The organism is Amycolatopsis lexingtonensis, assembly GCF_014873755.1.
Classification (GTDB): Bacteria; Actinomycetota; Actinomycetes; order Mycobacteriales; family Pseudonocardiaceae; genus Amycolatopsis; species Amycolatopsis lexingtonensis.
In genome coordinates, this window is sequence record NZ_JADBEG010000001.1 from 7676943 (window position 1) to 7732695 (window position 55753).

60 protein-coding genes (2 of these 60 only partly in view) are annotated in these 55753 nt (G+C 71.0%); 29 read left to right on the forward strand and 31 right to left on the reverse strand.

From position 1 onward, the window contains the following. Positions 1-29: the end of a phosphoribosylaminoimidazolesuccinocarboxamide synthase gene (locus H4696_RS35460; RefSeq protein ID WP_086856465.1), read on the forward strand. 967 nt of this gene lie to the left of the window's left edge; 29 of the gene's 996 nt are visible here — the last part of the coding sequence; its start codon lies beyond the left edge, outside the window; it ends in the stop codon at positions 27-29. Next, positions 1-414 carry the 3' portion of an NADPH-dependent FMN reductase gene (locus H4696_RS35465; protein WP_086856466.1) on the forward strand. The gene continues 51 nt to the left of window position 1, outside the view, so the window shows 414 of its 465 coding nt (coding positions 52-465); its start codon lies off the left edge, out of view; its stop codon occupies positions 412-414. The genes H4696_RS35460 and H4696_RS35465 overlap by 80 nt, the downstream gene beginning before the upstream one ends. A 74-nt stretch (positions 415-488) precedes the next feature. Next, positions 489-1184 (forward strand): DUF2334 domain-containing protein, encoded by a 696-nt coding sequence (locus H4696_RS35470; protein WP_249026845.1) that lies wholly within the window; start codon positions 489-491, stop codon positions 1182-1184. A gap of 37 nt (positions 1185-1221) precedes the next feature. Here H4696_RS35470 and H4696_RS35475 read toward each other — a convergent pair whose 3' ends face one another. After that, on the reverse strand, positions 1222-1872 hold the full coding sequence (locus H4696_RS35475; RefSeq protein WP_086856468.1) for a TetR/AcrR family transcriptional regulator: 651 nt from the start codon (positions 1870-1872) through the stop codon (positions 1222-1224). A gap of 116 nt (positions 1873-1988) precedes the next feature. Here H4696_RS35475 and H4696_RS35480 point away from each other — a divergent pair, with 116 nt between their 5' ends. Further along, complete coding sequence (locus tag H4696_RS35480; RefSeq protein WP_192783107.1) at positions 1989-2900, forward strand: SDR family NAD(P)-dependent oxidoreductase; 912 nt, start codon at positions 1989-1991, stop codon at positions 2898-2900. 19 nt (positions 2901-2919) lie between these two features. On the opposite strand, the gene H4696_RS35485 is transcribed toward H4696_RS35480, so the two are convergent. Then, complete coding sequence (locus tag H4696_RS35485; protein WP_086861391.1) at positions 2920-3555, reverse strand: MBL fold metallo-hydrolase; 636 nt, start codon at positions 3553-3555, stop codon at positions 2920-2922. Between the two features lie 254 nt (positions 3556-3809). On the opposite strand from H4696_RS35485, the gene H4696_RS35490 reads away from it, so the two are divergent. Beyond that, entirely contained in the window at positions 3810-4688 is an 879-nt protein-coding gene (locus tag H4696_RS35490) for a hypothetical protein (RefSeq protein ID WP_086861392.1), read from the forward strand. A gap of 222 nt (positions 4689-4910) precedes the next feature. Here the strand turns inward: H4696_RS35490 and H4696_RS35495 are convergent, their stop codons facing one another. After that, positions 4911-5843 carry an ArsR/SmtB family transcription factor gene (locus H4696_RS35495; protein WP_169735016.1) on the reverse strand — a complete coding sequence of 311 codons (933 nt, stop codon included), beginning with the start codon at positions 5841-5843 and terminating at the stop codon, positions 4911-4913. A gap of 61 nt (positions 5844-5904) precedes the next feature. On the opposite strand from H4696_RS35495, the gene H4696_RS35500 reads away from it, so the two are divergent. Continuing rightward, positions 5905-7044, forward strand: coding sequence for an MFS transporter (locus tag H4696_RS35500; protein ID WP_086861422.1), 1140 nt, complete (start codon positions 5905-5907; stop codon positions 7042-7044). Positions 7045-7077: 33 nt separating this feature from the next. Next, positions 7078-8574, forward strand: coding sequence for an aldehyde dehydrogenase family protein (locus tag H4696_RS35505; RefSeq protein WP_086861394.1), 1497 nt, complete (start codon positions 7078-7080; stop codon positions 8572-8574). Here the strand turns inward: H4696_RS35505 and H4696_RS35510 are convergent. Beyond that, positions 8571-10139, reverse strand: coding sequence for a GMC family oxidoreductase (locus tag H4696_RS35510; protein ID WP_086861395.1), 1569 nt, complete (start codon positions 10137-10139; stop codon positions 8571-8573). The two genes, H4696_RS35505 and H4696_RS35510, sit on opposite strands and share 4 nt — an antisense overlap. Positions 10140-10306: 167 nt before the next feature. Here H4696_RS35510 and purS point away from each other — a divergent pair, with 167 nt between their 5' ends. Together purS and purQ are read left to right on the forward strand one after the other, a co-directional pair. Next, positions 10307-10546 carry a phosphoribosylformylglycinamidine synthase subunit PurS gene (gene purS / locus H4696_RS35515; protein ID WP_086861396.1) on the forward strand — a complete coding sequence of 80 codons (240 nt, stop codon included), beginning with the start codon at positions 10307-10309 and terminating at the stop codon, positions 10544-10546. Beyond that, the gene (gene purQ / locus H4696_RS35520) at positions 10543-11220 is read left to right on the forward strand and encodes a phosphoribosylformylglycinamidine synthase subunit PurQ (RefSeq protein WP_086861397.1); all 678 of its coding nucleotides are present in this window, start codon (positions 10543-10545) and stop codon (positions 11218-11220) included. The genes purS and purQ overlap by 4 nt, the downstream gene beginning before the upstream one ends. Positions 11221-11278: 58 nt before the next feature. Here the strand turns inward: purQ and H4696_RS35525 are convergent, their stop codons facing one another. Together H4696_RS35525 and H4696_RS35530 are read right to left on the reverse strand one after the other, a co-directional pair. Then, a complete protein-coding gene (locus tag H4696_RS35525; protein WP_086861398.1) occupies positions 11279-13024 on the reverse strand; it encodes an ABC transporter ATP-binding protein in 1746 nt (581 codons plus the stop codon). Next, entirely contained in the window at positions 13021-14655 is a 1635-nt protein-coding gene (locus H4696_RS35530; protein WP_086861399.1) for an ABC transporter ATP-binding protein, read from the reverse strand. Before H4696_RS35530 ends, H4696_RS35525 begins: the two co-directional genes overlap by 4 nt. 234 nt (positions 14656-14889) lie before the next feature. On the opposite strand from H4696_RS35530, the gene purL reads away from it, so the two are divergent. Further along, positions 14890-17196, forward strand: a complete 2307-nt coding sequence (purL, locus tag H4696_RS35535) for a phosphoribosylformylglycinamidine synthase subunit PurL (RefSeq protein WP_169735017.1) — start codon at positions 14890-14892, stop codon at positions 17194-17196. Between the two features lie 120 nt (positions 17197-17316). On the opposite strand, the gene H4696_RS35540 is transcribed toward purL, so the two are convergent. The 5 genes from H4696_RS35540 to H4696_RS35560 all read right to left on the reverse strand — a co-directional run bounded on the left by H4696_RS35540 (position 17317) and on the right by H4696_RS35560 (position 22161). Further along, positions 17317-18420, reverse strand: a complete 1104-nt coding sequence (locus tag H4696_RS35540; RefSeq protein WP_086861400.1) for a pentapeptide repeat-containing protein — start codon at positions 18418-18420, stop codon at positions 17317-17319. A 4-nt stretch (positions 18421-18424) separates the two neighbouring features. Beyond that, entirely contained in the window at positions 18425-19333 is a 909-nt protein-coding gene (locus tag H4696_RS35545; protein ID WP_086861401.1) for a hypothetical protein, read from the reverse strand. A gap of 175 nt (positions 19334-19508) precedes the next feature. Further along, the gene (locus H4696_RS35550; protein ID WP_086861402.1) at positions 19509-20378 is read right to left on the reverse strand and encodes a lysozyme; all 870 of its coding nucleotides are present in this window, start codon (positions 20376-20378) and stop codon (positions 19509-19511) included. A gap of 193 nt (positions 20379-20571) precedes the next feature. After that, positions 20572-21372: a lysozyme gene (locus H4696_RS35555; RefSeq protein WP_086861403.1), complete on the reverse strand. Its 801-nt coding sequence runs from the start codon at positions 21370-21372 to the stop codon at positions 20572-20574. 99 nt (positions 21373-21471) lie between these two features. Next, positions 21472-22161 carry a type VII secretion system-associated protein gene (locus H4696_RS35560; protein ID WP_086861404.1) on the reverse strand — a complete coding sequence of 230 codons (690 nt, stop codon included), beginning with the start codon at positions 22159-22161 and terminating at the stop codon, positions 21472-21474. Between the two features lie 61 nt (positions 22162-22222). Here H4696_RS35560 and H4696_RS35565 point away from each other — a divergent pair, with 61 nt between their 5' ends. Then, entirely contained in the window at positions 22223-22603 is a 381-nt protein-coding gene (locus tag H4696_RS35565) for a sterol carrier family protein (protein WP_169735018.1), read from the forward strand. Between the two features lie 13 nt (positions 22604-22616). Here H4696_RS35565 and H4696_RS35570 read toward each other — a convergent pair whose 3' ends face one another. Continuing rightward, positions 22617-23414, reverse strand: a complete 798-nt coding sequence (locus tag H4696_RS35570; protein WP_169735019.1) for an SAM-dependent methyltransferase — start codon at positions 23412-23414, stop codon at positions 22617-22619. 200 nt (positions 23415-23614) lie between these two features. Here H4696_RS35570 and H4696_RS35575 point away from each other — a divergent pair, with 200 nt between their 5' ends. The 6 genes from H4696_RS35575 to arfB all read left to right on the forward strand — a co-directional run bounded on the left by H4696_RS35575 (position 23615) and on the right by arfB (position 28713). Beyond that, entirely contained in the window at positions 23615-24493 is an 879-nt protein-coding gene (locus H4696_RS35575) for a helix-turn-helix domain-containing protein (protein ID WP_086861407.1), read from the forward strand. A 508-nt stretch (positions 24494-25001) separates the two neighbouring features. Further along, positions 25002-25241 (forward strand): DUF397 domain-containing protein, encoded by a 240-nt coding sequence (locus H4696_RS35580; RefSeq protein ID WP_086861408.1) that lies wholly within the window; start codon positions 25002-25004, stop codon positions 25239-25241. Further along, positions 25228-25533, forward strand: a complete 306-nt coding sequence (locus H4696_RS35585; RefSeq protein WP_086861409.1) for a hypothetical protein — start codon at positions 25228-25230, stop codon at positions 25531-25533. Before H4696_RS35580 ends, H4696_RS35585 begins: the two co-directional genes overlap by 14 nt. A gap of 119 nt (positions 25534-25652) precedes the next feature. Continuing rightward, positions 25653-27179: an amidophosphoribosyltransferase gene (gene purF, locus H4696_RS35590; RefSeq protein ID WP_086861410.1), complete on the forward strand. Its 1527-nt coding sequence runs from the start codon at positions 25653-25655 to the stop codon at positions 27177-27179. Positions 27180-27208: 29 nt separating this feature from the next. Beyond that, positions 27209-28279 carry a phosphoribosylformylglycinamidine cyclo-ligase gene (gene purM / locus H4696_RS35595; protein WP_086861411.1) on the forward strand — a complete coding sequence of 357 codons (1071 nt, stop codon included), beginning with the start codon at positions 27209-27211 and terminating at the stop codon, positions 28277-28279. Positions 28280-28281: 2 nt separating this feature from the next. Further along, positions 28282-28713 carry an alternative ribosome rescue aminoacyl-tRNA hydrolase ArfB gene (gene arfB / locus H4696_RS35600; protein ID WP_086861412.1) on the forward strand — a complete coding sequence of 144 codons (432 nt, stop codon included), beginning with the start codon at positions 28282-28284 and terminating at the stop codon, positions 28711-28713. On the opposite strand, the gene H4696_RS35605 is transcribed toward arfB, so the two are convergent. The 3 genes from H4696_RS35605 to H4696_RS35615 form a co-directional block, all read right to left on the reverse strand. Further along, positions 28710-29450 carry a GNAT family N-acetyltransferase gene (locus tag H4696_RS35605; RefSeq protein WP_086861413.1) on the reverse strand — a complete coding sequence of 247 codons (741 nt, stop codon included), beginning with the start codon at positions 29448-29450 and terminating at the stop codon, positions 28710-28712. The genes arfB and H4696_RS35605 overlap by 4 nt on opposite strands. Positions 29451-29625: 175 nt before the next feature. After that, positions 29626-30282, reverse strand: coding sequence for a VanZ family protein (locus H4696_RS35610; RefSeq protein ID WP_086861414.1), 657 nt, complete (start codon positions 30280-30282; stop codon positions 29626-29628). Positions 30283-30521: 239 nt separating this feature from the next. Beyond that, positions 30522-31427, reverse strand: a complete 906-nt coding sequence (locus H4696_RS35615; protein WP_086861415.1) for a Gfo/Idh/MocA family protein — start codon at positions 31425-31427, stop codon at positions 30522-30524. Positions 31428-31504: 77 nt separating this feature from the next. Here H4696_RS35615 and H4696_RS35620 point away from each other — a divergent pair, with 77 nt between their 5' ends. The 4 genes from H4696_RS35620 (at position 31505) to H4696_RS35635 (ending at position 35855) form a co-directional block, all read left to right on the forward strand. Further along, the gene (locus H4696_RS35620; RefSeq protein ID WP_086861416.1) at positions 31505-32125 is read left to right on the forward strand and encodes a hypothetical protein; all 621 of its coding nucleotides are present in this window, start codon (positions 31505-31507) and stop codon (positions 32123-32125) included. Further along, the gene (locus tag H4696_RS35625; protein WP_169735020.1) at positions 32115-33185 is read left to right on the forward strand and encodes a CbiQ family ECF transporter T component; all 1071 of its coding nucleotides are present in this window, start codon (positions 32115-32117) and stop codon (positions 33183-33185) included. Before H4696_RS35620 ends, H4696_RS35625 begins: the two co-directional genes overlap by 11 nt. After that, positions 33182-34780, forward strand: a complete 1599-nt coding sequence (locus H4696_RS35630; RefSeq protein WP_086861417.1) for an ABC transporter ATP-binding protein — start codon at positions 33182-33184, stop codon at positions 34778-34780. The genes H4696_RS35625 and H4696_RS35630 overlap by 4 nt, the downstream gene beginning before the upstream one ends. 277 nt (positions 34781-35057) lie before the next feature. After that, positions 35058-35855 carry an ECF transporter S component family protein gene (locus H4696_RS35635; protein WP_086861418.1) on the forward strand — a complete coding sequence of 266 codons (798 nt, stop codon included), beginning with the start codon at positions 35058-35060 and terminating at the stop codon, positions 35853-35855. Here the strand turns inward: H4696_RS35635 and H4696_RS35640 are convergent. Continuing rightward, on the reverse strand, positions 35846-36700 hold the full coding sequence (locus H4696_RS35640; RefSeq protein ID WP_276328934.1) for a 3-hydroxybutyryl-CoA dehydrogenase: 855 nt from the start codon (positions 36698-36700) through the stop codon (positions 35846-35848). The two genes, H4696_RS35635 and H4696_RS35640, sit on opposite strands and share 10 nt — an antisense overlap. Positions 36701-36805: 105 nt before the next feature. Continuing rightward, complete coding sequence (locus H4696_RS35645) at positions 36806-36994, reverse strand: DUF3073 domain-containing protein (protein WP_086684206.1); 189 nt, start codon at positions 36992-36994, stop codon at positions 36806-36808. 207 nt (positions 36995-37201) lie between these two features. Here H4696_RS35645 and H4696_RS35650 point away from each other — a divergent pair, with 207 nt between their 5' ends. Beyond that, positions 37202-38098, forward strand: coding sequence for a DUF8083 family protein (locus H4696_RS35650; RefSeq protein WP_169735021.1), 897 nt, complete (start codon positions 37202-37204; stop codon positions 38096-38098). Here the strand turns inward: H4696_RS35650 and H4696_RS35655 are convergent. Genes H4696_RS35655 through ygfZ form a run of 3 tightly spaced genes read right to left on the reverse strand, consistent with a single transcriptional unit; the run spans position 38095 to position 40773 of the window. Next, positions 38095-39030, reverse strand: a complete 936-nt coding sequence (locus tag H4696_RS35655; RefSeq protein ID WP_086861420.1) for an asparaginase — start codon at positions 39028-39030, stop codon at positions 38095-38097. The two genes, H4696_RS35650 and H4696_RS35655, sit on opposite strands and share 4 nt — an antisense overlap. Then, positions 39027-39593, reverse strand: coding sequence for an RsiG family protein (locus H4696_RS35660; protein ID WP_086861421.1), 567 nt, complete (start codon positions 39591-39593; stop codon positions 39027-39029). Before H4696_RS35660 ends, H4696_RS35655 begins: the two co-directional genes overlap by 4 nt. Positions 39594-39642: 49 nt before the next feature. Continuing rightward, complete coding sequence (gene ygfZ / locus H4696_RS35665; RefSeq protein ID WP_192782706.1) at positions 39643-40773, reverse strand: CAF17-like 4Fe-4S cluster assembly/insertion protein YgfZ; 1131 nt, start codon at positions 40771-40773, stop codon at positions 39643-39645. Positions 40774-40804: 31 nt separating this feature from the next. Between ygfZ and H4696_RS35670 the strand changes: the two genes are divergently transcribed. Then, positions 40805-41653, forward strand: coding sequence for an aminodeoxychorismate lyase (locus H4696_RS35670; protein WP_086862609.1), 849 nt, complete (start codon positions 40805-40807; stop codon positions 41651-41653). Here the strand turns inward: H4696_RS35670 and H4696_RS35675 are convergent. From H4696_RS35675 to H4696_RS35720, 10 genes are all read right to left on the reverse strand, one after another. Next, positions 41632-42051 (reverse strand): hypothetical protein, encoded by a 420-nt coding sequence (locus tag H4696_RS35675; protein ID WP_192782707.1) that lies wholly within the window; start codon positions 42049-42051, stop codon positions 41632-41634. The two genes, H4696_RS35670 and H4696_RS35675, sit on opposite strands and share 22 nt — an antisense overlap. Positions 42052-42149: 98 nt before the next feature. Beyond that, the gene (locus tag H4696_RS35680; protein ID WP_086862610.1) at positions 42150-42989 is read right to left on the reverse strand and encodes a 5-oxoprolinase subunit C family protein; all 840 of its coding nucleotides are present in this window, start codon (positions 42987-42989) and stop codon (positions 42150-42152) included. Between the two features lie 5 nt (positions 42990-42994). Next, positions 42995-43591 carry a 5-oxoprolinase subunit B family protein gene (locus H4696_RS35685; protein WP_086862611.1) on the reverse strand — a complete coding sequence of 199 codons (597 nt, stop codon included), beginning with the start codon at positions 43589-43591 and terminating at the stop codon, positions 42995-42997. 4 nt (positions 43592-43595) lie between these two features. Continuing rightward, a complete protein-coding gene (locus H4696_RS35690) occupies positions 43596-44210 on the reverse strand; it encodes a heme-binding beta-barrel domain-containing protein (RefSeq protein ID WP_086862612.1) in 615 nt (204 codons plus the stop codon). 127 nt (positions 44211-44337) lie between these two features. Then, entirely contained in the window at positions 44338-45567 is a 1230-nt protein-coding gene (locus H4696_RS35695; protein WP_225957722.1) for an MFS transporter, read from the reverse strand. 133 nt (positions 45568-45700) lie between these two features. Continuing rightward, positions 45701-46012: a DUF1416 domain-containing protein gene (locus H4696_RS35700; protein WP_163046728.1), complete on the reverse strand. Its 312-nt coding sequence runs from the start codon at positions 46010-46012 to the stop codon at positions 45701-45703. After that, positions 46012-46848: a sulfurtransferase gene (locus tag H4696_RS35705; RefSeq protein ID WP_086862615.1), complete on the reverse strand. Its 837-nt coding sequence runs from the start codon at positions 46846-46848 to the stop codon at positions 46012-46014. The genes H4696_RS35700 and H4696_RS35705 overlap by 1 nt, the downstream gene beginning before the upstream one ends. A gap of 29 nt (positions 46849-46877) precedes the next feature. Next, positions 46878-47312 carry a DUF4395 domain-containing protein gene (locus H4696_RS35710; protein ID WP_086862616.1) on the reverse strand — a complete coding sequence of 145 codons (435 nt, stop codon included), beginning with the start codon at positions 47310-47312 and terminating at the stop codon, positions 46878-46880. A gap of 260 nt (positions 47313-47572) precedes the next feature. Beyond that, positions 47573-48001 carry a TlpA family protein disulfide reductase gene (locus tag H4696_RS35715; RefSeq protein WP_086862617.1) on the reverse strand — a complete coding sequence of 143 codons (429 nt, stop codon included), beginning with the start codon at positions 47999-48001 and terminating at the stop codon, positions 47573-47575. A gap of 12 nt (positions 48002-48013) precedes the next feature. Then, on the reverse strand, positions 48014-48910 hold the full coding sequence (locus H4696_RS35720; RefSeq protein ID WP_086862618.1) for an LmeA family phospholipid-binding protein: 897 nt from the start codon (positions 48908-48910) through the stop codon (positions 48014-48016). Positions 48911-49062: 152 nt separating this feature from the next. Here H4696_RS35720 and H4696_RS35725 point away from each other — a divergent pair, with 152 nt between their 5' ends. The 6 genes from H4696_RS35725 to pstB all read left to right on the forward strand — a co-directional run bounded on the left by H4696_RS35725 (position 49063) and on the right by pstB (position 54959). After that, a complete protein-coding gene (locus H4696_RS35725) occupies positions 49063-49806 on the forward strand; it encodes a winged helix-turn-helix transcriptional regulator (RefSeq protein WP_169735076.1) in 744 nt (247 codons plus the stop codon). A gap of 67 nt (positions 49807-49873) precedes the next feature. Continuing rightward, the gene (gene mshD / locus H4696_RS35730; RefSeq protein WP_086862619.1) at positions 49874-50779 is read left to right on the forward strand and encodes a mycothiol synthase; all 906 of its coding nucleotides are present in this window, start codon (positions 49874-49876) and stop codon (positions 50777-50779) included. Between the two features lie 226 nt (positions 50780-51005). Beyond that, the gene (gene pstS, locus H4696_RS35735) at positions 51006-52136 is read left to right on the forward strand and encodes a phosphate ABC transporter substrate-binding protein PstS (protein ID WP_086862620.1); all 1131 of its coding nucleotides are present in this window, start codon (positions 51006-51008) and stop codon (positions 52134-52136) included. Positions 52137-52334: 198 nt separating this feature from the next. Continuing rightward, complete coding sequence (pstC, locus tag H4696_RS35740; RefSeq protein ID WP_086862621.1) at positions 52335-53255, forward strand: phosphate ABC transporter permease subunit PstC; 921 nt, start codon at positions 52335-52337, stop codon at positions 53253-53255. 2 nt (positions 53256-53257) lie between these two features. Continuing rightward, on the forward strand, positions 53258-54172 hold the full coding sequence (pstA, locus tag H4696_RS35745) for a phosphate ABC transporter permease PstA (protein WP_086862622.1): 915 nt from the start codon (positions 53258-53260) through the stop codon (positions 54170-54172). A 10-nt stretch (positions 54173-54182) separates the two neighbouring features. Beyond that, positions 54183-54959: a phosphate ABC transporter ATP-binding protein PstB gene (gene pstB / locus H4696_RS35750; protein WP_086862623.1), complete on the forward strand. Its 777-nt coding sequence runs from the start codon at positions 54183-54185 to the stop codon at positions 54957-54959. A 71-nt stretch (positions 54960-55030) separates the two neighbouring features. Here the strand turns inward: pstB and phoU are convergent, their stop codons facing one another. Next, on the reverse strand, positions 55031-55696 hold the full coding sequence (phoU, locus tag H4696_RS35755; protein WP_086862624.1) for a phosphate signaling complex protein PhoU: 666 nt from the start codon (positions 55694-55696) through the stop codon (positions 55031-55033). Positions 55697-55753: the final 57 nt, after the last annotated feature.

Consider the following 55753-nt stretch of genomic DNA (forward strand, 5'->3'; position numbering starts at 1 on the left):
GGCGACCTGCCGCACTTCAACCCCGATGACGACCGCGACCCGCTGCACCCGGCGGTCGCCTCGCTCCGGGCCGCGATCAAGGACGCCGACGCGATCCTGATCTGCACCCCGGAGTACGCGGGCGGGCTGCCGGGCTCGTTCAAGAACCTCCTGGACTGGACGGTCGGCGGCGGCGAGATCTACGGCAAGCCGGTGGCGTGGATCAACGCGTCCTCGATCGCGGCGCCGACCGGCGGCCGGGACGCGCACGACTCGCTGCGCAAGGTCCTGACGTACGCGGGCGCGAAGATCGTCGACGAGGCCTGCGCCCGGATCCCGGTCTCGCGCGCCGACGTAGCCGACGGCCAGGTCGCCGATCCCGACCTGCGCGGGCGGATCGCGATGGCCGTGCGGCTGCTGCGTGAAGGCGTCTGACCCTTCCGGCAACGGACGCCCGCCCGTTCTGCGCAGTTCACGGGAGTTTCAGACGCGTGCGTCCCAATGGTGGCGTGGACGCTCGCTTGCTGGTTTCGCTGTCGGGAATCACCCCGCGCACGCTGCACCGGTGCGCCGACCTCGCGGCCGAACTCGACCGCCGCAAGGTGCCGTTGTCCCTGCTGTACGCCGCCCGCACCGGCGAAGGCCCGGTGACGGAGTGGGTGCGCGCCCGCGCCCGCAGCGGTGACTCCGTGCTGCTCCACGGCTACGACCACACCGTCACGCCCACCCACCGCACGGTGTACCTGGGCAAGAAGGCGGAGTTCGCGACGCTGCCGGCGCACGAGGCCCGGCTCCGGCTGATCGCGGCGAAGGCGCTGCTCGACACCGCCGGCCTCGACGTCGACGGCTTCGCCCCGCCGCGCTGGATCGCGTCACAGGGCACGCTGCAGGCGCTCGCCGAGCACGGCTTCCGGCTGTGCGCCGACCTCGGCGCGGTCCGGGACCTCGTCACCGGCGAGGTACGCCGCGCTCGAGTCCAGGCGTTCACGAGCCAGTCGCACCGCACGGAGACAGTCCGCTGCTTCGCGCTGGTACTGGCGGCGGCTCGCGCGGCCCGCCGGGGCGGGCTGGTCCGGCTGGGGGTGGAAGCCACGGACCTCACCCGCCCCGGCCTCCGCCAGGCCTTGCTGGACGCCGTCGACGTCGCGCTGGAGAACCGCGCGTTCGGAGCGACGTACGGCTCGCTGCGCGCGGTGGCGGCCTGAACGACCCCGTGGGGCATCGCTTCTCGCTCTGGAGTTGTCAAACACCGCCGCCCCTCGACGGGGGACGGAGCTCGCCCCGGAATCCATGCACCGGGTTCGGGTCGAGCAGCGCGTCGAGCTGACCGAAGGCCACGTCGACCGCTGGGGCGAGTGCGGGTGCGTCCGCGCCGGCCAGCCGGTTGCCCGCCTGGTAGCAGGCCACGGCGATCTGCGCCGCCAGTACCGCGACCTCGCGGGGTGTGCCGCGCTCCAGCAGGATCGCTTCGCCCAGCTCGGCGAACCGTTGCAGCTTCCGCGCGCTGCGGTCCTTGAGCTCCGTGTTCTGCTCCACCAGGCGCTGGTGCATCTCGTAGCGCTCGGCGTCCGTCGTGGCTTCCGTGCACACTTCCAGCACCAGGGCGCGGATCTGCTCCAGTGCTGCCGGCAGGCTTTGCGGTGCCCCGCCGGGTAAGGCCCGCTGGCGCTCCGCCAAGTGGTCCAGCAGCTGTTGCTCGTCCGAAAACACCACCTCCTGCTTGTCGCCGAAATACCGGAAGAACGTCGTGCGCCCCACTTCCGCGCGCTCCGCGATGTCCGTGACCGTGACCTCGGCGAAGCCGCGCTCCGCGAATAGTTCGAAGGCGGCCTCCACGATCTGCTCGCGAGCCTGTTTCTGCTTCCGCTCCCGCAGCGAGGGGCGTTGATTCATGGCTCCACGGTAGCGGATTCGGTATCGAGTGCGCTACGGTACCGAGTACCAGTTCGAATCGAGTACCTGATCGAGTGACGGGGGATGGGATGACCGAAGCGACGAAGACGCTGCTCATGACCGGTGCGAGCCGGGGCATCGGCCGGGTCGCGGCCGAACGGCTGCTGCGGGACCGGCCGGACCAGTTGCTGCTCGTCGTCGTGCGCGGGGAGGAGGCCGGGCGTCGGCTCGCGCGTGAGCTGGCCGAGCGCACGGGGAACGCGAACGTCCGGCCGGTGTCGTGCGACCTCGGCTCCCTGGCGGAGGTGCGCGCGGCGGCGGAAGCCGTGCGGGCGATGCTGGACGAGCGGGAAATCCCGCCGCTGGCGGGCTTCCTGGGCAACGCGGGTGTCCAGATGGCGTCGGCCGCGAAGGCGACGGCGGACGGCTTCGAAGCCACGTTCGGGATCAATGTCCTGGCGAACTACCTGCTGCTCCGCTTGCTCGCCGACCGGTTCGAAGCGGGCGCGCGCGTGGTGATCACCGGCAGTGAGTCGCACTTCGGCGACTTCCGGCACAACCTGGGTCTCGTTCCGGCGCCCCGCTGGACGGACACCCGAAATCTCGCCCGGCCGGGCACCGGCCCCGAAGCTGAAAGCGTGACCGCGGGGCGCCGGGCCTATTCGACGAGCAAGCTCGGCGTGCAGTACCTGGTGCACGCGTTCGCGAGGCGGATCCCCGAGGCCGACGTCTACGCCTACACCCCGGGGCTGGTCCCCGGTACGGGTCTCGTCCGTGACGCCGGCGCGATCCAGCGCTTCGGTTTCCGGTGGTTGCTTCCGCTGTTGTGGGCGACGCCTATCGCGTCGAGCCCGCAGACGGCCGGGGCCAAGCTGGCGGCGACCATGACGGCGGTTCGGCCGGGCGAGTCCGGGGCATACCTCGACCGCGGCCGGGTCGTGCCGTCTTCGGCGGAGTCGTACGACGAGGAGCGGGAGGAGGAGCTGTGGCGTGGCGCGGCCGAGTTGTGCGGCGTACCGGTGTCGTGACCGGCACGCCGCGCGCGGCTTAGAGCTTCGTGAGTTCGGCCCGCTCGAGCACCTTGACCTCGGTCCCTTCGGGCGCGAGGTTCCCGAACAGGCCGTAGTGCATGGCGGGGTTGGCCAGCACGGCCTCGTGAATGGGCACGGCCACCCGCGGCGCGACGGCCCGCAGGTAGTCGACCGCTTCCCCGGCCTTCAGCCACGGTGCCCCGGTCGGCAGCCCCAGCACGTCGATCTTCTGCTCCGGCACGAAGAACGAGTCACCGGGGTGGAAGAAGGCGCCGTCGTCGAAGACGTACCCGATGTTCGGGATGACGGGAATGTCGGAGTGGATCACGGCGTGCTCCCCGCCGACGGCCTTGACGGACGTGTCCCCGATCGCGAAGGCGTCCCCGACGTTGGCGACGTCGAACTGAACCCCCAGCTTCTGGACGGCTTCGGCGGACCCGGGATCGACGATCAGCTTCGCCTCGGGGTTGGCTTCCAGGACCTTCGGCAGCTTCTCGACGTCGAGGTGGTCGAAGTGCTGGTGCGTCACCAGCACGGCGGACAGCTCCCGCTCGCCCTCGAACCCGGTGGAGAACGCCCCGGGGTCGATCAGGATCCGCTCGGAGCCGGTCTCCAGGAGCAGGCAGGCGTGTCCGAAATGGACGATACGCATCGATGGTTCTCCTTCACACGTGGACGATTCCAGCCTAGTCCGGGTTGTCGCCACGTCGCCAACACGCTCGGTGGCCGACCGTCGGTCCGGCGCCGGCGGGCCGGGCCGAAATCCTCGTCAGCGGTGACGCTCGGTTTCCATTTCCGGGAATGTCCTTGATCTGTCCACCCCGAACGGAGCAACTTCGGCCAATTGTGGCCCGGTGGCTTATTCTGTAGCGTCCGGCACTCGGCGCGGGGGGAGTGGGCGTCCAGATGCTCAAGAGCTTCCTCGGCTGGCTCCGGGACTACGTGGTCTACACCGGCATTGTGGGGCTGGTGGAAGGCGTGCTGGGTATCCTGGCCTTCGGCGGGCTGCTCAGCGCATTGCTCGGGAATACCGCGATAAAGGCGGGCGCAATCGTCGCCGTTCTCCTCGGCGTGATCGGCTTGTACATCCTGCTGATCGCGAACCGGGTCGAATGGCGGTCACGAACGGAACTCGACCGGCGGCTGCTCCAGTACTACTGCAACGTCCTCAAGGAACGGCACGGTCACTCGTGGCGGATCGCCAGCTGGGTGGAGTCCGCCGCGGTGCGGGCCAACGGCGACGCGAGCGAAGTGATCACCGTGAAGGCGATCGTCGAATGCGACCTGCTCGACTTCTTCGCCATCCGCACGGGCGCGGGCTGGCATCAATCCGAGAAAGCGCGCCGCAAGGTGAAGGTGGCGGTCAAATCACTCGAAGTCGACGGCATCGGCGGTACGCGAAGGGATGCGACATCCACGTGGCTGAATGACGACAGGTTGGAAGTCATCGCCCATTTCGGCAGTCCGGCGAGACGTGGCGACGAGATCGTCATGGTGATCGAAAAAGAATGGCCCGGAAAGTGTGCTCCGTTGATGCGGGAACGGCAGCCGGATGAATTCGCCTTGACGTTCGCGTGTGTCACCGATTACCTGGAATACGCTGTCCAGTTGCCGGAGGGCAGTGATGTCGCTTGTGACACGATCGGGCTGGTGAAGGGCCGGCACGACTACTCGCTGGCGGTCCGGCGCAACGGTGTCGGGCCGACCGAGGTGTGTTTGGTGGTGAGGAACATCCCGCCACGGCTTCGGGTCGGGATGCGCCTCGACCTGAAGAAGGCGAGGTAGCCCGTCGGGGTGACGGGGCCTCTTGCTGCTGTTGCAGGCGGGACCTACGTGTCTCCGCCTTCGCCACCTTGGTGAATCATTACCGTCCTCGACTAGGCATTACGGGAGCCCCCGGCCACCTGTTCCGGCCGAAGACCCGCGACTGTAGCGCCACGCTCGTCTATCGCACAAATGAAAGCACGATTCGCTGGTCATCCCATCGAGAATGGGTCGAAGTGTTGCTCACAGCTTCCCGGCCAGCAAGGCGTCCCCGAGTTCCGTCCGCCGGTACAGCACCCGGTGCCCCCGCCGCTCCGAAGCCAGCAGCCCCGCACCCCGCAACGCCGTCAAGTGCGCCGAAACCGTCGCCGGCGCCAGCCCGTGCCGCCCGGCCAGCTCGGTGGTCGCCGCCGGGCGGTCCAGCGTCGCCAGCAACATCGCCCGGGTCCGGCCCAGTACCTCCGACAACGCTTCCGGCAACGCCGCCGTGGACGTCCACAGCGAAGCGACCCCGCGAGCGGGATACAGCACGGAAATCTGCCACGGCGGCACCGTCACCACCCCGACGTTCGGCCACGCGAACACCGCCGGGATCAGCAACAGCCCGCGCGAATCGATCTCCAGCCGCTCTCGGGACCGGACGTCGACCAGCACCGACGTTCCCGAAAGCCGGATGCGCGGATGCAGCTCCGAAAACATCGCCGCGATGCCGCCCGAACCCAGCTGCCGCGTCCGGAACGCGATGTCCGCCGCCAGCAGTTCGCGCAGGCGGGGCCACTCCGGCTCGAGCAGCGCGTGCCACACGATCTCGAGCTGGTCGGCGAGCAGGTCGCGCGCGGTCGCCGGGTCGTCGGGCAGCAGCGACAGGTCCGCGTCGACCATCCCCAGCTCGAGTGCCACCTGGGACGGCGGTGTCGCCCGCACGGCCCGCAGTTGGGCCGAAGCCGTCGTCTCCGGGCCGCCGGGCGGCGGGCTCAGGAACTCGGTGATGTAGTGCCGCGCGCTCAGCACCGCAGCCAGCTCGGGCACGTCGGGAAGGTCGGACAGCCACGGCGGGTGCGCCGGGTGCGCGCGGACGCCGAGCAGCGTCTGGACGGCGCCGAGCACCTCTTCCAGCGGCGAAATCGCGAACCGGACGCGCTGGCTGCCGGCCGCGGTCAGAACCAGTTCGATCATCGCCGATTCGCTCTCACCCGAATGAGTGTGCCGCACGAACGCCGCCGGAGAGGGTGTCGGCATGTCGTTGTTCACCCATCGCGCCTACTGGCGCTGGTCGGCGGGCGTGCAGTTCGCCCGGCTCCCGGCGACCATGGCGCCGCTCGCTTTCACCCTGCTCACGACGGCCACGACCGGGTCGTACCGGCTGGGTGGCGTGCTCATGTCGGTCTTCGTCGTCGCCGAGATGGCCGGTGCCGTGCCGGTCGGGCGGCTGCTCGACCGCGTCGGGCCGTCCCGCGGCCTGACGGCGCTTCTGCTCTTCACCGCCGCGGGGTTCGGCGTGCTGGCCGCGGCCGCGAAAGCGCCGGCCCCGGTGCTGCTCGCGCTGGTCCTGCTGCCCGGGATCTCGGCCGGCGCCCTGTCCGGCGGCTTCCGGACGCTCCTGGCCGACACGGTGGACGACGAGCTGCTGCCCCGCGCGATCTCCGTCGACGCGATGCTCCTCGAAGGCGTGCTGATCGGCGGCCCGGCGCTGGTCGCGCTGCTCGACCTGGCTGGCCCGGTCGTCCCGGTGGCCGCCATGGCCGTGGCCTGCGTGGCCGCCGCCGCGCTCGTCCCGCGCCGCGCGGGTGTCCCTGATCGGGTGGAATCCGCCGCCGACGTCCCGCCCGCGCGGCTCCTCGCCTACCTGCCGTGGCTGTGCTGCGCGTTCACCGTCGGGCTGCTGCTCTCGACGATCGAGGTCGCGCCGCTGCCGCTGGTGCTGCGCCTCGGCGCGCCGGAGACCGCCGCGCCGGTCGTCATCGCCGTGCTCAGCGGGGCGAGCATCCTGGGCAGCGCGCTCTACGCGTGGCGCGGCAAGACCGGCGACCCGCGGCTGTTCCTCGCCGGGTTCGTGGCCGGCGGGCTCACCCTCGCGGCGGATTTCGGCTGGCCGGGACTGATCGCGTCGATCGCGGTCATCGGCGGGTGCACCGGGCCGCTGGTCGCCGCGACGTCGGTCAACCTCCAGCGTCTCCTGCCGAAGAACCGCAGGTCAGCGGGGTTCTCCCTGAGCTTCACCGTGCAGGCGTGCGGCTTCGGGCTGGGCTCGCTGGCGGTCGGCGTGCTGCCGTTGTGGCTCGCCCCGCTCTTCGGTGTCTTTGCCGCGGCGATCGCCGGTGCAATGCTGGTGGTGAAGCCCGCGCGAGCTATTGGCACAGTGTCAGTAACGTCGTAACCTGGGCTGAACCTCGACCCACGGGAGACGCCGATGACCGCCGTCCAGCCGAAGCCGACGTCGGTCGGCGAAACCTTCGACTCGCTCAGCCCGGCGACCGACGAGGTGGTCGGAACCTACCCGATCCACTCGGCGGAAGACGTCAAGGCGGCCGTCGAGCGGGCGCGCATCGCCGCGAAGTGGTGGGAAGGCCTCGGCTTCGCCGGGCGCGCGGAGCGGCTGAAGAGCTGGAAGGGCGTGCTGACGCGGCGGCTGCCGCAGCTGTGCCAGGTGGTCCGCGACGAGACGGGCAAGCCGATCGCCGACGCGCAACTCGAGAGCGTCCTGGCCATCGAGCACATCGCCTGGGCGGGCAAGCACGCGAAGAAGATCCTCGGCAAGCAGAAGCGCTCGGCCGGGCTGCTGATGTCGAACCAGGCCGCCACCGTCGAGTACCAGCCGCTCGGCGTGGTCGGCGTGATCGGCCCGTGGAACTACCCGGTGTTCACCCCGCTCGGCTCCATCGCGTACGCGCTCGCGGCGGGCAACGCCGTCGTCTTCAAGCCCAGCGAGTACACCCCCGGCGTCGGGAAGTGGCTGGTCGACGCGTTCGCCGAGATCGTCCCGGAGAAGCCGGTGCTGCAGCTGATCACCGGCTTCGGCGAGACCGGCGCGGCGCTGGTCGGCGCCGGCGTCGACAAGATCGCGTTCACCGGCTCGACCGCCACCGGCAAGCGGATCATGGCCGCGGCCGCCGAGACGCTCACCCCGGTCGTCATCGAGGCGGGCGGCAAGGACCCGGTGCTCGTCGACGCGGACGCCGACCTCGACGCGGCGGCCGACGCCACGGTCTGGGGCGCGTTCTCCAACTCCGGCCAGACCTGCATCGGCGTCGAGCGCGTGTACGTCCACGAGAAGGTGCACGACGCCTTCGTGGCGAAGGTCGTCGAGAAGTCCAAGGACGTGCGCGCGGGTTCGGACGAGGCCGCGCAGTACGGCCCGGTGACGATGCCGTCGCAGCTCGGCGTGATCAAGCGCCACATCCAGGACGCGCTGGCCCGCGGCGGCAAGGCGGTCCTCGGCGGCGAGGACGCGGTCGGCGACCGCTACGCGCAGCCCACGGTGCTGATCGACGTCCCGGAGGACTCCGAGGCGGTCAAGGAGGAGACCTTCGGGCCGACGGTGACGATCGCGAAGGTCCGCGACATGGACGAAGCGGTCGAGTTGGCGAACAGCACGAAGTACGGCCTGGGCTCGACGGTCTTCTCGAAGTCCCGAGGCGTCGAGCTGGCCGAGAAGCTGCGCACGGGCATGACGGCGATCAACGCGCCGCTGTCGTTCGCGGGCATCGCCTCCCTGCCTTTCGGCGGGGTCGGCGACTCGGGCTTCGGCCGCATCCACGGCCCGGAGGGGCTGCGCGAGTTCGCCCGCACGAAGGCGATCGCGCGTCAGCGGTTCACCGCCCCGCTGACGCTGACGTCGTTCACCCGCAAGGAATCGACGGACGCGCTGGTCGCCAAGCTGGTGACCATCCTGCACGGCAAGCGCTAGCGGCCCCGGATCAGATCCGCGGCCTTCTCCGCGACCATGACGGTCGGCGCGTTCGTGTTGCCCCGCGGCACCACGGGCATCACGGACGCGTCGACCACGCGCAGGCCCTCGACGCCGTTCACCCGCAGCTGCGGATCGACGACCGTCCCGATCGAGCACGTCCCGACGGGGTGGTAGAGCGTCTGCGTGTTCTCGCGGATGTGGTCGGCCAGCTCGGAATCGCTCAGATCGTGCCGCGACGGCAGGAACGGCTGGTCGAGGAACCGCTTGAGCGGCCCCGACTTCCCGATGTCGATCAGCGCGCGCAGCCCGGCGATCATCGTCTCCATGTCCTTCGGCTCCGCGTAGTACGCCGGGTCGATTTCCGGCTTCCACAACGGGTTCGCCGACTTCAGCCGCAGCCGGCCGCGGCTCGCGACGTCCACCAGCGTCGCCGCCGACGTGAAGCCGGGGACCGTCGGTTCGCGCAACCCGTTGTCGTAGAACAACGTCGGCGCCACGTGGATCTGCATGTCCGGCGCGGGCAGGCCGTCGCCGGTCGGGAAGAACGCGCCCGCTTCGCCGATGTTGGACGCCAGCGGCCCGCGCTTGGTCAGCTGGTAGCGGACGAGGCCGCGCGGCGTGGCCGCGTCGACCAGGTCGGTGGTGCCGCGCGTGGACCAGATGATCCCGCAGGCCGGGTGGTCGTGCAGGTTCTCGCCGACGCCGGGCAGCGCGGCGACGACGTCGATGCCGTGCTCGCGCAGGTGCTCGGCCGGGCCGACACCGGAGACCATCAGCAGTTGCGGCGAGTTCACCGCCCCGCCGCTCAGGATCACCTCGGTGGACGCGTGCGCGGTGCGCTCGACGCCGTTGTCCAAATAGGACACTCCGACCGCGCGGGTGCCTTCGAAGACGATCCGGGTCGCGGGCGAGGACGTCTTCACGGTGAGGTTCGGCCGCTCGAGCGCCGGGCGCAGGTAGGCGTCCGCGGTGGACCAGCGGCGGCCCTTCTTGCAGGTCACCTGGTAGACGCCGGCGCCTTCCTGGCTCTCGCCGTTGAAGTCGTCGGTGCGCTTGAGGCCCCACGCGACGGCCGAGTCGACCCAGGCGTGCGACAGCTCGTGGGTGAACCGCCGGTCCTCGACGTGCAGCGGGCCGTCGGTGCCGTGCAGCGGCCCGCCGAGCCGCTGGTTGCCCTCGGCGCGCTTGAAGTACGGGAGGACGTCGTCCCAGCCCCAGCCTTCGGCACCGTGGGAATCGCGCCAGCCGTCGTAGTCGGCGCGGTTGCCGCGGATGTAGATCATCGCGTTGATCGACGAGCAGCCGCCGAGCACCTTCCCGCGCGGCCAGTAGGACGTCTTGCCGGTGTGCTTCTGCTCGACGGTCTCGTAGTTCCAGTCCCACTTGGTCTTGAACAGCGAGGGGAACGCGGCGGGGATGTGGATCTCGTCCGCGGTGTCCTCGCCGCCCGCTTCGAGCAGCAGGACCTGCGCCGACGGGTCCTCGGTGAGCCGGTTGGCGAGCACGCAGCCCGCGCTGCCGGCGCCGACGATGACGTAGTCGAAGGACTCCTGGACGGCCACGGTGCCTCCTGTTGGCGAGATGTCAACGACTCATCATGGCGCAGCGCCGCGCCCTCGGCCAGTCTAGGTTTTCCGGTGGCCCTCGCCACCTGGGCGCGAGTGCGGCAAATGGTGTCAACTATGCTGGCCCGGTACCCACGACCTGCGTGAATAAGGAGCAGCCTGCCGTGGCCCGAGTCGTCGTCGACGTCATGCCGAAGCCCGAAATCCTCGACCCGCAGGGACAGGCCGCGCTCGGCGCCGCCGGCCGCCTCGGCTTCACCGGGATCAAGGAGATCCGCCAGGGCAAGCACTTCGAGATCGAGGTCGACGACACGGTCGACGACGCCACGCTGGAGAAGATCGCCGAGGGCTTCCTGGCGAACCCGGTGATCGAGCAGTGGACCATCAAGCGGGTGGAGGCGTGAGCGCGCGCATCGGCGTCATCACGTTCCCGGGCACCCTGGACGACGGCGACGCGGCCCGCGCGGTCCGCTACGCCGGCGCCGAGGCGGTCCCGCTCTGGCACGCGGACGAGAACCTCCACGACGTCGACGCGGTCGTCGTCCCGGGCGGCTTCTCCTACGGCGACTACCTGCGCGCGGGCGTGATCGCCCGCTTCGCCCCGGTGATGACCCCGGTGATCGAAGCGGCCCGCGGCGGCATGCCGGTCCTCGGCATCTGCAACGGCTTCCAGATCCTGTGCGAGGCGGGCCTCCTGCCGGGCGCGATGATCCGCAACCAGGGCCTCCACTTCATCTGCCGCGACCAGTGGCTCCGCGTGGAGAACACCGACACGGCGTGGACCACGCGGTACGAGGCCGGGGCCGAGATCCTGATCCCGATGAAGAACATCGACGGCTGCTACATGGCCGAGCAGTCCACTTTGGACGAGCTCGAGGCCGAGGGCCGCGTGGTCTTCCGGTACGTGGGCGGCAACCCGAACGGCTCGCGCAATGACATCGCGGGCATCCGCAGCGAAAACGGCCGGGTCGTCGGCCTGATGCCGCACCCGGAGCACGCGATCGACGCGTTGACCGGGCCGTCCGACGACGGGCTGGGGATGTTCTTCAGCGCGGTGGACGCGCTGGTCAAGGCCTGAGGTCGCACCGGCGGTTCCGGGGCTGCGGGACGCTCATCGTCCACAGCCCCGGACCGCTTCAGCTGGCCGCCGCCACCAGGCGTGCGTACGAACCGCCCGCCGAGAGCAGGGCCGAGTGCGGGCCCAGCTCCGTGATGCGGCCGTCCTCGACCACCGCGACCCGGTCGGCCGCCGCGGCCGTGTGCAGGCGGTGGGCGATCGCGATGACCGTCCGCCCGGACAGCACGCTGTTCAGCGACCGCTCCAGGTCCCGCGCCGAGCCCGTGTCCAGCAGCGACGTCGCTTCGTCCAGCACCAGCGTGTGCGGGTCGGCCAGCACCACCCGGGCCAGCGCCAGCTGCTGCGCGATCGCCGCCGGCACCGGGTGCTCGCCGGAGCCCAGCTTCGTGTCGAGCCCGGACGGCAGCGACGCGACCCAGTCCGACGCGCCCGCCGAGGCCAGCGCGGCCAGCAGCTCGTCGTCCGTCCAATCGCCACCCGAACGCCGGGCCGGCAGGGCCAGGTTCTGCCGCAGGGTCCCCGAGAACACGTGGTGTTCCTGGGTCAGCAGCAGCACCTCGCCGCGCAGGACGTCGTCGGCCAGCGCCGAGACGTCCTGGCCGCCGATCCGCACCGAACCCGACGACGGCGCCGCGATGCCGGCCAGCAGCCGGCCGAGCGTCGACTTGCCCGCGCCGGACGGCCCGACGATCGCCAGCCGCTCGCCGCGCGGTACCCGCAGGTCGATGCCGTGCAGCACCTCGCGGTCGGCGGTGTAGGCGAACCGGACGTCGTGCACGTCGATGTCGCGGCCGCGCGGCACCTCCGTCACCTTCTCCGCACCCTCGGCGGCCACCGAGTGGACACCGCGGATCCGGCGCGCCGCGGCCGCCGCGACCTGCAGGTCCTCCAGCCAGAACAGCGCCTCGTTCAGCGGCGCCGCCATCGCCTGCGTGTACAGCAGCATCGTGGTGATCTCGCCGAGCCCTGCCCAGCCCCGCGTGTACGCGAGCAGCCCGAGCGGCAGCATGACCGCCAGCGGGACGACGTAGCTGATCTCCAGCGACGGCAGCCAGCGCAGCTGCAGCGCTCGCATCCGCCGCTCGCCGTAAATGCTGCGGTCCAGCGCCTCGTACGCCGCGCCGACCCGCCGGTCGGTCAGGCCGAGCGCCTCCACCGTGCGCGCGCCTTCGGCCGTCTCGTGGACGCTGGTGGTCAGGTCCGCCCAGCGGTCCAGCATCCACTGCATGACCGCCGGGATCCGCCGCTGGTACCAGATGTTGACCGGCACCAGCAGCGGCACCGCGACCAGCAGGCCCAGCGCCAGCAGCGGCGACGTCAGCACCATCGCGACGACCGTGAACACCACGGTCACCGCCGCGACCAGGATCTCCGGCGCCGCGAACCGCGCCGCGTGGTCGATCCGGCCGAGGTCGGTGGTGGCCCGGCTGAGCAGGTCGCCGGTACCCGCCGCCTCGACGGTGCCGAGCGGCAGCTTCAGCGCCGTCCCGACGAACTCCTCGCGCGCGTTGGCCAGCACCAGCTCGCCGAACACCGCCCCGCGCAGCCGGGCGATCTTCCGCGCCAGCGCCTGCAGGAGCAGGATCCCTACGAACGCCGCCGCGAGCACGTCGACGTGGCCGGTGGTGGTGCCGGCCGCGACGTCGTCGACGAGCGCACCGAGCAGCTGCGGGCCGGCCAGCCCGATCAGCGTGGCCACCGCCAGCGCGCCCAGCAGCAGGCCGAACTCGCGTTTGTGGACCGCCGCCGTCCGCAGCGCCCAGCGGCGGACGTCCCGCCGGGACGCCGTGGGGAGCCGTTTCATACCGTCACTACCTTCGCGTTGAAGACTTCGTCCGCCACATGTGTCCACAATGGACTCTGGCTGAACACCACCGTCGTCTTGCCGCGGCGCAGCGCCGCGACGCGCTCGGTGATGCGTGCCTCCGTGTGCGCGTCGACCGCCGACGTCGGCTCGTCCAGCACCAGCACGTCGGCGTCGGCCGCCAGCGCGCGGGCCAGGTTCAGCCGCTGCCGCTGACCGCCGGACACCTCGCGGCCGCGCTCGCCGATCACCTCGTCGACGCCGCCGGGCAGCGCCTCCACGATGTCGTCGGCGTCGGCCGCGTACAGCGCTTCGGTGATGCCCACGCCGCTCTCCCGCGCCGGCGCCAGCTGCTCGCGCAACACGCCGGAGAACCAGATGTCCTGGTTGTGCGCGTAGACGACCCGCCGCCGCAGCTCCGCGAGCGCGACCTGGTCCGCCCGGACCCCGCCGACCAGCACCGCTTCGCCGTCGGCCGCGTCGGCGAACCGGGCCAGCCGGTCCGCCACCGCTTCGCCGCCGGCACCGAAGTCGACGACCGTCAGGCGGCCGGGCGCGACCCGGACGCCGGACTCGGTGTCGACCAGCTCCAGCGGCCCTTCGGGCAGCGGCACCGGCGTCTCCGGGTCCGCCAGCTTCGGGCGGATCGCCAGCAGCGCCACGACCTTCCGCGACGCGACCAGCCCGGACGTGATCGAGCCGACCGCCTCGGTCGCGGCGGTGACCGGCCAGATCAGGAACGCCGAAACGCCGTAGAACGCCACCAGCTGCCCGACGTCGATCGAGCCGGCCACGGCCAGCCGCGCGCCGAGCCAGGTGATCACCACGGTGACCAGGCCCGGCAGCGCGATCTCCGCCGCGGCCAGCCACGCCTCGGCCTTGCCGACCTCGACGCCGGCCCGCCGCACCCGCTGGCTCGTCTCGCGGAAGCGGGCGAAGAACCGCCGCTCGCCGCCGATGCCGCGCAGGATCCGCAGGCCGGACACGATGTCCGCGCCCAGCGCGTTGACGTCCCCGCGTTGCTCACGCTGCTTCGCCTTGCGCTTCTGCAGCGGCGCGAGCAGCGGGCCGATGCCGAGCACCGCGACCGGCACGCCGACCAGCGCGACCACGCCGAGCAGCGGCGACGTCGAGACCAGCCACACCGCGACCACTACGAACGCCAGCAGCGAACCGACCGCGCGGCCGGTCATCTCGACGGTGTTGCCGATGTGGTTGATGTCGGTGGTGCTGACGGCGACGAGGTTGCCGGTCGTCGTCTGCTCGCGCAGGCCGGCGCCGACGCGGGTGGTGTGCGCCGACACGGTGCGCTGCGTCGTGCCCGCGCCGTGCAGCCACAGGCCGTAGTTGAGGAAGTGCAGCCAGGTCCCGAAGACCGTCTGCACCAGGCCGAGGACGGCCGCCGCGAGCGCCCAGCGCCCGACGGCGGCGCCGTCGTGCGCGCCGATGGCGCCGATGCCCTGGCCGACGACCAGCGGCAGCAGCGCACCGGGAAGCGCCCAGACGACACCGATCGCGGCCGCGCCCAGCACCGTCCCGAGCCGGGCCCGGAAGACGGCGAGCAGGAAGCGGCTCGCGGTCGGCCGCGCGGGCAGCCGCAGCGGCGGAAGGGGGTATGTGGCGGAAAGCACGATTCTTGACGGTAAGCCGACCCCCGGACGAAGGCGACCGATTTTCGGGCCGCGCGGCTTGGGGGACCCCCGGTTTCAACGTTACTCGCGGGGTCCGACAATTCGGGGGCCCGCGCGCCCGGGTTGTCCCCAGGCCGGGCCGCGGTGTCGCGCCGCTCACACCCGCCGGTGGCCGTCCCGATTTCGGTGGCCCACCGTCCGGGGCACCACCGGGCGGCCCGTATCCTGGCGGCCGTGGCGAACCCTGACACGGACACCGTGACCAGCACCGTTGACACCACCGAGCGCGCCGGGGCGACCCCGGAGCACACCCAGCCGTATCGCGAATTGGGTCTTGCCGACGACGAGTACGCCCGCATCCGGGAAATCCTCGGCCGCCGGCCCACCGACGCCGAGCTGGCCATGTACTCGGTGATGTGGAGCGAGCACTGCTCCTACAAGTCGTCGAAGAAGCACCTGCGCTACTTCGGGGAGACCGCCACCGACGAGATGAAGGCCAAGATGCTGGCCGGCATCGGCGAAAACGCGGGCGTCGTCGACATCGGCGAGGGCTGGGCGGTCACCTTCAAGGTGGAGAGCCACAACCACCCGTCCTATGTGGAGCCCTACCAGGGTGCCGCGACCGGCGTCGGCGGCATCGTCCGCGACATCATGGCGATGGGCGCGCGGCCGCTCGCGGTCGCCGACGCGCTGCGCTTCGGCCCGGCCGACGCCCCCGACACCAAGCGCGTGCTGCCCGGCGTCGTGGCCGGCGTCGGCGGCTACGGCAACTGCCTCGGCCTGCCGAACATCGGTGGCGAGCTCGTCTTCGACCCGTCCTACGCCGGCAACCCGCTGGTGAACGCCCTGTGCGTCGGCGCGATGCGCGTCGAAGACCTGCACCTCGCGTTCGCGTCCGGCACGGGCAACAAGATCATCCTGTTCGGCGCGCGCACCGGCCTCGACGGCATCGGCGGCGTTTCCGTCCTGGCGAGTGACACCTTTTCGGGTGACGAGTCGGCGTCCGGCCGCAAGAAGCTCCCGAGCGTCCAGGTCGGCGACCCGTTCACCGAGAAGGTGCTCATCGAGTGCTGCCTCGAGCTGTTCGCGCAGAAGCTGGTCGTCGGCATCCAGGACCTCGGCGGCGCCGGGCTGTCCTGCGCGACGTCCGAGCTGGCCGCGGCCGGCGACGGCGGCATGCACATCTACCTCGACCGCGTTCCGTTGCGCGCCACCGGGATGACGCCCGCCGAGGTGCTCTCGAGCGAGTCGCAGGAGCGCATGTGCGCGGTCGTCTCGCCGGAGAACGTCGAGGCGTTCATGGCGGTCTGCCGCAAGTGGGACGTCATCGCCACCGACATCGGCGAGGTCACCGACGGCGAGCACCTGGTCATCACCTGGCACGACGAGGTCGTTGTCGACGTCCCGGCGCACACTGTGGCGCACCAGGGCCCGGTGTACGACCGGCCGATCGAGCGACCGTCCACTCAGGACGCGCTGATCGCGGACACCTCGGCGACGCTGCCGCGTCCGTCCACTCCGGACGAATTGCGCGCGGACGTGCTGCGGTTGATCGCCTCGCCGAACCAGGCGTCGAAGGAATGGGTGACGTCGCAGTACGACCGGTACGTGCGCGGCAATTCCGTGCTGTCGCAGCCGTCGGACTCCGGCATGATCCGGATCGACGAGTCGTCCGGCCGAGGCGTCTCGGTGGCGACGGACTGCAACAGCAAGTTCGTCTACCTCGACCCGTACCGCGGCGCGCAGCTGGCGCTGGCGGAGGCGTACCGCAACGTGGCGACGGGTGGCGCGACCCCGGTCGCGGTCTCGGACTGCCTGAATTTCGGCGCCCCGACCGACCCGGGCGTGATGTGGCAGTTCGAGCAGGCGGTCCACGGCCTCGCGGACGGCTGCGTCGAGCTCGGCATCCCGGTGACGGGCGGCAACGTGAGCTTCTTCAACCAGACCGGTTCGACGGCGATCCTGCCGACCCCGGTGATCGGCGTCCTCGGCGTGATCGACGACGTCACCCGCCGCATCCCGACCGGCATCGGCGCGGAAGCGGGCGAAACCCTGCTGCTGCTGGGGGAAACGCACGACGAGCTGGACGGTTCGGCGTGGGCCCGCGAGCTGCACGGCCACCTCGGCGGCGTGCCCCCGCGCGTGGACCTGGCGCGGGAGAAGCTGCTGGGCGAGATCCTGGTGGCGGGCTCCCGCGACGGCATGATCTCGGCCGCGCACGACCTGTCCGACGGCGGCCTGATCCAGACGCTGGTCGAGACCGTCCTGATCGGACAGTGCGGCGCCCGGGTCTTCCTCGACACCGACCAGGACCCGTTCGTCCAGCTGTTCTCCGAGTCGGCGGGCCGCGTGCTGGTGGCGGTCCCGCGCACGGAGGAGCTGCGCTTCACGGAGATGTGCACCGCGCGCGGCCTGCCGTGGCGCAAGACCGGCGTGGTCGACCCGGAGTCGGGCACGCTGGAGCTGCAGGGCATCACGGAGTTCACGCTGGACGAGCTGCGCGAGGTGTGGGAAGGCGCCCTGCCGGCGCTGTTCGACTGAGCCGTTCCGGTCTGTCCACAACCCGAGCGGGCTGTGGACAGACCGGGCTCGGCAACGGGTTTCGTCGCACCCCGCCGGTAGACTGGACTCGGGGACGCCCCCCGGAGGAGGGCGGGGGTGTCAGCCCCGCTTCGCGACGATCCGCAAGTCCCCGTCGTGCAGTTCCTCGAAGTCCCAAGCCTCCGGCAGCTGCACGTCCTTCTCGGCCCGGACCCGCGTGTTGTACAACGAAACCGCCGCCGGCAGCTCGGCGAACCGCAGGTCGGTCTGCCCACCGAACGAAGCCCGCCGCAGGTCGAGCGATCCCGTCACCCGCACCCCGCCGAACAGCGCGTCGTTGCCGAACTTCGCGTCCTTGAACGTCGTCTCCCCGGCGAACGTCGTGTCCGTGAAGTCCGTCAGCTCCGCGAACTCAGTCCCGCTGAACCAGGCGTGACTCTCGAAAACCGCGCCCCGGCACCGGAAGTACCCGATCAGCCGCCCTCGGCCGGTGCCCGCCGCCGTGAAGTACACGCGGCCCGTGAACCGGCAGCCGCTGAAGTTGGTGCTGCTGTGCAGGGCCGCGTAGCGCAGCAGCATCCCGCCGATCCGGCACCCCGAAAAATCGAGGTATTCGACGATCGCGCCGGTCAGGTCGAGGTCGTAATCCGGGGCGTCCGGCGAAGAAGCCGGCGGCAGCAGGTCCTTCACCAGTCGCTGCGCGGTGAGCCGCACCTGCAGCTCCTGCTCCTGCTCGGGCGTGCCCCGGGTGCCGTCGCGTTCCTTGCGGTCGAGGTCCTTGTCGTAGCGCGGGTGCTCGAACGGCCGCCGCAGGTACGAGCACAGCACGTCCAGGACCGTCTGCGTGTACTCCGGCCGGCTCCGCGCCAGCCCCGCCAGCGCGTGCAGCGCACCCACGCGCACCTGGTCCGCGGCGTGGCCGAGCAGCTCGACCGCCTTCGCGAACCGCTCGTCCGCCACCCGCTCGCGGTCCTGTTCCGCGCGCTGCGACTCGAGTTCGTGCCGGCGGCGTTCGACGTCCTGGCGGCGTTCCTCGACCCGGCGGCGCCGGTCGTTGAGCCACAGCGCGTACAGCGCCACGATCGCGCCGCCGGCGAGACCGCCCGTCTTCAGCGCGTCACTGCGGCTGGTGGCGGGGTCGGTCAGCAGCCAGCCGCCGACCCCCAGCAGCAGCACCAGCGACGCGAAGAACGTCCACGCCAGCGGTGATCGCCACAGCTTCACCCGCTCAGGAAACCAGCATGGTGCTGACGCAGAAACCCTTGTCGTCGAAGTTCGTCGCGCTCAGCGTGCCCTTGACGTTCTTGCCGGCGGACGTCCCGGTGACCTGGCCCTCGACCAGGTACTCGTCGTCCGGCACCTCGCCGAGCTGCAGCTTCAGCGGCGGCTTGAGGAACGTGTCGAGCCACGAGTCGAGCAGGTCCTTCGAGTCGGCGCAGCCCAGCGCGATCGCGCCGGCCTTGTCGCCGCCGTTCAGCTTGTCGATGAAGCCTTGCAGGACCGCCTTGGCGTCCGAAGCACCCGAGCCTGACGGGGCTTTGGAAGTCGGCGTCGTCTTCTTGGGCGTGCTCGTCTTCGGGGCCGTCGGCTTCGCGGACGTGCTCGACGACGGCGGCGCCGCGACGGTCGTGTCGTCCTTCGACAGGAAGAACCCGGGCGCGACGAAACCGGTGACGCCCAGCGCCGCCAGCACGACGACCACGGTGGCGCCGATGGCGATCCACATCCCGGTCTTGCTCTTCTTCGGCGGCGCCGGCGGCCCGCCGAAGCCCTGCGCGTAGCCGGCCTGGTTCGGGTCCCAGCCGGACATCTGGCCGCCCTGGTTCGGGTCCCAGGCCTGCTGGCCGTACTGCTGCGCGTTCGGGTCCGCCCACGCCGACTGCTGCTGCTGCGCGTTGGGGTCGCCCCACTGCGGCTGCGGGCTCGCCGGGAAGCCGCCCGACGGGTAACCCTGCTGCTGCTGCTGGCTCGGGTCCCAGCCCTGCGGGTACTGCTGCGTCGGGTACGGCTGTTGCTGCTGGTTGGGGTCCCACCCGCCCTGCTGCGGGTACGGCTGCTGCGGGAAGCCGCCGGACTGCGGCTGCTGGCCGTACGGGTCGGGCTGGCCGGGCTGGCCCGGCTGAGGCGGGTACGTCATCTTTCATGCCTTCCGGGCGCTGGGTGTTTCGTCCGCGTTCCGACGTCCGGTGGACGCGAGCGGTTCCCCAGGACGTGTGCGCAGCATTCTGCAAGCTCGGACGGTACGGCATGAAACCGGCTCCCGGCCGGGCCGACGCGAAGTCGTCACGAACCGGGAGCCGGGGTGGTGCGGGTCAGCCGTTGGCGAGTGCCTGGAGCCGGTCGTAGGCACCGTTGAAGGTGTCCTGGTCGAGCGGGCTCGAGGTGTACTGCCAGACGGTGTAGTAGCTCCAGTTGTACGGCAGGGTGCCCACCGTCGACGCGTACCGCGCGACCCACAGCGGGGCCGTGCTGGAGAAGTCACCGCTCACACAGCTGCTCCACCAGCTCGTCGACGTGTAGATCACCGGGTACCGGCCGGTCAGGGAGTGGTAGGTGTCGTGGAAGTCGAGGATCCACGACGTCATCCCGGCCTTGCTCAGCCCGTAACAGGTCGCGCCGTACGGGTTGTACTCCATGTCGAGCGCGCCCGGCAGGGTCTTGCCGTCCCTCGACCAGCCGCCGCCGTGGGCCACGAAGTACTTGGCCTGCGCCGCGCCGCTCGAGGTGTTCGGCGTGGCGAAGTGGTACGCGCCGCGGATGAAGCCCTGGTTGTAGGAGCCGTTGTACTGCTGCGCGAAGTACGGGTTGGTGTAGCTGGTGCTCTCGGTGGCCTTGGTCCAGACGAACCGCTTGCCCTGGTTCCACCAGCTCGCCCAGTCGACGTTGCCCTGGTAGCTGGCGACGTCCATGCCGGCGACGGTGGCCAGCACCTGGTTGGGGACCGCCTGGGCCGGCTGCGGCTGCTGAGCCGCCTTCTGCGTGTCCGGTGTCGACTTGTCGCCTTCGACGCGCCGGATCTGCGACCCCAGTTCGTGGTTGTGCTGTGCGATGTCCGCGTTGATCGCGGCGACCGGGTCGGCCTCGGGGGAGAACGTCGCCGCCTGCGCCGTGCTGCCGAGCAGGAGCAGCGTGGCCGGGACGACCAGGGCGGCGAACAGCCGCACTCTTCGGGAAGTGGACATGATGGAATCCCTTCACAGAACCCTCGCTGAGGGCGGCTATGTGCAGGTAGCCGCCCGGGCACGATTGTTGAGGACGGGATGGCGGTTTGTCACTCAGTTCCGTGAAATTGGGTATACGCGTGGGTGATTTTCTCGGGAAGTCGATCTTCAATTCGTGACTGGTTAACACCTATTACCGGGGGCGCTGCGCCGTTCAGCCCAGCGCGAGCGCGAGCAGCCGGTCGGCCGGGCCGTTGAACCAGTTCTGGTCGCCGGGCAGGGGGCCGCGGTCGGCGAACTGCCAGATCGTGTGCACGCCCCAGCCGGCGGGCAGCTCGCCGATGTAGGTGTTGTAGCGGGCGATCCAGAGCGGGTTGTTCCCGAAGCCCCCGTTGTTCGCGGTGCAGCGCTTCCACCAGCTCGTCGACGTGTAGATCGTCGGGTAGCGGCCGGTCGCCGCGCGGTAGGTCTCGGAGAAGTCACTGATCCAGCGGACCATGCCGGCGGCGTCCTTGCCGTAGCAGGTTTCGCCGTACGGGTTGTACTCCGCGTCGAGCGCGCCGGGCAGGGTCCGGCCGTCGGCCGACCAGCCGCCGCCGTGGGCGAGGAAGTACCGCGCCTGCGCGGCCCCGTCGGAGACGTCCGGCCGCGCGAAGTGGTAGGCGCCGCGGATCAGGCCGGCGTCGTACGAGCCGTTGTACTGCTGCGCGAACTGCGGGTTGACGAAGCCGGTGCCCTCGGTCGCCTTGACGTAGACGAACTTGGCGCCGGCGCGCGCCGCGCCCGGCCAGTCGACCGGGCCCTGGTGCCCGCTGACGTCGTGCCCGAGCTGCTGGTCGTCGGACCCGTACAGCACATCGGGCGCCGCGCCGACCCCTTCCACCTTGGCGATCTGCGAACCCGCGAAGTGTTCTTCGGCCCCGGCGTAGATGTCCTGTGCGGTCGCCGGCGACTGGCCGGCGACGAGCAGGACCGCGGCGGCGAGGGGTAGCGATATCCGACGATTCACCCTCATGCTCCCCACCGGTCTCGTGAGACTTATCCAGCCTCACGATGCACCCGAGTCGCCGATCCGGCGACTCGGGTTGTCACTCGATGGGGTTAAACCCGCAGGTCAGCGCTGTTCGTCGGCGATCGCCTTCAGAAGGTGCTCGGCCGGCACGACGGCCGTGATCAGGTCGTGCGGGTTGATCGCGACCGGGTGCCCGCCGAGCAGGCTGACGATGTCGCGGCCCAGCACGGCGCGGGCGTGCGGCCACTCGCTCGGCACCAGCGCCTTGCGGGTGTAGGCCGGCACCATCACGCGGCCGTCGGTGTTGTGGAAGCCGATGACCGTGCGCTGCACCGGCGACATCGCGTAGACGAACAGCGTCGAGTCGAGAACGATCTTCGGCAGGTCCGACGCCGGGCGGTGCTCGGTGCGGACGAGCTGCAGCAGGTGCTCGAGGTCGTTCGTCGGTTCCGGGAAACCCAGCGCCTTCGGCGAAGGCCGGTAGCGGTCGTTGGGGTGGAAGTCCGCGACGACGTCGCCGACCCCGTTCACCGGGTAGGCGCCGACGACCGCCCACGACGGGACCGGGCCGTTCGGGTCGAAGGCTTCGTCGATGACGTAGAGCCAGCTGTTGGGGTTGGCGCGGGCGTTCGCCCGCATCTCCGCGGTGATCTCGGGCGTGCCGTGCTTGCCGGAGCGCCGGGCCTGCTGGCCGGAGCGCCGCGCCGCGCGGCTGTGCCTGCCGGGGTGTTCCGGCCCGTTTCCGGTGGGCTGCTGCGAAACCATCCGATCCGCCTCGTCCCGCTGCGCCATCTCGTCCCCACGTTCTCGGGTGTGCCTTAAAACTCTTGGTGGGCCACTCTACTGTTTGCCCATGGCCTCTTCGCGTTCGGTCGACCCCGGACAGTTACGTGCGGCGGTGGTGGCGGTTTTCCCTTGGCTGCAGGGCGATGCGCCGGACCCGGCGCGCCCCGAACTCGCCGCGGCGGTCCGGCTCAGCCTGCGCGCGCTGGCGGCCGACGCGCCGGGCCGCACGGTCGAAGTCCGCGTGCCGCCGTTCGCGGCGGTGCAGTGCGTGGAAGGGCCGCGGCACACCCGCGGCACCCCGCCGAACGTGATCGAGACCGACCCGCGCACGTGGCTCGAACTGGCTACCGGCCAACTGGACTGGACCACTGCCGTGGCGGCCGGCCGGGTGTCCGCGTCGGGCACCCGGGCCGACCTTTCCCATTGGCTCCCCCTCGTCCGCCTCTGACGGACGGGAAGCCTTACGGCTTGCGGCCGACGCCGCCGGCGATCGTCCGCTGCGCGACGTTCAGGTCCTTGAGCCGCGGGCCGTCCGGCCACCAGTCGGCGCACCGGACCACGCCCGGCGGCACCATGTCGAGGCCGGGGAACAGCTCTTCGATCTCCTTCTGCGTCCGGAAGGTGCCGGAGCCCATCGGGCTGTGCAGGAAGAAGTCCTCCATCCGGCGGGCGGTCGCGGAGTCGTCGTTCTCGGGGTCGAAGAAATGGCTGAGCCCGACGAAGGAGCCGGACGGCAGCGCGTCGACGTACTCCCGCATGATCTCGGCCGGCCGTGCGGAGTCGCCGTTGAAGTGGTGCAGCGTGCCCATCTGGAGCAGGACCAGCGGCTGGCTGAAGTCGATGTGCTCGCGGACGACCTCGTTCTGCAGGATCCGCGCCGGCTCGAAGATGTCTTCGGCGACGAAGTGGGTGTGCTCGTTCTCCTCCAGCAGCGCCCGGCCGTGGGCGAGGACCACCGGGTCGTTGTCGACGTAGACGACCTTGGTCTCCGGGTTGATCCGCTGGACGACCTGGTGGGTGTTCTCCGCGGTCGGCAGGCCCGAGCCGAGGTCGAGGAACTGCGTGATGCCGGTCTGGCTCGCGAGGAAGCGGCAGGCGCGGATGAGGAAGCCGCGGTTCTCGAACGCGAGGTCCTGCGCCTCCGGGGCGGCCTTCTGCACCTTGTGCAGGACCTCCCGGTCGATCTCGTAGTTGTCCTTCCCGAGCAGGAAGGCGTCGTACACGCGCGCGATGCTGGCACGGGTCGGGTCGACCCCCACGGGAACTCGTTCGGTCCGGGTCGCGGCATCGGGCATCTTGAACCTCGCAAGTTCTGTGTCGAAAGTCTCGTACTCTACGTAGAGTAGGCCGACGCGCGCACGGGGTAAACCGGGTCACCTCTTTGCGCAGGACGGGTTAACGTGTACTTTCGGTAGTCGGGCTAGAACCCCCTGGTGACGTGAGCGCGGAAGGTCCGGGAATGAACGCGGTGAACGCGTCCGCAGGAGAACAGAACATCGGCCCCACGGCGCGCCGCATGATCCTGGGCTCGCAGCTGCGGCGGCTCCGTGAAGAAGCCGGCATCACCCGCCAGCAGGCCGGGTACAACATCCGCGGGTCCGAATCGAAGATCAGCCGCCTCGAGCTGGGCCGCGTCGGCTTCAAGGAACGCGACGTCACCGACCTCCTGACGATGTACGGCGTCGAGGACGCGACGGAACGCCAGACGTTCCTCGACATGGTCAAGCAGTCGAACGAGCCGGGCTGGTGGCGGCGCTTCGGCGACACCATGCCGAACTGGTTCACCGACCTCGTCGGCCTCGAAGAAGCCGCCGCGCGAATCCAGATCTGGGAGCCGATCTACGTGTCGGGCCTGCTCCAGATCGAGCCGTACGCCCGCGCGATCTTCAGCCACGGCCGCCCGGAGATGGCCGACGAGCGGGTCGACCAGCTGGTCGCGCTGCGCATGCGCCGGCAGAAGATGTTCAGCAGGCCGGACGCGCCCCGCGTGTGGATGGTGCTCGACGAGTCGGTCCTGCACCGGCCGATCGGCGGCGTGAAGGTCCTCAAGCAGCAGATCGAATACCTGCTCGAGATGAGCGCGCTGCCCCACGTGTCGGTCCAGGTGCTGCCGTACACGCGCAGCGGGCTGTCCGCGGAACACGCGTTTTCGCTGCTGCGGTTCGGCGAACCGGAACTGCCGAACATCGCCTACGTCGAATACCTGACGGGCGCGCACTACATCGAGAAGCGCGAAGAGATCGAGAAGTACAGCCGGGCACTCGACATGCTGGCGGTCGACTCGGAGACGCCGGAACGGAGCCGCGCCCTGCTGGCGAAGCGGCGCGCGGAGATCTGACGCGCGGGTTCATCGCCGGTCGCGAATGCCTCGTCGGCGCGGTGTCTTGAATGAGTCATTCAGGACCTCCGGTGCCCTGAATGACTCATTCAAGACCTTTGCCGCCGGGGCGTGCCAAGCCGCCGAGCCGCGCCGGGCCAGGTCCGCCGAGTCGGACCGAACCGATCCGGGCCTGCCGCCGGGAGGGCGCTGACCCTCCCGGCGCGGTGAAAGAGTCGTTCACGACGTCCCCGCCCCGAGCGCTGCCTGCCGACATCACTCTCCGGAGTCTCCCGCTCAAGACGTTCCCACTCACCGCTAACTACAAGTAGTGGTTAACCCGAACGAGCACCCTCCTATCACCCGATAGGTTAACCGTGACCAGGTGATTCTTTACCGTCAGAGAACTTTGCAAGAAATTCTGCACGTGCATTTACCGTTGCAGGCACACGTGCTAGCCTTCGATACGCGGGCAAATGCACATGCAGATGCAGCGCCCGGGGCATATTCCGCTTCGAGAGGTGGGAACATGGCTGAGCGATTCGAGAACGGCATCCCGGCCGATCGGCTCTCCGGCGCCCAGTGGCGCAAGGCGAGCTACAGCGGCGCGGTGGGCAACTGCGTCGAGGTGGCACCGCTGGTCAGCGGCGAGATCGCGATGCGCAATTCGCGCTTCCCGACCGGCCCGGCGCTCGTCTACACGCGCGCGGAGATGGCGGCCTTCCTGGCCGGCGCCAAGGACGGTGAATTCGACGATGTCCTCGGCTGAGGCCGTCGCCTCCGTCTTCGACATCGAAACCGGACTGCAAGAGCTGGTGGCACGCGGTTACCAGTTCGTCCACCCCGCCGACGAGCGTGGCGAGGTCCTCGCCGTCGTCGGTGTGCGGGTGCACGACGACGTGGTGGACGTGGTCCGGCTCAATGCCGAGGACGACGTAGTGGCGACCCGGATGCCCGGCACCGAAGACAACATCTTCGAGCCGGAGCGGTGGCTGTGGCGCCGCCGTGGCGAAGGCGCACAGGTGCTCTCCGAAATCCTCGCGTTGCCGGATGCCTCTTAAGAACCCAAGCTTGCGGGCCTCGTCCGAAGTGGTCAGAACCACTCCGGGCGGGGCCTGACTCATGTCGGCACCGTCTACACTGAAAACCGGCCTGACCACGTCTTCCCAGGAGCTCCTCGGTGGTTTCCGACCCGCAGCTCGTGTCCGACCAGCCCGAACCGGAACCCCGCGAGGAGTGTGGCGTCTTCGGCGTCTGGGCTCCCGGGGAAGAAGTCGCGAAGCTGACCTACTACGGCCTCTACGCCCTGCAGCACCGGGGCCAGGAGGCCGCCGGCATCTCCGTCTCCGACGGCTCGCAGATCGTGGTCTTCAAGGACCTCGGCCTGGTCAGCCAGGTGTTCGACGAGCAGATCCTGCAGTCGCTGCAGGGGCACATCGCCGTCGGGCACTGCCGGTATTCGACCACCGGCGCGACCATCTGGGAGAACGCCCAGCCGATCTTCCGCACCACGGAAACCGGCAGCGGCCTGTCCTTCGCGCACAACGGCAACCTCGTCAACACGGCTGAGCTGCGCGAACGCACCATCGAGGCGGGGCTCAAGCCGCACGCGGGCTTGACCGGCTCGTCGAGCGACTCGGACCTCATCTGCGGCCTGCTCGCCGCGAACGCCGCCGACAAGGGCATCGAGGCCGCGGCCATGGAGCTGCTGCCCACCCTGAAGGGCGCCTTCTGCCTGGTGTTCTCCGACGAGAACACGCTGTACGCGGCCCGTGACCCGCACGGTGTGCACCCGCTGGTGCTCGGCCGGCTCGAGCGCGGCTGGGTCGTCTCCAGCGAGACGGCCGGCCTCGACATCGTCGGCGCGTCCTTCGTCCGCGAGGTCGAGCCCGGCGAGCTCATCGCGATCGACGCCGCGGGCCTGCGCTCGTCCCGGTTCGCGAACCCGGACCCCAAGGGCTGCGTCTTCGAGTACGTCTACCTCGCGCGCCCCGACACCACGATCGCCGGCCGCGGCGTGCACGCCACCCGCGTCGAGATCGGGCGCCGGCTGGCCGGCGAGCAGCCGGTCGAAGCCGACCTGGTCATGCCGGTGCCGGAGTCGGGCACGCCGGCCGCGATCGGCTACGCGCAGGGCTCCGGCATCCCCTACGGCACCGGCCTGGTGAAGAACGCCTACGTCGGGCGCACGTTCATCCAGCCGTCGCAGACCATCCGCCAGCTGGGCATCCGCCTCAAGCTGAACCCGCTGCGCGACGTCATCCGCGGCAAGCGCCTGGTCGTGGTGGACGACTCGATCGTCCGCGGCAACACCCAGCGCGCGCTGGTCCGGATGCTGCGGGAGGCCGGCGCGCTCGAGGTGCACGTCCGGATCGCGTCACCGCCCGTGCGCTGGCCGTGCTTCTACGGCATCGACTTCGCGTCGCGGGCCGAGCTCGTCGCGAACGGCGTCGACACCGACGGCATCCGGCGCTCGATCGGCGCCGACTCCTTGGGTTACATTTCCCTGGACGGCCTGGTCGCGGCGACGGAACAGCCGAAGTCGCGGCTGTGCACGGCGTGCTTCTCCGGCGAGTACCCGATCGAGCTCCCGGAGGACGCGCTGATCGGGAAGCACCTGCTCGAAAGCCTCGACTCGGTCAATGGCGCGGCGACCCCGGTCAGCCCCGCCGGGTACGGTGCCGAAGACGCCGTCCGGCGTCCCTAGCAGTTCCTTCCAGAGGGAGTCCTTCCACCGTGAGCGAGTCCACGAGCGCCACGTACGCCGCCGCCGGCGTCAGCATCGACGCCGGCGACCAAGCCGTCGAGCTGCTCAAGCCGCACGCCGAGCGGGCGACGCGGCCCGAGGTCATGGGCGGTGTCGGCGGCTTCGCCGGGCTCTTCTCCCTCAAGCTCGACAAGTGGAAGGAGCCGGTGCTCGCGTCCTCGACCGACGGCGTCGGCACCAAGATCGCGGTCGCGCAGGCGCTCGACAAGCACGACACGGTCGGCATCGACCTGGTAGCCATGGTGGTCGACGACCTCGTCGTGACCGGTGCCGAGCCGCTGTTCCTGCAGGACTACATCGCCGTCGGCAAGGTGCACCCGGAGAAGATCGCCGCGCTGGTCGGCGGCATCGCCGAGGGCTGCGTCCAGGCCGGCTGCGCGCTGCTCGGCGGCGAGACCGCGGAGCACCCGGGCCTGATGGGCGAGCACGACTACGACATGTCGGCCACCGGCGTCGGCGTGGTCGAAGCGTCGCAACTGCTCTCGCCGGAGAAGGTCCGCCCGGGTGACGTCGTGCTGGCGCTCGGCTCGTCCGGATTGCACTCGAACGGGTACTCCCTGGCCCGGCACGTGCTGCTCGACATCGCGCGGATGCCGCTCGACGGCCACGTCGAGGAGTTCGGCCGCACGCTCGGCGAGGAGATGCTGGAGCCGACGCGGATCTACGCGAAGGACTGCCTGGCGCTCGCCGCCGAGACCGAGGTCCGGACGTTCGCGCACATCACCGGCGGCGGCCTGGAGGCCAACCTCGCCCGCGTCATGCCGCGCGGCCTGGTCGCCCGCCTCGAGCGCGGCACCTGGACGCCGGCGCCGGTCTTCGCGCTGATCGGCCAGCGCGGCAAGGTCGAGCGCGCCGAGCTGGAGAAGACGTTCAACATGGGCGTCGGCATGGTCGCGATCGTCGGCTCCGAGGACGTCGACCGCGCGCTGGCCATGCTGACCGCGCGGCACGTCCCGGCGTGGATCCTGGGTGACGTGCAGCCGGCCGGCGACGTCGACGGCCCGCGCGCGGTGCTCTCGGGCGACCACCCGCGGTTCTGACCGTGGCCACCGGGGACGTCGTGGTCGGCTCCCGGTTCGTCGTCCCCGAGACCGAGCTGAGCGAACGCTTTTCGCGCTCGTCCGGCCCCGGCGGCCAGGGCGTCAACACCACGGACTCGCGCGTCGAGCTGTCGTTCGACGTCGCCGCGTCGCCGTCGATCCCGGAACACCTGCGCGACCGCGTGCTGGCCGCGCTGGAGTCCCGGCTGGTCGACGGCGTCCTGACCATCGCGGCCAGCGAGCACCGTTCGCAGCTGCAGAACCGCGAAGCAGCCCGCGGCCGGCTGGCGAACCTGCTGCTCGACGCGTCGGCGCCGCCGCCCGCCAAGCGGCGCCCCACGAAGCCCTCGCGGGGTTCGAAGGAGCGCCGCCTGGCGTCGAAGAAGCGCCGGAGCGACGTGAAACGAGGCCGCTCCGGCCGCTTCGACGACTAGGCCAGCGACAGGTGCACGCACTCCCCGGCCGGCTGGTAGCCGACCCGGGCGTAGACGGCGCCAATCCCCAGGTCACCGGGGGTGAGGAACACCGTGTGCGCCCCGGCCTCGTGGACGTCCCGGGTGAGCCGCGCGGTGAGCGCCGCGGCGATCCCGCGGCCCCGGTACGGCTCGAGCACGGCGATCCCGGCGATCTCGGTGGTGCCGTCGACGACCTCCAGCGCGAGGCCGCCGCCGACAACCACACCGTCGTCCTCCGCCAAGAGGTACCGGACACCTGAGCCGGCCTTCAGCCGCTCGACCTCGTCGTCGTCGATCTCCGCGGGTTCGCCGAACGCGGTGTTCTGCGCCGACCGCATCCGCCGGAAGTCCTCGTCGGACTCCGGTGCGCGTAGCCGGATCCCGGCCGGTGTCGGCTTGTCGACCCGGTCGGCGGGGGCGCACGTCATCAGCGGCACCCGCCGTTCGAGCGTGTACCCCGCCCCGACCAGCAGGTTCTCCAGGTCGGGGGCGACTTCGGTGAAGTACTCCAGCCTCGGGAGCAGGTCCCGCCGCCGGAACGCCGCGGTGAGCGCGTCAATCTCCGTGGCACTCGGCTTCGCGCCGTCGTCCGGGATCGCGTAGTTGAGCATCGGGTGCGCCGTGCCCGGCGAGTAGGTCGCCAGGAACGGGCCGACCCGCTCGGTCTCCCGGCCGCGCGGCGCCGTTGTGCGGACATAGTTCTGGATGGCGGACATTCGAGCCTTTCGAAAAGCACGTCAAGGAACCGCGGACCTCGAAACGGGCTCGCGGGCGGATCGCCGGGCGTCGGGCCTAGCGGGGGCCGACGCCGGAAGCGGCGCCAGGCATAGGCGGTCATTCCTCGACTCGAAGGGGCTCTTCGCGCTCAGTTTCGCACTGGCCGCAACCGGATTACTGGCGCTCCGGGTGCGCGATGGCGGCGTAGCGCGTGTCCCACACCGAACGCGGCACGCGCATCCTGAGCGTGGGCGACTCGCAGATCCGCCGCCGTTGCGCCGGGATGGCGACCGGCACCGGAGGTGGCGGGTCCAGCGCGCGCCACCCGCGGCGGCTCAGCGCCGCACCGAGCGTCGCGCCCACGGTGTTCAGCAGGACGTCGTCGGTCGACGTCACCCGGCCCGAGTGGATCAGATATTGCGTACCCTCCACCAGCAGCGATGCGAGCAACGCGGCCAGCGCGACGCGTGAGAGCGCGCGCAGCCGCCGCATCCGAAGGGGCAGCAGGACGCCGAGCGGGCAGAGCAGCAGGACGTTGCCGATCACCTGCCAGAGTGACCCGTCGTCGGCGAAAGCCGCGGTGATGTCGGAGCCGGGAACGAGATCGAGAGTGCTCTCGGAAGAGCCGCCGACCGGCATGATGACCAGGCAAAACACCAGAAAGGCAACGAGCAGGGCGGCGCAGTCGACGCCGGCTGTCGCGGTCGCGAAGCGGGCCGGGAGTCTTCGGCGGCGCCGGGCCGCGAGCAGTGGCCAGCCGACCAGCGCGTACGGCAGCGCGATCGCCGAAATCGGAATCATCCCCCAGAAGGCGCGAAGCAGGGCTTCCATGCGCCTCCTCTCTCGGAACCCCTCCACTCAAGATCACCTTCGCATCACAAGATCGACTCGGCAGTCCGAGCGAGCCGCACTATTCGGTGATCTTTCCGGTGGCGGAGTCCGGCCCGCCGTGGTTCGGTCGGGAGGCGCACTGTCCACAGTGGAAACTGTGGACAACCCTGTGGAAGAAATGGGGGATGGTGGCGGAAACCGTTGTTACGCAACGGAAACGCGCGCGAGGAGCCTGTGTACTACTCGGCGAGCCGGCGGGCCTGGTCGAGCAGCGTCTGCAGGTGCAGGCCGCGCCGGACGTCGCACGGGTGGGTCGTCGTGCCGCTGGCGATCATCGCCGCGAAGTCGTCCAGGAGCGCGGTGTAGGACTCCTGCGCCGAGCCCGGTTTGCGGCCGAGCGTCCGGTAGCCGTGCTCACCCCAGACGGCGAGTTCGACGACGGTCGGCTGCACTGGCAGCCGCAGCGAAAGCGTGGCGGTGCTGATCACGCCGCCCTCGTGGGCCAGCATCAGGTGCCAGAGGTCGCCCGGGCTCCGCCGCGCGGCGACGACGCCGGTGATCGGGCCGAGCGCGGCGTCGAGGAGGTCGAGCGCGTGCGGGCCGATGTCGAACAGCGCGCCGCCGTCGTCCTGGCGCCATTCCGACGCCGCGTACTGGCCGCCGAGCAGGGCACCGGACAGCCAGCGCGCGCCACCACCAGCCCAGCCGCCCGCCTGGGCGAGACCGGCGAGCCACTCCTGGGTCTGCGTCGAGTACCGCAGGGTCAGCACGACGAGCGCGGCGACGTCGGCGGCGGCGACCGCGTCGGCCAGCCGTCGCGCGCCTTCGAGGTCGGCGGCGATCGGCTTCTCGAGGATCAGGTGCTTCCCGGCTTCGGCCGCGCGCACGCCCAGTTCGGCCTGGATCGACGGCGGTACGGCGAGCGCGACCGCGTCGACCTGCTCGAACAGCTCCTCGACGCTGCCTGCGGTGTTCGCGCAGTGCGTCTCCGCAAGCGCTTGCGCCGCCTCCGGCCGCCGGGCCCAGACCGCGGTCAGCGCCGTGCCGGGGTGGTCCGCGAGGCCCGGCGCGTGCACCGTCTTCGCCCACGGGCCGGCGCCGATGAGGCCGACGCGCAGCTGTCCGTCCGCGATGAGCTGTCCCACGGCCCGCAGTCTAGGTGTGTCGCTCGTCGCGCCCGAACCGCACCTTCGGCGGGTGCTGTCCTGGCTAAAGTGCCTGCATGATCGCCTCCCGTTTCGCCGTCGTCTGCGCTCTCCTGTTCGGCGCCGCCTTCGTGGGCGCCGCGCCCGCGTCGGCGGCGGCCACGGACGGGACCTGCCCGGAGGGCGGCGGCGTCACGGTGGTCGTCGACTTCGGCGACCTGGGCCCGCAGCCGTTGATCCGCTGCGCCCCCGGCACGCCGGCGAACGGCATCGCGGCGCTGCAGGAGGCCGGCATCGAGGTGGCCGGGTCGCAGAAGTACGGCCTGGCCGTGGCCTGCCGGATCGCGGGCAAGCCGGGACCCGACGTCGAGTCGTGCGCGGGCATGCCGTCGGCGACGGCGTACTGGAGCTACTGGCACGCCTCCGCCGGCGGCAGCTGGACGTCGAGCCAGGAGGGCGCGCAGACCGCGAAGCCGGCTGCGGGTGGGTTCGAGGGCTGGGCGTTCGCGCGGCCGAAGACGGCGAACGACCTGCCCGCGCCGCCGCGGGTGGCGCCGGTGCGGCAGGCGGCCACGGCTGCTCCCGCACCCGCTGAGCAGGGCAGTTCGTTCCCTTGGGGCCTGGTGATCGGCGCGGTCGTGATCGTGGTGGTCGGCGGCGCCGGGATCGTCGTCGCCCGTCGCCGGCGTGCGCAGTAGGGCGCTGCACCCCGGCGCCTGGTGGGCGTGGGCGCTCGCGCTGGCTGTCGCCGCCAGCCGCACGACGAACCCGCTGCTGCTCGGCCTGATCATCGCCGTCGCCGGGTTCGTCGTCGCGAACCGGCGGACCGACGCGCCGTGGGCGCTGGCGTTCCGTCTCTACGCGTACGTCGGCGCCTTGATCGTCGCCTCGCGCGTGGTCTTCCGGATCCTGGTGGGCGGTGACGACGGCGGGCACGTGCTGTTCTCGCTGCCGCGGATCCCGCTCGCCGCCGGGTTGTCCCTGCTCGGGCCGACGTCGGCGGAGGAGCTGCTCGGCGGCTTCTACGACGGCCTGCGGCTGGCCACGATGGTGGTCTGCGTCGGCGCCGCGAACGCGTTGGCGAACCCGAAACGCCTGCTCAAGGCGGTTCCGGGCGCGCTGTACGAGGTGGGCACGGCGGTGACGGTGGCGCTGACGGTCGCACCCCAGCTCGTCGAAAGCGTGCAACGCGTCCGGCGCGCGCGGCGGCTCCGGGCGGGCCGGACTCGCGGGCCGCGGGCGGTGAAGGGCATCGTGGTGCCGGTGCTGGAGGACGCGATGGACCGCTCGCTGCGGCTGGCGGCCGCGATGGACTCCCGGGGCTACGGGCGCCGGGCGTACCTGAGTTTCGGCCTGCGCGCGCTGATCGCCACCTGTGTGCTGGCCGGCTTGGCCGGGGTGTGCGTCGGCGTCTACGGCGTGCTCGACGGGACGTCGTCGTGGCTCGGCGTCCCGCTGCTGGCCGCGGGCCTGGTGGTGGCGGTCGTGGGGTTCGTCCTCGGCGGGCGGCGCGTCCGGCGCACGGCGTACCGGCCGGACCCGTGGCGGTGGCCGGAGACGCTGGTTGTCGCGGCCGGTGCCGGATCGTGCGCGCTGCTGTTCGCCACCGCGCGGATCGACCCCGGCCGGCTGTTCCCGTCGCTGAGTCCGCTGCGCTGGCCGGAGGTTTCCTGGGTGCACGTGGTGTCCGTGCTGGTCGCGGTGCTGCCGGCGTTCGTCGCGCCCCCACCGCCGTCGTTGTCGGAGGTCGTCCGGTGATCGAGTTCTCGCGGGTCACGGTGACCTACCCGGACGCCTCGCGCGCGGTCCTTTCCGATGTGTCGCTGGAGGTCGAGGAAGGCGAGTTGTGCCTGGTCGCGGGGCCCACCGGGGCGGGCAAGTCGACGTTGCTCGGGCTGCTGAACGGGCTCGTCCCGCACTTCACCGGTGGCCGCCTGGCGGGCCGGGTGCTCGTGGCCGGGCTGGACACGGCTTCGCACCCACCACGGGAGCTGGCTTCGGTCGTCGGCGTCGTCGGGCAGGACCCCTTGGCCGGGTTCGTGACGGACACCGTCGAGGAGGAGCTCGCGTACGCGATGGAGCAGCTGGCGGTGCCGCCGGACGTCATGCGCAAGCGGGTCGAGGAAACCCTGGACCTGCTGGGCATCGCGGAACTGCGCAACCGTCCACTTCGGACACTCTCGGGCGGCCAGCAGCAGCGCGTCGCGATCGGCTCGGTGCTGACGGCCCACCCGTCCGTCGTCGTGCTCGACGAGCCGACGTCCGCACTGGACCCGACCGCGGCCGAGGACGTCCTCGCGGCGATCACCCGGCTGGTGCACGACCTGGGGACGACGGTGGTCGTCGCGGAGCACCGGATGGAGCGCGTCGCGCAGTACGCGGACCGCCTGCTGTACCTGCCGGGCGACGGCTCGGTGCGCTCCGGGCCACCCGCGGAGATCCTGGCGACGTCTTCGATCGCACCCCCGATCGCCGAGCTGGGGCGGCTCGCGGGCTGGTCACCACTGCCTCTGTCGGTCCGGGACGCGCGGCGTGTCGCGGGGCCCCTGCGGTCTCGGCTTCAGAAATTGTCGGTGGTGGGTCGTAGCCTTTCGGTGACCGGTCAAGCACTGGACGTGAGAGGGGTGGTGGTCCGCTACGGAGATGTCTCGGCGGTGCGCGGGGTGGACCTGCGTGCCGGGCCGGGGGAAGTGATCGCGCTGATGGGACGCAACGGCTCCGGCAAGTCGTCGCTTCTCTGGGCGGTGCAGGGCAGCGGCCCGAGGTCGGCGGGGAAGGTCGACGTCGGGGGCGCTGATCCCGCGTCGCTCAAGCCACGAGCGGCCCGTCAGCGCGTGGGGCTGGTCCCGCAGACACCGGCGGACCTGCTGTACCTGGATTCGGTGGCCGCCGAGTGCGCACAGGCGGACACCGAGTCGCGGGTGGCGGCGGGAACGACGCGTGAGCTGCTGGACCGCCTGTCCCCGGGAATCGCCGGCGAAGCGCACCCCGGCGACCTCTCGGAGGGGCAGCGACTGGCCCTTGTGCTGGCGGTCCAGCTGGCCGCGGCACCCCCGGTGGTGCTGCTGGACGAGCCCACCCGCGGCCTGGACTACCACGCGAAACGGCGCTTCGCCGCGATCCTGCGAGAGCTGGCCTCGCAGGACCGCGCGGTGCTGCTGGCCACCCACGACGTCGAGTTCGTGGCCACGGTGGCCACCCGCGTGGTGGTCATGGCCGAGGGCGAGATCGTCGCGGACGGCCCGACGAAGGAGGTCATCGTGGCGTCGCCGGCGTTCGCCCCGCAGGTGGCGAAGATCCTGGCGCCGGAACGGTGGCTGACGGTGGACGAGGTCGCGGAAGCCCTGGCATGAGAGGCCCGACCCCACCGACGGCGCCGCGGCTGGCCCGCGCTTGCCTCCCGCGACCCTTCGCGCCGACCGGCGGCCGAGCATGGCAAGCCGCTGGCACGCCCCTTGCTGCCCAAGCGCGGTCGGCCACGGGCGCGGGTTCGTTTCGGCTGCGGGTCCGGGCGGGGTTCAGCGTGGCCAGCTACCCGGCCGCGCCCAGCGCGCCGCCGAGCCGCGGCCGTGCCCTGCCGACCGGCGCAGGCTCAGCTCGAGCCCCCGAAGCGGCACCGGAGCCGGCGCCATGACCGACTTCCTCCCCAAACCCCGCACCATCCGGCTCACCCCGCGGCCCGCGCTGGTCCTCACCACCGCGAGCCTCCTCGGCTTGGCCATGTTCTGCTGGCCCCTCTTCGCCAACCCCCAGCCGACCGCCGCCGCCCACACCGCCGATGCGCCGTTCGTCTTCATGGCGACCCTGCCGGTGCTGATCCTCGTCGTCCTCGCCGAACTGTCCCGCGGCGGCATCGATGCCAAAGCGCTCGCCCTCCTCGGCGTGCTCTCCGCCGTCAACGCCGGGCTGCGGCCGCTCGGGGCCGGGACCGGGGGCATCGAGCTGGTCTTCTTCATGCTCGTGCTCGCCGGGCGGGTCTTCGGGCCCGGGTTCGGGTTCGTGCTCGGCTCGACGTCGCTGTTCACCAGCGCGCTGCTCACCGCCGGCGTGGGGCCGTGGCTGCCGTTCCAGATGCTCGCGTCGTCGCTCATCGGGCTCGGGGCCGGGTTGCTGCCCCGGGCGCGCGGCAAGGCCGAGATCGCGATGCTCGTCGCGTACGGCGTGTTCGCGGCCTACTTCTTCGGGCTCCTCATGAGCCTGTGGTCATGGCCGTTCCTCGCCGGCGACAGCACGCAGCTCGGCTTCGTCCCCGGCGCGCCGCTGGCGGAGAACCTTCACCGGTTCGTGGTGTACACCGTGCTGACCTCGACGCTCGGCTGGGACACCGGGCGCGCGATCACCAACGCCGTCGCCCTCGTCGTGCTGGGGCCGGCCATTCTCGCGGTCCTGCGCCGCGCGGCCCGGCGGGCGGCCTTCGATCAGCTGTAGGAGTAGAACCCGCGGCCGGTCTTCTTGCCGAGCAGGCCCGCGTCCACCATGCGCAGCAGCAGCGGCGGCGACGAGTACAGCGGCTCCTTGAACTCCGCGTACATCGAGTCCGCGATGGCCTTGATCGTGTCCAACCCGATCAGGTCTGACAGCCGCAGCGGGCCCATCGGGTGGGCGGTGCCCAGCTCCATGCCGCGGTCGATGTCCTCGGCCGAGGCGAAGCCCGACTCGATCATGCGGATCGCCGAGAGCAGGTACGGCACCAGCAGCGAGTTCACGATGAACCCGGCGCGGTCCTGCGAACGGATGACCGTCTTGCCCAGCGCCGTCGTCGCGTGTTCCTCCGCGCGGCGGGCGGTCTCCTCGCTCGTCAGCAGCGAGGGCACCAGCTCCACCAGCGGCAGCACCGGCACCGGGTTGAAGAAGTGGATGCCGACCACCTGCTGCGGCCGGCTCGTCGCCATGCCCAGCTTCATGATCGGGATCGAGGACGTGTTGGACGCGAACACCGCGTCCTCCGCCTCGACGATCTTGTCCAGCTGGCGGAAGACGTCGACCTTCGCCTGCTCCTGCTCGAGGATCGCCTCGACGACCAGTTCGCGGTCGGCGAACTCGGCGATGTCGGTCGTGAACCGGAGCCGGTTGAGAGCCGCGTCGGCGTCCTCGGCGGACACCTTGCCGCTCTTGACGCCGCGCTGCAGGGACTTCTCGATGCGCGCCTTGCCCGCGTCGAGCGCCGGCTGGTTCACCTCGGTGACCACGACGTCCAACCCGGCCCTGGCGTGCACCTCGGCGATGCCGGAACCCATCAGTCCCGCCCCGACGACTCCAACTCGACTGACCACCGGCTCACTCCTTCATCGCTTCGCAGGCCCGTTCTTGGGCAGCACGCAGCGCGCGAGGGCGGTTGCCGGGTTTTGCCCAGCTCGCCCTCGCGCGGTTACGCGTGCTCAACGACGGTACTCGTCGTACCCGTCGTCGTACGGGTCTTGATCTTCGCTGTCGGACTCCTCGTAATGACTGCTGGAGGAGTTACTCGACAGCTCGCGCTGCAAAGCATCGAAGTCGGTCTCGTGCGAGCTGTACTTGAGCTCGCGCGCCACCTTCGTCTGCTTGGCCTTAGCCCGGCCGCGCCCCATGGCTCGACCCCCTCGCACAGGGGCGGGGCGGCCGGGGGAATCGGCGGCCCCGCATCGTCTCGACAATTCTTTCCTGCTCACACCGTACCGTGTCCGGGGGGTTCGATGCGACGTGGCACGGTGTGCCGGTGGTGACAGTGTCGGCCGAACACCGGTTACCGGCCGGTCGGTGACGATCGGCGCAGGTAGACGTGCCACGATCTACCCGTGCTCCGTCCCTTCGTGGCCTACCTGCGGGTGTACGAACCCCTGCTCGCCCTGGGCGACCCGCCGGACGAACGGCTGCGTGCGGCCGTCGCGGCGGCCAAGCTGCGGCGGACGGACGCGGGCGCCCGCGAGCAGGCCATGTGGCTCAAGTCACAAGTCGCCGCCCCGCGGCGGTTGCTGCCCGCCGAGCTCGCCGACGGCCGTCCCGCCCCGAGCCTGCTGACCGACGTCCTGGTGCTGGCCCCGGAGGACGTGCCGGGTGGCAAGGCCGAAGCCGGCCCGCTGGTCTGCCCGCTGGAACTGCGCGCCCGCTCGGCGGCCGCGCTGGTGACGTTCCTGGGCGACGCGCACCCGGCGCTGAAGAACGTCGTCCTCGACGAGGGCGGCTTCACCCAGGAGACGATCCGCGCCCGCACCAAGTCGGCGATGGCGGACCTGAGCACGACGGCGGCCCACACGCTGTCGACGACGTGGACGGTCCCGCTGCCCTGGTTCGTGCTGATCGACCCGGACGACCGCCGCCTGGTCCTCGGCAGCGGCCGCGACGACCCGAAGCGCGAACTCTCCTGGCGCGCGACGCTCGCCGACGCCCAGCACCGCGCCCGCGAGGCCGGCGAGCTGCTGGAGCAGACCTTCGGCGACTCCGGCCCCGGCCGGGTCCTCTTCGAAACGCGCCGCTGGCTCGACAACTTCCACCCGGACTCGGTGATCGAGCTCGACTACGGCGGCCTGGTCCAGCTGTTCGCGGACGCGGTCCTGGAGGCCGACAACACGGCGGACGAAGTCCACGACATCCTGGACGCGCTGCGCTCGGGCAATGTCGAGGAGCTGGCCGAGCTGTTCTCGGACCTGCGCGAGTTCTGGGGCGACCTCGCCGCCCGCGAGCGGTCGAACTAGCCGCGCAGTTCCGGGACCCGGATCTCGCCGGCCGGGCGGCCGCCGCCCAGGATCGAGCCGTGGGCGAGTGCGTCCAGTCCGGACACGTCCACACCCAGGTACCGCAGGGCTGCCACCGCGAGCGGGGCGCACGCGCGCTTGGCGCCGTCGTCGATCTTGATCGCGACCGCGAAGCCGTCCGGCAACGCGAACGCCTGGACGCCCTCCGCGCCCGCCTTCGAAACCAGGCCGTCCACGGCGGACATCAGGTCCGTGTCCTCGCGGCCGGTGCCGCCGACCAGCCACGGGTGCGTCCGCATCGCCGTGGCCACCCGGCTCGCGGGGCCGTCCGGGGCCGTGGCCAGCCTGCCGAACGCGCGAGCCAGCCCGGTCAGCGAGAACGCGAACAGCGGGGCACCACAACCGTCCACTCCGGTGTGGGCGATCGGCTCGCCCGTCAGCTCCGCGACCGTCGCCGCGATCTGCTGCTGCAGCGGGTGGTCCGGGGCTTCGTACCCCGACGTGGGCCAGCCGGCGCGGAGGCAGGTGGTCAGCATCGCCGTGTGCTTGCCGGAGCAGTTCATCATCACGCGGCGGGGCTCGGCCGCGTCGCGCATGCTCGGGACGTGCAGCGGGAAGTCCGGGGGGCAAGCCAGGTCGTCTTCGTGCAGGCCGGCCGCTTCCAGCAGTTCCAGCACGCGCTTCACGTGGCCCGGCTCGCCGGAGTGCGACGCGCACGCCAGCGCCAGGTCCTCGCCGTCGAAGTCCAGGCCTGCACGCAGCATGCCGACCGCCTGCAGGGGCTTGTTCGACGAGCGCGGGTACACCGGCGAGGTGACGTCGCCCAGCACCAGGCGGGCTTCGCCTTCGGGGCCGGTCAAGACCAGGGCGCCGCGGTGGACGCTTTCGACGAAACCGGAGCGGACGACCTCGGCCAGGACGGGGTTGGTCACTGCTCGCCGCGTCCTCGTTCGCTCTCGAGCAGCTCGTCCACAGTGGCCGAACCCTGCTGGTAGCGCTTCGCGATCTCCGCGTTGAGCGTGTCCATCACGCCCTGGACCTCGCGCCGGAACGACGACACCGACAGCTCTTCGCTGGCGTAGGTGTCCAAAGCGGAGGCGAGCTTCTCGTCCGAGAGGGAGCCGACGTCGGTGAGGTCGGTGTCGCCGATCAGGGCTTCCGCGTGCCGGCGGTGTTCGCCGGCCCGGGACGGCTCCAGCTGCTGGTGCCGACCGGAACCCGCCGCCGGGCCCAGTGCGTTGTCGGCCAGGATCGTCGCCAGCTGGTCGACGATGCTGGCTTCGCCGCCGGAGCTGCGCCGCACCTGCTCGGCGCGCACGATGTCGATGCGCGCGTGCAAGAGCCGGCGCAGGTAGGACAGGTCCGTCTCTTCCTGCGCGGCTTCGTCGCGCCGCTCGCGCAGCACCTTCAGCGGCAATTCGCCCAAGCCGCTGAGGTACCCCGGGCCGAGCACGCGGTCGATCCGCCGCCTGCCGCCGGGCCGCACTTCGATCACAGCGCAGTTTATCCCGGTTGGGCGTGATCTCGCTGTCAGGGGCTTTCGTTCAGCCACGGAGTTGCGCCGCCGCCGCACGCCCGGGGGCGGGCAGTTCCGACGGCACCGAGTCGGGGTCGATCGCCGCCTGCACGAGGTTGTCCTCCGAGCCGGCCAGCAGCTCCGCGCCCACCGGCGTCGACCGCTTGACCAGCGCCAACGCGATCGGGCCGAGTTCGTGGTGCTGGATGACCGTGCCGATCCGGCCGACCGTGCGGCCGTCGAGCAGCAGCGGGTCGCCGGGTTCCGGCGTGACCTCCGGCGAACCGTCCAGGTGGAGCAGCAGCAGGTTCCGCGGCGGGCGGCCGACGTTGTGCACCTTCGACACCGTCTCCTGGCCGCGGTAACAGCCCTTCGCGACGTGCGCGGCCGAGCCGACCCAGCCCACCTCGTGCGGGATCGTGCGGTCGTCGGTGTCCACGCCCCGCCGGGGGCGCACCGACTCGACGCGCAGGGCGTCGAACACCCAGCTGCCCGCCGCCCGCGCGCCCGCGTCGGTCAGCCGCTTCCACCAGTCGAGCAGCGCCGCGCGCGGGACGGCCAGATCGACGCTGGAGCGGCCCGGCCACGGCATCCGCCGCGCGAAACCGCCACCCGGCAGCGGCGCCACCGCGTACGGCTCCGGGCCGATCTCGGCGCCGACCGCGCTCAGCACGCGCTCGGCGTCCGGGCCGAGCACGGTGAGCAGCGCGAGCTCGGCGGTCGCGTCGCGGATGTCCACCTTGGACCAGAACTTCATGGCTTCGAGGTATTCGAGCAGCGTCTGGGGGCCGCCCTTGGGGAGCGCGCTGGTGACGCGCGGACCCGGGTCGGTGTCGAGGTACACCGTGCCGTCGAGGTGCGCGACCACCATGTGCGTCTCGACGCGGCCCTGGCTGTCGAGGACCAGCGCCTCGGTGCCGGAGCCCTCGGCGAGCCCGGTCACGTGCTGCGAGATGACCAGGTGCAGCCACGACAGCCGTTCTTCGCCGGTGACGGCGAGGAACTCGCGGTGCGACCGGTCGATCACGACCACGCCGCGCGAGGCCGTGCGCTGTTCCGCGAAGGGGTCTCCCCAGTGCCAGGGGACGCCGGCTTCGGGGTGGTCGTCGGGCGAAGGGATCGATCCGGGCACGTCCAGCAGCGGCGAGCGGTACGGCATACCGCCCAGCCTAGGTGAGTACCGTGGCCGCATGCGCGTCCTCGTCTTCCTCGACGGAACCCCGGCCGACCCCGACGTCGCCCAGATCAAGGTCGACGACCTCGGGCTGCTGCGCGGCGACGGCGTCTTCGAGACGATCCTCGTCGTCGGCGGCAAGCCCCGTGAGCTGCGGCCGCACCTCGAGCGGCTGGCCCGTTCCGCGGCCATGCTCGACCTGCCGGAGCCCGACCTCGGCGCCTGGGAGCAGGTCGTTTCGGCGGTGCTCGAAAGGTGGACCGGCGGGCCCGAAATGACGCTGAAACTGGTGTACACCAGGGGATCCGACGGCGACCCCGCCGCGCGGCCGACCGGGTTCGCGCTCGGCTCCGAGGTGCCGCCGTCGATCTTGAAGGCCCGTGCCGAAGGCGTCGCCGCGATCACCCTCGAACGCGGTTTCCCGCCGGACCTCGCCGAGCGCGCGCCCTGGCTGCTGCTCGGCGCGAAGCCGTTGTCCTACGCGATGAACATGGCCGCGGTGCGCGAAGCCGGCCGCCGCGGCGCCGAAGATGTGATTTTCACCGCCGCGGACGGTTCGGTCTTCGAAGGGCCGACGTCGACCGTCGTGCTGGCGAAGGGCCGGACGCTCTACACGCCGCCGTCGAGCATCGGCATCCTGCCGGGCACCACCCAGGCCGCGCTGTTCCGCGGCGCCGAGAAGGCGGGCCGGGCGGTCAAGGTGGAGCCGCTGACGGTCCGCGACCTCGTCGAGGGCGACGGCGTCTTCATGGCCTCCAGCGTCCGCAAGCTGACCCGCGTGCACACGCTGGACGGCGAACGGCTGCCCGACTCTTCCGCGGTGTACGCCGAGCTCGTGGCGGCCTACGAGGGCGAGTACGCCTGAATGATCCGCACTATCGCCGGCGCGACCGCTTCCGCGCGGTACGCGGCGATCTTGTGGTGGCCGTCGATGATCAGCTCGCGTTCGCCGTCGGCCAGCACGACCGCGACCGGCCGGTGCCCGGTGCGGATGGCGGTCCGGTAGTAGCCGACGCGGGCCTCGTCGGACGGCGGCCAGGTGTCGGTCGGCGTCAGCTCCTGGTCCGCGGCGAGCCGTTCCGGCCCGCTCACGCGGTAGTCGCCGTCGACGAGCAGGTCGAGGACGGGCCCGAGCGTGGCGGCCAGCGGACGGCGCAGCTGCCCGGTCGCCAGTGCGATCCGCAGCGCCTGCGGGAGCTCCGCCCGCGCCCGCGTGTTCACGTCGAGGAAACCCGTGCCACCGCTGATCGTCACCTGTTCCACAGTTATCAGGACGGGCGACGGCGCGACATGGTTCCAGCTCCTACCCGGACGGGTGCACCGGGTGACTCCGGTCTCACCTGCCTGGCGGTACCGGGTTTTCAGGACAGCCGGAAGCGGACGCGGGTGCCCGGACGGGCCTGCGCGAGCGCGCTCAGCGCCCCCGCGCGGACGACGGCCGCGACCGGGTAGCCGCCGGTGGTCGGGTGGTCGGCGAGGAACACCACCGGCAGCCCGTTCGGCGGCACCTGGATCGCGCCGGTGACGACGCCTTCGCTGGGCAGTTCGCCGTCGATCGCGCGGCGCAGCGGTGTCCCGTCGAGGCGCAGGCCGACGCGGTTCGACTCGGCCGTGACCGTCCACCACGCCGAGAGCCCGCCGGCCGCGTCCTCGAGCCAGTCGTCGCGGGGGCCTAGCGTCACCGGCACCACGAGTTCGCCGGGCGCCGGGACGGGGACGACGACGTCCGCGCCCGCCGGGATCCCCGTGGGCGCGCCGAGCGGGAGCACGTCGCCGGCGCGCAGCGGTTCGGGTCCGATGCCGGACAGGACGTCCCGCGACCGGCTGCCCAGCACCGGTTCGACGGCGATGCCGCCGGACACCGCGAGGTAGCAGCGCAGCCCGGTCGCCGGGGTGCCGACCGCCAGCGTCTGGTCGGCGCGCACCGGCACCGGCACGTGGGAGCCGAAGGGCCGGCCGTCGACGGCGACGGAGACCGCCGGGCCGGTGACGGCGACCGTCACCGCGGCCGGGAACCGCGCCGTGAGCCCGCCGAGCAGGGCTTCGATCCCCGCGGCGGCTTCGGCGTTGCCCACCAGGCGGTTCGCGAGCCGCAGCGACGCCGTGTCCAGCGCGCCCGAAGGCGCGACGCCGAGATGCGCGTAGCCGGTCCGGCCGAGGTCCTCGACCAGCGCGTAGCGGCCCGGGTCCAGGACTTCCATGGACCTCACCGGACGCTCCGGAAGCGGACGCGGTCGCCCGGCGCGAACAACGCGGGCGGATCGGCGTGCGGGTCGAACAGCGTCGCCGACGTGTGCCCGAGCAGCCGCCAGCCGCCCGGTGATTCGCGCGGGTAGACGCCGGTGAACTCGCCGGCCAGGCCGACCGAGCCGGCCGGGACGCGGGTCCGCGGCGACTCCAGGCGCGGCTGGCGCAGCGGTTCCGGCAGGCCGGTCAGGTAGCCGAAGCCGGGCGCGAACCCGGTGAACGCGACGGTGTAGACGGGTTCAGTGTGCAGCTCGACGACCGCGTCCTCGGAGATCCCGGCGTCCGACGCGATCAGCGCGAGGTCCTCGCCGTCGTAGCGGACGTCGAGGGTGACTTCGCGCGGCTCGCCGTCGGGCGGGTGGGAGAGGTCGGCGCCGTCCAGCAGCGCCCGGACCGCGGCGACGCCCCCGACGACGAGCAGGCTGCGCGCGCCCGGCACGAGGTCGATGACCCCTTCGGGGCGGGCAGCCAGCACGGTCGCGTGCGCGGCCCGCAGCTGGCCGGGCGAGTCGCAGTCGAGCAGGGCGGCGTCCTCGCCACACCGCCGCCAGCGCACGGCGTCAGCCGACGACGCGGTGCAGCAGGGCGGAGCTGTGGGGCTGCATCTCCTGGCCGACCATCGCGCGCTCCTCGACGTAGCCGAGGGAGCCCTCGATCAGGCCGTACAGCCGCTGGGCGGCGGTGACGTCCTTCGCCGTGGCCGTGCGGACCACCGCGTCGGTGCCGAGCTCCCAGGACGTCTGGTTGCGCGGCTTGCCGTAGTACAGCTCGACGATGCCGGTGTTGTGCGTGAGCAGCAGCTCGATGGTGTCGTCTTCGTGCGGCCGCCAGAACCCGGACTCGCGGGCGGCGGGGCGGATGACGTTGCCCTCGTCGTCGAGCAGCCAGGCCCGGGCCTCGTGGATCAGGAACGGACGGCCGTCGTGCGAGATCGTGAGCTGCTGCGCGAACTTGCGCGGGCCGTCGATGGTCGGGTAGTCGACCTCGCCCTCACCCCGCCAGACACCGACGAGCGGCAGCAGCGCGAGGCAGGCGTCGTTGAGGTTCGCCCCCTCGCGCAGGTTCGCGGTGTCGTTGGGGATGGGCAGGTCGTCCCACAGCGGAAGGTTGCGCGCCCGGGTGCTCTCCGCGCGCTTCTCCGCTGCCGCGATGGCTTCGTCGCCGCTGGCGGTCATGGGTCAGCGCTGGTCCGCGTACAGCCGGTAGACGACGTACACGGCGAACCAGGTGATCGCGATGCCCGCCAGCACCAGCAGGGTCGTAAACAGGATTTCCACGCCTCGGAGGATAGTCCGCCCGCCCTCACCCGGCCCGGCGCAGGGTCGCCGCGGTGAGCACGGTCACCGACAGCAGGACCACCCCGGCCACCGCCATGGCCAGGTACAGGCCGCCCGGCAGCGTCGGACCGGCGGCCACCAGCGCGCCCAGCGCGGCGACGCCGAGCGCGGTGCCGGTCTGGCGGGCGGCGTTGACCGTCGCCGACGCGATCCCGCTGCGGTGCCCCGGCAGCCTCGCGAGGCCGACGATGTTCGACGGCGTCACGGACAGCCCGACCCCGGCCCCGGCGACCGCGAAGGCCACGGCCACCAGCCAATACGGCGTCGAGGCGTCGAGGAGCAGGAATGCGAACGAGCCCACCCCGGCGACTAGGTAGCTGACCGGCAGCAGCCGTTCGGCGCCGTAGCGGGCGGAGAGCCGACCGGCCGTGAAGGCGGCGACGACGTTGGCCAGCACGTACGGGAGCATCTGGACGCCCGCTTCGGACACCGAGAACCGGGTCCGCGCGAACAGCCGCACCGGCAGCATCGGGTGCGGCACGCGCAGTTCGACCACGACGAACGCGACCAGCGCGACGAGCCCGAACGCCCCGGTGACCAGCACGGACGGGCTCGCGCCGAGCCGGCCCGCCTCGATCACGGCGAACGTCAGCAGGCCGATCCACAGCGCGCCGAGCACCTGCCCGGTCAGGTCGAGCGCGCCGTGCGCGGGGTCGCGGGACTCGGTGATCCCGCGGCGGCCGGTGAGGACGGCGGCGAGCCCGATCGGCACGTTGATCAGGAAGATCGACGGCCAGCCGAAGGCGTCGGTCAGCGGGCCGCCGACGAGCGGGCCGAGCACGAGCGCGCAGCCGGCGACCGTGCCCCACAGGCCCATCACGCGCGCCCGGGCGGCGGGTTCCGGGAAGGCGTGCGCGAGCAGCGCGACGGCGCCGGGGATCACCGCGGAGGCCGCGAAGCCCTGGACGAACCGGGCGGCGACCAGCCATCCGAGCGTCGGCGCCAGCGCGCAGCCGACCGACGCGACGGTGAAGACGGTCAGGCCGCTCAGGTAGACGAGCTTGCGGCCGTAGCGGTCGCCGAGCGTCCCGCCGGAGAGGATCACGGCCGTGAGCGCCACGGTGTAGCCGTCGACGATCCACTGCAGGCCGCTGAAGCTCGCGCCGAGCGTCCGCTGCATGGTCGGCAGCGCGACGCTCACCACGCTGACGTCGAGCAGGGCCATGAAGCTGCCGAGGAAGACGGCGGTGAGCAGGCCGGTACGGGTGGCCGCTCACGCACTTCCTGCGCTGCCCCGCGACCACACCGCCCGCGTCCTGGCCGAAAAGCCGTGAAGGCCTCCTTACCGGGCATAAAAGCCGGTAAGGAGGCCTTCACGGACTTGGGACTCAGGCGACCGAGATCGCCAGCTGGTGCAGGCCCGGGCCGTCGGCGGTGACCGAAGCCTCGCCGTTGCCGGAGCGGTGCAGGGCGCGGACCGTCCAGTCGCCCGGCGCCGCGTAGAAGCGGAAGTCGCCCTCGGCCGAGGAGACCACCTCGCCGGTGAAGTCGCCGCCGCCGTCGAGGAGGCGGACGAACGCGCCGCCGACCGGCCCGTTCGCACCCGTCACCTTGCCGGCCAGCACGACCTGGCCGCGCGTGTCGTAGTTCGCGGGCGTGGCCTCCTGGACCGGTGCGCCGCAGCTGTCGTCAACCGCCATCACTTGGCTCCCAACTCGACCGGCACGCCGACCAGCGAGCCGTATTCCGTCCATGAACCGTCGTAGTTCTTCACGTCCTCGTAGCCCAGCAGCTCGTGGAGCGCGAACCACGCGATCGAGGAGCGCTCGCCGATGCGGCAGTAGGCGATGGTGCCCTTGCCCTCGTCGATGCCCTCGTCCTTGTAGAGCTCCTTGATCTCGTCCTCGGACTTGAAGGTGCCGTCTTCGTTGGCGACCTTCGCCCACGGCACGTTCAGCGCACCGGGGATGTGACCCGGAACCTGGGACTGCTCCTGCGGCAGGTGCGCCGGGGCGAGCAGCTTGCCGGAGAACTCGTCGGGCGACCGCACGTCGACGAAGTTCTTCGACCCGATCGACTGGACGACCTCGTCGCGGAACGCGCGGAGGCTCAGGTCCTGGTCCTGCGCCTTGTACTCGGTGGCGGGGCGCTTGACCTCGTCGGAGCTCAGCTCACGGCCGTCGAGCTCCCACTTCTTGCGCCCGCCGTCGAGCAGCTGGACGTTCTCGTGGCCGTACAGCTTGAAGTACCAGTACGCGTAGGCGGCGAACCAGTTGTTGTTGCCGCCGTAGAGGATCACGCGGTCGTCGTTCGAGATGCCCTTCTCCGACAGGAGCTTCTCGAAGCCCTCCTTGGAGACGAAGTCGCGGCGCACCCCGTCCTGCAGGTCCTTGCGCCAGTCGAACTTCACCGCGCCCCGGATGTGGCCTCCGTCGTAGGCGGTGGTGTCCTCGTCGACCTCGGCGAACACGACGCCGGGGGTGTCCAGGTTCTCCTCGGCCCACTGAGTGGTGACCAGGACGTCTTCACGGCTCATGGAACGGACTCTCTTTCTGGGGTTGAACTTCAGGACGACGCGCGGGCGGGGGTGAAGCGCTTGATGAGCAAGAACATTTCGCAGCCAAGACAGAAGTCGAAGGCCGCGTTGAGGAACGCCGCGAACAACGCGAACGCGGTCGCGACGATGCCGAGTGGAGTTATCCCCACGGCGAAGCCGATCGTGCCGACCAAGGCGAAGACGAACCCGACGGCCTGCGCGAACCGCAGCGGGGCCGCGTCCTCGCGCTCGTCGGTCGGGCCGAGGCGCGGGGCCACGAACGTGCGGTAGAGCACCGAGTACGGCGCCGGCTTGAGCCCGACGAAGGCGCCGATGGCGAACACGACGGTCTGGATCGCCAGCAACGGCCACCACTGGGTGACCAGCACGACCGCGAGCACGATCGTGGTCAGGATGGCGGCGAACCGCGGGCCTCGCGGGTCGACGGCCGGTCCGGCGGACATGGATCCTCCAGCTGGAGCGAGAGATTACGTGCGAACGGCACGCGTCAGCGGCATCAGGGCTGGCGGGGACGGGCGTGGTTCAGCGCCGGTCGGACGACGCGCGACACAGGCTGCTGCGGACGCGGCAGAGGTCTACTGCGCGTCGCTGCGTGAGGAATGTGCTCAGCCTGGTCACGGGTGCGAGCGTACCCAGCTCTCCCTCAGAGTGGGAACCACGTTCACACTCTGGGAGAAATCCCATTTGACGGGAAGGTGGCTGGTCAGAGCGTCCGAGTCGTGAGATGTGGCTGCAACGCGGCCAGCAGCTCGGGTCCTTTGGGGACGCCGCCGACGCGCAGCAGCTCCCGGCCGTCCGGGGTCAGCGCGATGGTGGTCGGCGTCCGCAGCACGGACAGCGACTGCGCGACCTCCGGCTGGTTCGTGACGTCGAGTTCGACGTGGTGCAGGCCCTCGGTGCGCTCGGCGAGCGGACCGAGGACGGCCTTCGCGTGCCGGCACGGCGCGCAGAAGGTGGTGGAGATCTGGACCAGCGTCACGGCGGACGCCGGGTCGAGGGCGGCGGTGACGGGGCCAGGCAGCTCGCGCGCGGCGGGCTTCGCCTCGCGAACGCGCCCGTTGCGGGCCTTCAGCAGGACCCCGACGGCCACGGCGGCCACCAGCGTCGCCGCGAGCACCCACAGTCCCGTCACCGCACCGCTCCTCTACTTGCTCAGGTCCGCGAAGGACACATTGGTCGCTTCGCCCTTGATCGTGACCGATCCGCTCTGCACCCGCACGCCGGTCGGGGTGACCGACAGCGGCAGGTCCTTCGTGTTGATCGAGGCCTTGAAGTTCGGCATCAGCGCCTTCTGCACCGCCGCGGGGACGACCGTGGTCTCCTGGTCGTTCCCGAACTGCAGCCGCTTGGGGACGAAGTTGATCGTCCCGCCCTTCGCGTCGGCTTCGATCATCGCGAAACAGAAGATTTCCAGATCCTTGCCCGCGAACTGAAGGTGTCCCGAAATGCGGACACCGGTGCTCGACTCGTCGACGGGCTGGCCGTCGGCGCCGGTCGTGGTGGTCGGCGCCGGTTCGCTCTGGCCGGAGTCGCCGTTCTCGACGTAGTCGGTGCTCGACGGCTCGACCCGCAGGTCCTTGATCTTGTCCAGCGGCGAGAGGCGGGCCAGGTCGGCGGCCTTGATGGTGACCGAGCCGGTCAGCTCGCCGATGGTGATCGACTTCGTGTTGCCCGCCGTGAGGTCGGACAGCGGCGCCGAGACGTTCTCCAGCTCGGCGTTCACCGCGACGTCCTGGAGCTTGTCCGCGACCGGGAGACCCGCGGCCGACACGCTGATGTGACGGTAGTCACCGCCCAGCGCCTGCGTGAGGAACGGGAAGCCGTGGATCGTCACCGACGGGTCGTCAGTCAGCTGAAGCTGCGTACGCGCCTTCTGCGAGATCATGTGCTCGGCGTACGCGGCGGCCCCGAAATCGGCGCCGACCAGCAGTAGCACGAGGACCACCAGCGCGATCACCCAGCGCCGGGCCCGGCGTCCGCGGCGCCGCGCGTCCGGCGCCGGTCCGGGTCGGTCGTCCCGGGTCACGGGCCTGCTCACCATCGCGTCCGTACTCCTGTTCGTCGGGTCCACCGGGGTTTCTCCAGGTGTGATCGATCCAGCAAGGGTTAGGTGCCGGGCGGTCGAGCCGCTATTCTCACTTAGCACCGAACAACGCCACCGTGCGGCGACGATTTGTGGAGGCGGTGCGGCTCATGAGCCTGGACCTTTTGGTGCTGACTGCGGAAGCCGACGCCACCTCGGTGTTGCCCGCGCTGGACCTGCTGCCGCACACCGTACGCGTCCGGCCTCCCGAGGTGACGGCCCTGCTCGACGCGGGCCACCGGGACGTCATCCTCTTGGACGCCCGCAGCGACCTGGCCTCGGCGAAGAGCCTCTGCCGGCTGCTCAAGGGCGCCGGTGAAGACGAGGCGGCCACGCCGATCATCGCCGTCGTCGGCGAAGGCGGCCTGGTGGCGGTCAGCGCCGAGTGGCGCACCGACGACATCCTGCTGCCGACCGCGGGCCCGGCCGAGGTCGACGCCCGGCTGCGGCTGGTCACCACCCGCGACGGCGGCTCCGCGCAGGTCGACGCCGAGCTGCGGGTCGGCGAGCTGGTCATCGACGAGGCGACCTACACCGCCCGCCTGCGCAAGCGCACCCTCGAGCTCACCTACAAGGAGTTCGAGCTGCTCAAGTACCTCGCCCAGCACGCCGGCCGGGTGTTCACCCGCGCTCAGCTGCTGCAGGAGGTCTGGGGCTACGACTTCTTCGGCGGCACCCGCACGGTCGACGTCCACGTCCGGCGGCTGCGCGCCAAGCTCGGCCCGGAGCACGAGCAGATGATCGGCACCGTGCGCAACGTCGGCTACAAGTTCGAGCGGCCCGCCAAGGGCGGCGCGCCCCGCCAGCCGGCCCCGGCCGAGGCACCGGCGGAGACCCCCGAGCTCGCGCACTGACACCACCACACTTCTCAGGACGCGGCGAGAACCGTCAAGTTGCCTCCCCCGCGGGTACGGTCGCAGGGTGACCGGTGAAGGCGAGTGGCGGCAGGAACTGGACGACAAGCAGCTCGAGGACGTCCGGAGGCTGCTGCTGGCCGTCCGGGACGCCGACGGGCGGCCCGAGGTCGAGGCCGACGGGCCGCTGCCCGGCGAGTTCGACGGCGGTGAGCACCTCGTCGCCTGCGTCGACGGCGAGGTCGTCGGCTACGCGCACGTCGACACCACCGGGGACTCCTTCGGGCACCAGGTCGCGGAGCTGTTCGTGCACCCGGCCCACCGCAACCGCGGCTACGGCGCGAAGCTGCTTCAGGCGCTCGACGAGCGCGCCGCGGTCGGCTTCCGGCTCTGGGCGCACGGCGACCACCCCGGCGCGCGCAGGCTGGCGCAGAAGGCCGGCCTGGAGCGCAAGCGCGAGCTGCTGATCCTCCACGTCGGCGTCGAAGGCGCGGACTGGCCGGAGCCGGTGCTGCGCGAGGGCGTCTCGCTGCGCACGTTCGTGCCGGGCCAGGACGAGGACGCCGTGGTCCGGGTGAACGCGCGGGCCTTCGACTGGCACCCCGAGCAGGGCGCGCTGACCGTCGACGACGTCCGCGCCGACGAAGCCCGGCCGTGGTTCGACGCCGACGGCTTCTTCCTCGCCGAAGAAAAGGGCGAGGTGATCGGCTTCCACTGGACCAAGGTCCACGAGCCCACCCCCGGGCGGTTCGGCGGCGAACGCGTCGGCGAGGTCTACGTCGTCGGCGTCGACCCGGCGGCGCAGGGCGGCGGGCTCGGCCGGGCGCTGACCCTCGCCGGGTTGCGGTACCTCGCGGGCCGCGGGCTGGGGCAGATCATCCTGTACGTCGAGGGCGACAACGCGGCGGCGCTCGCGGTCTACACGAAGCTCGGGTTTGCGCGTTACGAAACCGACGTGCAGTACGGTCGGTGACCACGATGGACGCGGCGCGAACACCTCGTCACGGTGTGCGAACTCGCAGGTCACGGCCCGGACACGGCACCCTCTCGGGGTAGTAGCACTCCTCACATCCGGAGCCTTGTTCACTTTTCGTTCATCTGGAGAGGGGCGAGCGTCCACCGGCGCTGCCTAATGTCCGGATCCGGCGCGGCAGCACAGCCGCGACGACCCGGTCAAGCTCCTGATGGAGGAAACAGCAGTGAAGATCATGCGGCCCCTGAGCGCGGTGGGCGTCGTCGCGAGCGCCGCCCTCGTGCTCGCCGCCTGTGGTGCCGACCCCGCGGCGACCAACAGCAGCGGCTCGAACTCGGCTTCGGCCCCCGCTGCCACCGGCACCGCCGACGTGGAGTGCGGTGGCAAGAGCCCGCTCTCCGCGGAAGGTTCGTCGGCCCAGAAGAACGCCATCGACATCTTCACGCAGCAGTACAGCAAGAAGTGCGCCGGCCAGCAGGTCAACTACAACCCGAGCGGTTCGGGCGCGGGCGTCAAGCAGTTCAACGCCAACCAGATCGACTTCGGCGGCTCGGACTCGCCGATCAAGGACGCCGACGCCGCGGCCGCCAAGGCCCGCTGCGCCAGCGACGCCTGGAACATCCCGCTGGTCGTCGGCCCGATCGCGGTCGCGTACAAGCTGTCCGGTGTGGACAAGCTGACGCTGACCCCGTCGGTGACCGCCAAGATCTTCAGCGGTGGCATCACCAAGTGGAACGACCCGGCCATCAAGGCGGTCAAGGGCAACGAGAGCCTGAACCTGCCGGACAAGCCGATCCAGGTCGTCTCCCGCGCCGACGAGTCGGGCACCACCGACAACTTCCAGAAGTACCTGGGCGCGGCCGCGAAGGCGGACTGGACCAAGGGTGCCGGCAAGAAGTTCAACGGTGGCGTCGGCAACGGTGCGCAGGGCTCCAACGGTGTCGCGACCGCGGTGAAGGCCTCCGACGGCGGCATCACCTACGTCGAGGGCGCGTTCGCCAAGGACGGCCTGACCCCGGCCCTGATCGACAGCGGCTCCGGCGGCGTCGAGCTCAACGCGGCGAACGTGGCGAAGTCCCTGGACGCGGCCAAGTTCCTCAAGGACGGCTCGAACGACCTCGCGCTCGACCTCAACGGCATCTACGCCAGCAACACCCCGGGTGCCTACCCGCTGCTGCTGACGACCTACGAGATCGTCTGCTCGAAGTACGCGAACCCGGACGTCGCGAAGGCCGTCAAGGCGTTCCTGACGGTGGCCGCCACCGACGGTCAGCAGCCGCTGTCCGCCAAGGGCTACGTGCCGATCCCGCAGTCGCTGCAGACGAAGGTCCTGACCGCCGTCAAGGCGATCTCCTGAACCGGCATTGCGACTGAGATCCGAGTGATAGAGGCTGGTCAGAAGTAGCTGATGAGCGAGTCATCCTCGACGCGAACGCCCACCGGCGACCCCGGTGGGCGTTCGTCGTCCGCCACGACGCCCCCGGAGGTCCCGATTTCGGAGCAAGCAGCCCCGCCGGCGGCGCCCGAGCCGCCCGCGAGCGAGAAACCGAAGAAGGTGCGGCCCGGTGACCGCATCTTCCAGAACCTGACCACCGGGGCCGGGATCTTCGTCGTCGCCCTGATCGGCCTGATCGGGCTCTTCCTGCTCATCCAGGCGATCCCGGCGCTGCGGGCCGACAACGTCAACTTCCTGACGAACCACGGCTGGTCGACCAACGACCCCGCCAACATGTCCTTCGGCATCCTCGACCTGCTCGAGGTCACCGTGGCGACGTCGGTCGTGGCCCTGGTCATCGCGATGCCGGTTTCGCTGGGCATCGCGCTGTTCCTGACCCAGTACGCGCCGAAGCGGCTCGCGCGGCCGTTCGCGTACGTCATCGACCTGCTCGCCGCGGTGCCGTCGATCATCTTCGGCCTGTGGGGCATCCTGGTGTTCGCGCCGGCCATCGAGCCGTTCTCGCAGTGGATCAACACCACGTTCTCGTGGTTCCCGCTGCTGGCGCCCGGCAACGTCGCGCCGAGCGTGCGCGGCACGATCTTCACCGCCGGCATCGTGCTGGCCGTGATGATCCTGCCGATCATCACGTCGCTCTCGCGCGAGGTCTTCGAGCGCACGCCCACCCCGCACATGGAGGGCGCGCTCGCCCTCGGTGCGACCCGGTGGGAGGTCATCCGCACCACGGTGCTGCCGTTCGGCAAGGCCGGCTACATCGGCGCGTCGATGCTCGGCCTCGGCCGCGCGCTCGGCGAGACGATCGCACTGGCCGTCATCCTGCTGATCCCGCAGGGCAAGAACTTCGACTGGAGCCTCTTCGACGGCGGCGCCACCTTCGCCTCGAAGATCGCCGCGAACTACAGCGAGTTCAACAACGAGATCTCGGCCGGCGCGTACATCGCGGCCGGCCTGGTGCTGTTCGTGCTCACGTTCCTCGTCAACTTCGCGGCGCGGTCCGTCATCGGCAAGAAGGGAGACTGAGCATGACCACCACGCTCGAAGCCCCTGCCACGACCCCCGCGTTCCAGCAGGTCAGCCTGGCCCGCAAGGTCAAGAACGGCATCGCGACGGTGCTCGTCTGGCTGTCGTTCCTCATCGCGGTCGTCCCGCTGGTGTGGGTGCTCTACACGGTGATCGCGAACGGGATCAAGCGCATCCCGTACACCAACTGGTGGTCGCAGGACCTGGGCAACTACCTGTCCGACGAGGTCGGCGGCGGCGTGCTGCACGCCATCATCGGCAGCCTGCTGCAGGGCCTGGTCTGCGCGATCATCGCGGTGCCGATCGGCATGCTAGTCGCGATCTACCTCGTCGAGTACGGCCGGGGCAAGCTCGCGAAGGCCACGACGTTCATGGTCGACATCCTCTCCGGTGTCCCCTCGATCGTCGCCGCGCTGTTCATCTACGCGCTCTGGATCACCACGTTCGGGCTGCCGCGCAGCGGTTTCGCGGTTTCGCTGGCCCTGGTGCTGCTGATGATCCCGGTGGTCGTCCGCTCGTCGGAGGAGATGCTGCGGATCGTCCCGGACGACCTGCGCGAGGCTTCCTACGCGCTGGGCGTGCCGAAGTGGAAGACGATCATGAAGATCGTGCTCCCGACGGCGATGTCCGGCATCGTCGGCGGCGTCATGATGGCGCTGGCCCGCGTGATGGGCGAGACCGCGCCGCTGCTGGTCCTGGTCGGCTACTCCGCCTACACGAACTGGGACATCTTCAGCGGCGAACAGGCCGCGCTCCCGCTGCTGATGAACAACGAGCGCGTCACCAACTCGATGGATCCCGGCTCGGTCGGCTTCGACCGCATCTGGGGCGCGGCGCTGACCCTGGTGCTCATCATCGCGCTGATCAACCTCCTCGCCACCGTGTTCGCGCGCCTCGTCGCCCCGAAGAAGAAGTGAGCTGTTCCTGATGGCCAAGCGAATCGATGTCAAGGACGTCGACATCTACTACGGCAAGTTCCACGCCGTGGACGGCGTCACCCTGTCCGTGCCGCCGCGCAACGTCACCGCGTTCATCGGCCCGTCGGGCTGTGGCAAGTCGACGGTGCTGCGCACGCTCAACCGCATGCACGAAGTGATCCCCGGCGCCCGCGTGGACGGCCAGGTGCTGCTCGACGGCGAGGACATCTACGCGTCGGCGGTCGACCCGGTCCAGGTCCGCCGCACGATCGGCATGGTGTTCCAGCGCCCCAACCCGTTCCCGACGATGTCCATCAAGGACAACGTCGTCGCGGGCCTGAAACTGGGCGGTACCAAGGGCAAGAAGACCCTCGACGACATCGCCGAGCGCGCCCTGCGCGGCGCGAACCTGTGGAACGAGGTCAAGGACCGCCTCAACAAGCCGGGCGGCGGCCTGTCGGGTGGTCAGCAGCAGCGTCTGTGCATCGCGCGGGCGATCGCGGTCCAGCCGGACGTCCTGCTGATGGACGAGCCGTGCTCGGCGCTGGACCCGATTTCGACGCTCGCGATCGAGGACCTGATCGGCGAGCTGAAGAAGGACTACACGATCGTCATCGTCACGCACAACATGCAGCAGGCGGCGCGGGTTTCCGACCAGACGGCGTTCTTCAACCTCGCCGGCGTCGGGCAGCCGGGCCGGCTGGTGGAGCTCAACGACACGGAGAAGATCTTCTCCAACCCGGACGAAAAAGCCACGGAGGACTACATTTCCGGCCGCTTCGGCTGAGTTGTCCGTGTCCTAAGTGGAGCAAGGGAAAAGCCCCCGGCACCGGCCGGGGGCTTTTCCCTTGCCTGGTATCAGATGTCGTCGTCCGAGCCGTAGCCCGGCATCTTGCCGGTGACCACGAAGATCATCCGCTTCGCGACCGACACCGCATGGTCGGCGTAGCGCTCGTAGAAGCGGCCGAGGAGGGTGACGTCGACCGCCGCGGCGACGCCGTGCGGCCACTCACGGTCCATCAGGACCGTGAACAGGTGGCGGTGGATGTCGTCGACCTGGTCGTCGTCGGACTCGAGCGTCTTCGCCGCCTCGACGTCCTTCGTCTTGATGACCTGCTCGGTCGAGCGGGCCAGCTTGACCGCGACCTCGCCCATCTCGGCGAAGTACGGGCGCACGGCCTCGGGCAGCACCGGGTCGGGGTGGCGGCGCCGCGCGGCCTTCGCCACGTGCAGGGCCAGGTCGCCCATCCGCTCAAGGCTTTCCGCGGCGTGGATCGCCGCGAGGACGGTGCGCAGGTCGGTGGCCACGGGCGCCTGCAGGGCCAGCAGGGCGTACGCCTGCTCCTCGCACTGGGCGCGCGCGTCGTCGACCTTGGCGTCGTCGCTGATCACCTGCTCGGCGAGACTGAGGTCGACCTCCAGCAGTGACCTCGTGGCCCGCTCCATGGCATCGGCGACCTGGACCGACATGGCGGCCAAGTGGTCGGCGAGCTGGGCGAGTTCGACATGGTAAGCCTCACGCATGGCCCAACCCTACGGCCAACCGTGACCAAACACCGCATCGCCGGGTGAACCGCACGT

Coding starts and splice junctions, on each gene's coding strand:
- H4696_RS35505 (WP_086861394.1), top strand. CDS start 7,078: ATGACCGCCGTCCAGCCGAAGCCGACGTCGGTCGGCGAAACCTTCGAC.
- H4696_RS35560 (WP_086861404.1), bottom strand. CDS start 22,161: ATGGCGCAGCGGGACGAGGCGGATCGGATGGTTTCGCAGCAGCCCACC.
- ygfZ (WP_192782706.1), bottom strand. CDS start 40,773: ATGCCGTACCGCTCGCCGCTGCTGGACGTGCCCGGATCGATCCCTTCG.
- H4696_RS35485 (WP_086861391.1), bottom strand. CDS start 3,555: ATGCGTATCGTCCATTTCGGACACGCCTGCCTGCTCCTGGAGACCGGC.
- pstA (WP_086862622.1), top strand. CDS start 53,258: ATGACCACCACGCTCGAAGCCCCTGCCACGACCCCCGCGTTCCAGCAG.
- H4696_RS35635 (WP_086861418.1), top strand. CDS start 35,058: ATGACCGACTTCCTCCCCAAACCCCGCACCATCCGGCTCACCCCGCGG.
- H4696_RS35580 (WP_086861408.1), top strand. CDS start 25,002: ATGGCTGAGCGATTCGAGAACGGCATCCCGGCCGATCGGCTCTCCGGC.
- H4696_RS35620 (WP_086861416.1), top strand. CDS start 31,505: ATGATCGCCTCCCGTTTCGCCGTCGTCTGCGCTCTCCTGTTCGGCGCC.
- H4696_RS35500 (WP_086861422.1), top strand. CDS start 5,905: ATGTCGTTGTTCACCCATCGCGCCTACTGGCGCTGGTCGGCGGGCGTG.
- H4696_RS35565 (WP_169735018.1), top strand. CDS start 22,223: ATGGCCTCTTCGCGTTCGGTCGACCCCGGACAGTTACGTGCGGCGGTG.
- H4696_RS35555 (WP_086861403.1), bottom strand. CDS start 21,372: ATGAGGGTGAATCGTCGGATATCGCTACCCCTCGCCGCCGCGGTCCTG.
- H4696_RS35680 (WP_086862610.1), bottom strand. CDS start 42,989: ATGGAAGTCCTGGACCCGGGCCGCTACGCGCTGGTCGAGGACCTCGGC.
- H4696_RS35490 (WP_086861392.1), top strand. CDS start 3,810: ATGCTCAAGAGCTTCCTCGGCTGGCTCCGGGACTACGTGGTCTACACC.
- H4696_RS35480 (WP_192783107.1), top strand. CDS start 1,989: ATGACCGGTGCGAGCCGGGGCATCGGCCGGGTCGCGGCCGAACGGCTG.
- H4696_RS35575 (WP_086861407.1), top strand. CDS start 23,615: ATGAACGCGGTGAACGCGTCCGCAGGAGAACAGAACATCGGCCCCACG.
- H4696_RS35670 (WP_086862609.1), top strand. CDS start 40,805: ATGCGCGTCCTCGTCTTCCTCGACGGAACCCCGGCCGACCCCGACGTC.
- H4696_RS35545 (WP_086861401.1), bottom strand. CDS start 19,333: ATGACGTACCCGCCTCAGCCGGGCCAGCCCGGCCAGCCCGACCCGTAC.
- H4696_RS35720 (WP_086862618.1), bottom strand. CDS start 48,910: ATGGTGAGCAGGCCCGTGACCCGGGACGACCGACCCGGACCGGCGCCG.
- H4696_RS35550 (WP_086861402.1), bottom strand. CDS start 20,378: ATGTCCACTTCCCGAAGAGTGCGGCTGTTCGCCGCCCTGGTCGTCCCG.
- H4696_RS35525 (WP_086861398.1), bottom strand. CDS start 13,024: ATGAAACGGCTCCCCACGGCGTCCCGGCGGGACGTCCGCCGCTGGGCG.
- H4696_RS35690 (WP_086862612.1), bottom strand. CDS start 44,210: ATGACCGCCAGCGGCGACGAAGCCATCGCGGCAGCGGAGAAGCGCGCG.
- H4696_RS35710 (WP_086862616.1), bottom strand. CDS start 47,312: ATGTCCGCCGGACCGGCCGTCGACCCGCGAGGCCCGCGGTTCGCCGCC.
- H4696_RS35585 (WP_086861409.1), top strand. CDS start 25,228: ATGTCCTCGGCTGAGGCCGTCGCCTCCGTCTTCGACATCGAAACCGGA.
- H4696_RS35700 (WP_163046728.1), bottom strand. CDS start 46,012: ATGGCGGTTGACGACAGCTGCGGCGCACCGGTCCAGGAGGCCACGCCC.
- H4696_RS35645 (WP_086684206.1), bottom strand. CDS start 36,994: ATGGGGCGCGGCCGGGCTAAGGCCAAGCAGACGAAGGTGGCGCGCGAG.
- H4696_RS35705 (WP_086862615.1), bottom strand. CDS start 46,848: ATGAGCCGTGAAGACGTCCTGGTCACCACTCAGTGGGCCGAGGAGAAC.
- phoU (WP_086862624.1), bottom strand. CDS start 55,696: ATGCGTGAGGCTTACCATGTCGAACTCGCCCAGCTCGCCGACCACTTG.
- H4696_RS35610 (WP_086861414.1), bottom strand. CDS start 30,282: ATGGAAGCCCTGCTTCGCGCCTTCTGGGGGATGATTCCGATTTCGGCG.
- H4696_RS35605 (WP_086861413.1), bottom strand. CDS start 29,450: ATGTCCGCCATCCAGAACTATGTCCGCACAACGGCGCCGCGCGGCCGG.
- H4696_RS35475 (WP_086856468.1), bottom strand. CDS start 1,872: ATGAATCAACGCCCCTCGCTGCGGGAGCGGAAGCAGAAACAGGCTCGC.
- H4696_RS35495 (WP_169735016.1), bottom strand. CDS start 5,843: ATGATCGAACTGGTTCTGACCGCGGCCGGCAGCCAGCGCGTCCGGTTC.
- pstB (WP_086862623.1), top strand. CDS start 54,183: ATGGCCAAGCGAATCGATGTCAAGGACGTCGACATCTACTACGGCAAG.
- H4696_RS35725 (WP_169735076.1), top strand. CDS start 49,063: ATGAGCCTGGACCTTTTGGTGCTGACTGCGGAAGCCGACGCCACCTCG.